This is a genomic window from Actinosynnema pretiosum (assembly GCF_024171695.1).
In the GTDB taxonomy this organism is placed as follows: domain Bacteria; phylum Actinomycetota; class Actinomycetes; order Mycobacteriales; family Pseudonocardiaceae; genus Actinosynnema; species Actinosynnema pretiosum.
On sequence record NZ_JAMTCF010000018.1, the window covers coordinates 1 to 55,455 of the forward strand.

A 55,455-nucleotide genomic window follows, 5' to 3' on the forward strand; every position below is an offset into this window, starting at 1 on the left:
TCGAACTCGTCGATCGCCTCGGCGATGACGCGAACCCTCGCCACGAGCGCGGTGAGGGTGCCGTCGCGCGACCAGCGCCAGAACCGGTTGTAGACCGTCTTCCACGGCCCGTACCGTTCGGGAAGGTCACGCCACGCGATCCCGGACTTGGCCTTGAACAGCATCCCGTTGATCACCCGACGGTCGTCCACCCGAGGACGACCCTTCGCGCCCGAGACTGGCAGCAACGGCTCGATCACCCGCCACTGCTCATCGGTCAACTCGTGCCTGCGGATCACGACCCGAAATCAAAGCAGATCAGCTACAACTGCTTTGAGGACACGCCCTAGAGCGGCCACCGCGTCGAGCGCGTCTCGGCGGCTCGCTTCGCGGGTGGTCTCAAGCCATTCGCTGCTCATCCCGTCGGCCAGCGGGCCGGTGTAGCTGTCCACGACATCCCGGTACGCCGCCGCCCGCTCCAGGTCGCTCGTGCGCTGTCGGGTCGCTGCCACGGCTGCGGCGAAGCGGTGGTAGTCGACCTCGACGAGTTCGGGCGCCAAGCGGTAGCGGCCTTCGCCGACCAGCACGACGTCCGCCAGCGCGCCGTCGGTTGCGGTGGTCAGGGAGCGACGCAGACGGGTGAGGGTGGTGTTCATCGCGTTGGTGGTCCTGTCGGGGGAGCTGGACGCCCACAGGGCCGCTGTGAGGGCTTCTCGGCTGACGCCGTCGGGGTGCAGCGCGAGGTAGACCAGCAGCTCGCGCACGCGGGGTTGGAGCGCAGAGGTGATCTCGTGCTCGACCGGCTCCGCCCTGGCGCCCTCAGGTGGTTGACGCCACCACACCTGCGGCAGACCGAGCACGCTGATCCGCAAAGGCGCGAGTGCCAAGTTTTGCTGCGGCGAATCGCGTTCACAAGCGCTGGGATCGTGCTCTTCCTGGTTACCGGTTGGCACGTCTGCGGGACGTTGGGCGGCTTGCGGCTCGCCCTCCAGACGGACCGCGGCCAGGATCTCCAGCCCGTTTTCCGCTGGCGCTCCAGGCCGTGCCGCAGGTTCGCGGGCGGCTTCGTCCAGCAGGGGGAGAAGTGCGGCGGCATCACCATCCCCCAGCCTGAACAGGCTGGTGCTGGGTGGAAGGGCGCCTGCGGGGCTGGTGCAGGACACGGTGCCGTCCTGGCGGACGTGCGCGGTGACACCGGACGGCCACTGGCCGAGCAGGAGCCCGGTCACGCCAACGTGCGCCCCGCTGTCCAACACCGCTCGAAGCCTGCGGAGCTGGCGGTCGGGGGCGCGGGTCACCAGCACGGTGGCGGGCCAGGACGCGTTCGTGCTGGAGGGCGTGCCTGCGCGGGCCAGGATCTCGGCCTCCAGCTCGTCCAGGGCAGCGTCGAGGTCGACGGCGACGTGCAAGCCCGGCAGGAGGATGCGCTTGGTCGTTCGTCGTCCGACCAGCATCGTGAGGTCTCCTGTGGTGGTGAGCACCCGCGCGGTGCCTGCTGCGCCTTCGGATGCCGTGTTCAACGCGGTGATCAGCAGTGCGCGAGCCGCGGACGTGGCGCCTACGCCGACCAGGCCCAGCCCGCCCGAAGCGGCCAGGTCCAGCACCGAACCGAGTGCTGCGTCGTCCCGGTCCTGCTGCTCTGAACGTGCCTCGTCCTGGTCGACGTGCTGGTGGACCATCCGCACCCCGTAGACCACCGGAGCCGCAGACAGATCGGCGCGGTCGCCACTACCGGGCAGGTAACGGCGCCCACGTCGACGGCGGGCGAGGACCACCGCCGACCCGAGCGCGGAGGCCGCCACCGCCCCGGCGAACGCCGTTTGCCTCCAGCGGACTCCTGTCTCACCAGGTGGCGGTGGTGCTGGTGGTGTGGCGTCCTCCGACGTGCCGGGGCGTTCAGGTGCTTGGCTGCCGCGCACGTCCTGCGGCGGGAGCACGTCGAGCTCCTGCGGAGCGGTCGACGCCGAAGGGGTCACCGGAGCGGGCACCACGGCTGCCGCAGCGACGGGCATGACGAGCTCTTCGCCAGGGAAGATCAGGTCCGGGTCGTCGAATGTCCCGCCGACCCGCTGCTTGCCCTTGTTCAGCTCGAAGACCTCCGGCCACCGGCCGCCGTCCCCGAGCGTGCGCTCAGCGATCCGCCACAGGGAGTCGTGCGTCCCGCTGCTCGGATCAGGGACCTGCACGACCACTGAAGCCGCAGCGCCTGGCCAGTGCTTCTCGATCGTGTTGTTCTCGGAGGAGGTCACTGCGGCGCTGGCTGTCCCCGCACTGGTCGTGACGGAGGCTGAGCCCGCCTGCTCACCCAGGAGAGCCAGCAGGAGCGTGCTCACGAGCGCCACCGCTGCCCGGTGCAGCGGACCGATCGTCGTCAGCTCCGGAAGGCGGGCTCCGCGCACGACGCTGACCGCGCAGCGGAGCACATCGGTGGTGAACAGGCCCCAGGACGACCAGCAGGTGCAGGCGAGGAAGTCCAGCAGGAACTCGAAGGTCATGGGGTTCAGGAGCACCGCCTGCACCTGCGCCCACGACGGTGGCCGCGTGGGCAGCGGCCACCCCGCGACGTGGACGAGCCCCCAAGGCAGCCCGAGCACCACCCCGGTCAGCACCGTCGCGGCCAGCAGGCCGCGCAGCGATCTGAGCACCCCGGCGAAGAGCCACCGAAGTCGTCCTGTTGACCGCCGACCGCGCGGTGACGTGACCACGGCGTTCCCTCCTCACGGGTGCGGTGAGCGGTCAGCCCTCAGGTGGGGGAGTTGGTTCGCTCCGGCCCGCCTGCGCCTCCACGACCTCGGGTGGGGAAGAGGCCCCTGCCGGTGTGCGCGTTCGCTTGCGCCCCTTGTCGACGCGCGGCTTCCTGCGCCTGGTGCTGGCCGTCCTGCGGGTCTCCAGCCACTGGGCGAGGTCGGCGGCCTCGACCTCGGTGAACCGCGCCAGCTCGTCCACGTCGATGACGTCCTGCGCGGCGAGCAGGACGTCGCCGAGCGCCTGCTCGACCTCCTCCAGCTGACCGAGGACGGCGGCCCGCCGGAGGGCGAGCTCGCCGACCTGCTGGGCGGCTGCGGAACGGCGTGCGCTGCGCGCGCTGTCGGCTTGCGCGACGCGCTGCCTGATCTGCTCGGGTGTGCTCATCTTCTGGTTCTCCTCCTGCGTCAAGGCGTGCTGAGCGGGAAGCGGGTGTTCACCCCGTGGTCGGGCCGGCGCTGGCGCGGCTTTGCACCGGCAGCGACGTGATGCCGACCAGCCAGAGCAGTTGGGTGCTTCGGGACGCGGTCACGGTGACGGTGACGACCTTCTCGGTGGCGGTCGCCGTTCCGGTCGCGCCCTGTGCCGCGAGGTGCGCCTGCGCGTCCGCGACAGCTTGCGCGGGAAGCAGCCGAAGGGCGCCGTCGGTCCGGTAGCCTGCCAGGTCGATGGCTTGCGCACCGGCCCGAGCGGCTGACTCCGCTTGACCGGTGGCCCGCACCTTCGCCGCCAGCGCGAGACCCCCGTCGAGGACCAGACCGGTCAGGACGAGAAGTCCTGCGGTGAGCGCCAGCACGAACGCGCTCGTCCGCCCCTCGGCGGCACACCACCACTGGGTGCGCGTGCTCATCCTCGCCCTCCGGTTCCCCCGGACCGCCACCGGTCGATCGGTTCGACCGAGGTCGCTGTCAGGACCGAGCTGCCGGGCATACCGAGGAGGATCGCGTCGCCGAAGTCCACCTCGCAGGACACCGTCACCGCGACCGCGTCGCCGGGGCCTGCCGTCGTGGTGCTCACCGTCAGCGCCGCGCAGACCGCCCCAGCCGAGGCCAGCGCACTGGTCGCGGTCTGCTGGGCGGCGGTGGACGCGGCCAGAGGGCTGCGCTCGATGCTCGCCGCACGGGCCGCTTGGTGGGCGGCGTCGTCGACGCGGATGCGCGCGTCGACACCCCGGTGGACGACCACGCCGACGAAGACCAGCAGCACGACCAGGAAGGGCGCCACGAGCACGGTTTCGGCCGCCACGGACCCGCTGCTCGTGCGCCACCACGTTGTCCACTCGGGCTGGACGCGAGGCGGGCGGCAGCCAGCCGTGCGCTGTTCGGTTGCCATCACGTTCACCCTCCTGCCAGATCGAGGACGAACCGCTCGACTGGGCCGCTGGCTTCGGCGTGCACGGGCAGCGTCAGGAACGGCACGACCCGGCTCGCCGTCCCGGTGATCCGCACCGACGCCGTGACCGCCTCCCGCTTGGCGGCCACCGAGGGATCGGCGAGCGGGCCGCGCGCGAGCTGGTCGAGGAGCTGTCGGGCGGCAGCTGTTCCCGCCGAAGCGGTGCCGTGCACGGCGCGGGTGGCGGCCAGTCCGTGCGCGGCGGCGGCCTGCGCGATGTGGGTGGCGTGGGACCAGAGCGCGAACTGGACGATGGCCAGCAGCGCCAGCAGGAGCAGTGGCGTGACGACGACCAGCTCCGCGCTCACCGACCCCCGATCGCCCCGCAGCACCCGGCACAGCCGGTCTCCCAGGCAGACTGCGACCCTGAACTGGTGGAGCTCGGTCACAAGCTGATGCTGTTGGCCTTCTCCGTGACCTTGACGACGAGGATCGCGACCACGACGAGCGCGGCGGCGACCAGCATCGCGGTCACCAGCACGGTCTCGGTGGAGTACCCGGCCTCCGGGGATCGGCGCAACCGCTCCCACCGCGCGCGGAGCGTCGTCCACCACGTGTCCAGCTGTGTTCCTGACATGACGGTCTCCTTTGGTGTGCAAGGACTTCCCTCTCGATCGGAGGTCACAGTCCGTTGAGGACCTGGGTGACGGCGGGGTGCGCGATGAAGGCCAGGAACCCCAGGAGGAGCAGCACGACCGGCAAGGACATCCGCTCGGTCGCGGCTTGGGCCTGTCTCTCGGCCTCGATGACCTGGCGGTTCCGCATGGCCGACGCCTTGGCAGCGAGCGACGAGCGGACCTTGGCACCCTCGGTGCCCACCAAGCTGACCGAGGCGGCCAGCTCGACCAGCTCGACGACGTCCAGCTCCTCGCCGAGCTCGCGCAGGGGCGTCCACGGGGCCGTGCGGGTCAGCCTGGAGGTGTCCAGCGCCCGGCGGATCCGCTCGAACGCCCACCCCCGGCCGACCGCCACCGCGCCGCCCAGGGCGCTGTCGACCCCGGCGCCACCCGCCACGGTGATCCAGACCAGATCCAGGTAGGCGGACAGGGCGTGCCGGAAGTCCTCGCGCAGCCTCGAAGCCAGGGCTCGCGCGCGCAGGTCCGGTAGGACGAAGCCCACGACGGCCAAGAGGAGACCGCACAGGAGGGGGAACCCGGCTCCCGGATCAGCGCCGCACAGGGCGAGGAGCATCGTGAGCAGGGCGGGCAGCAGCAGACCGGCGACGGCGAACACCGCTTTCTCCGCGAGGTGCGCCGAGCTGGAGCGACCGATCACGGCCAGGTCGCGGGTCAGGCGTGCTCCGGGGAGGCCGAGGGCGCGCAGCGGGGCGACGGCGGGCCTGCCGAGACGAGCGGCCCAACCCGTGTCTCCCGGGTCTGGAACCGGGGGTGGTGCGGTGGCGCGCGCCAGCACCACGCCGAGGGCCGGCTTGGGCGGGAACAGGTGCACCGCCACCATCCACAGCCCGATCCCCGTCCCGCACCCCAGCAGAGCGCAGGTGATCACCGGGCTCACCCCCGCTGTCCCGTGATGGCCACCACGGGTGGCTCGGAGGCGAGGAAGCGATCTGGGCGGTGGACGCGCGCGATGCGTGCCAGCCACGCGAACCCGACGGCGAACAGCGCGCCGACACCGAGCAGCACCAGCTGTCCGGTGGCGCTGTCGTAGGCGCTCAGGTAGTCCCGGTTGAGCAGCACCACGGCGACGGCGAAGCCGCCGGTCGTGCCAACGATGACGCGCACCGAGGTCCGGGTGCGGGCGCGTCCCGCCTCCACGCGCAGCCGCATCGCCGCCTGCCCGCGAGCGGTCTCGGCCAGCGAACCCAGCAGCTCGGCCAGGTGCCTGCTCTGCTGCTCCGCAGCCAGCAGGAGGGCCGCGACCACCAGGTCGCCAACCGGGTCGTCCAGCTCGTCACCCAGCCTGCGCAGCGCTCCGCCCAGGCGCTCACCGCTCTCGAGCCGGGCACCCAGCGCTCCGACCTCGGCGCGGATCGCCGCAGGAGCCAGTGGTGCGGTGACCAGGACCGCCTGCTCCAGCCCGGCGGCGGCGGACAGGTTGTCCCGCAGCATCTCCGCCCAGGTCGCGACGGCCTCGACGCGCGCCACCCGGCGGGTGTGCTCGGGATCGCGGCCGAGGACGCCGGGCAGCGCCCAAGCGGCGAGCCCCGCCAGTCCGGCGCCGACGACCCACCCGGTGGCCAGACCGGTCAACAGACCCACCGTCGCCGCGAACACGGCACGCGGCACTCGGCTCCGGTCCGGGAACAGCGCGGCTCGCAGACGCTGAGGGCGGGGAACCGTGCCGAGGAAGCTCAGGAGCACCAGCAGCAGGCCAAGACCCGCCCCCGCGCCGAGCAGCGCGGGCACGAGCACCGTCATGGGGATCACGGCGCCCACCAGCCTTCCGGCCGGTCCAGCACGCCGGGATCGAGACCGGCGTCCACCAGCACGTCGAGGGTCGTGGCGCGCAGCGCTCCGGGAACCGGGCGGGCCCGGTGATCGGAGCCGGGCCGGTACACCTCGTTGGAGACGACCTGGGGCCCGTCGGCGCCCACGACCTCCCGGATCGAGGACACCACGCGCGTGCGCCGGTCCGCGCCTCGGGCCAGGTGCACCACGAAGTGCACGGAACCGGCCACGAGCAGGTTGGTCGCTTCCAGCGGCAGCCGCTCGGCGGCTTGAGCGGCGTAGGAGGCGAGCCGGGTGAACGCCAGCTGCGAACTGCTGGCGTGCAGGGTCGCCATCGAGCCGTCGTTGCCCTGGCTCATCGCGTTGCACATCGGGATCACCTCGGGACCCCGGATCTCCCCGACGATCACCCGGTCCGGGCTCATCCGCAGGGCCCACCGCACCAGCTCGGCCTGGGAGACCGCGCCCGAGTCCTCGATGTTCGGGTCGCGGGCTTGCAGGGCGACGACGTCCGCGTGGACGTTCGAGGCGCGCTCCAGCCCGAGCTCGAAGGCGTCCTCGACGGTCACCAGGCGCTCCATCGGGTCCATCTCGGCCGCGAGCGCCCTCAGCAGGGTCGTCTTGCCCGCGCCGGTGCCTCCCGTGATCAGCAGGTTCATCCGCGCCCTGACCAAGGCACCCAGGAACTCCTCCAGACCGGGGTCGACGGTGCCGTGGCGACGCAGCTCGGCCAGCGTGGTGGTGAGGTAGCCGTGGCGGCGGATCGACAGCGCCGTCACGCCCCCGGCGGTCAGGGCCATCACGGCGCACAGCCGCTGACCGCCCGGCAGCTGCAGGTGGACCACCGGGCTGCCCTGGTCGAAGCGGCGCTCCTGGCTGGAAGCGCGGGCAGCCAGTAGCCGGACCAGGTCCGTCAGCTCCTCGTTGGACTCGGCGATCGGGTCGACCTGGGCGCGGCGGCCGTCGCTGTACTGGACGAACACCCGGTCGTGCCCGTTGGCGTTGATCGTCTCCACCGCCGGGTCCTCCAGCAGCGGCTGCAACCCGGCCAGACCGAACAGCTCGTTTACGACCTCGTCGACGACCTGCTGCTCGACGTCGGGGGACAGCAGGGTCCGGCCTGCGGCGAGCTCGTTCTCGGCGTGCCCGCGCAGGGCCTGGTCGAGGATGGCGCGCGCCCTCTCGTGCTGGCCGTGCGCACCACCGCGCTCCTGGTCGCGGGCCACCTGGCGAGGTAGTTCGGTGGTGACCTGTTCGCGCAGGTGCTGGCGCAGCCGGGTTGCCGCGAGCACGCGCTCATCCGCTCCCTGCGGCGGTACGGTGGCGCCCAAGCGTTCGCTGATCATGACTCATTCCCTTCCTGCTGCTGGACGTTCCGGTTGGCGAGCTCGACGGCGACGCGGTGCGCGAAGCGCCCGAGCCGGGAGCGCGCAGGAGCGCGGGCGCCCCAGCCCGCTCTGACCGGTCGGCCGCAGAACGCTGCCGCGCCGCGCGGGTCGTGAGGCACCCGCCCGAGTGGCGGAACCCCCAGCTCGCGGGCGACCTCGGCGGTGGAGCAGCCGTCACCTGCCAGGAGCAGGACCGGGTTCGGGCTCCAGCCGCCCACCTCGGCGATCCGCTGCGGCAGGTGCGCCAGGTCGTCGGCACGCGCTCGTGACAGCAGCACCACCGCGTCCGAGGAACGTGCGATCGCCAGCGCGGGGGAGTCGGTGTCCACCCGTCCGCAGTCGACGACGACCAGCAGGCCGAGGTGGCCCGCCGCCTCGCGGAGAACGACCGGGGGCGTGCCCAACGCCGCCAGAGCCGCTCGGGCTTGCCGAGCGTCCGGTGGGGCGATGACGACGGGCAGGCCTCCGGGCAGGAGTTGGGAGTGCTGCTGCACCAGGTCGGCGGCGGCATCACGCCGTGCCGCCGCCGCGAGGGAGACCAAGCTCGGGCTGGAGTCCAAGGAGAAGCGCGCGGCGAGATCACCGCCCGCAGGGTCAGCTTCGACGAGCAGCGGGCGTGCGGGGGAGGGCCACCGCGCCGCCAGCGCCACGGCGAACACGGTCGCCCCCGGCGAGCCCTTCAACGACAGCACCGAGATCAGCATCAGCGCGCTCCGGCAGCGGGGAGCAGCATCAGCGACACCTGTCCTGCGGGCACGGCGGCGACCTGGCGTGCGGCGTCTTCCTGCAGTTGCACGGAGACCACGGTGATCTGCTCGTGGGACGGGGTGGTCACGCCGGTGACCACGGCTGACCACGTGGTTCCGCTGTCAGCGGGCGGACGGCTGGTGGCACCCGCCTGACCGGGCACGAACACCACCGACACCTCTGTCCCGGCTGAGACCTCGGGTGGGAACTGCCCCGCTTTGAGCGCCAGGGCAACGAGTCCGTGCCCGCTGCGCGGTATGGCTGCGACGCCCACCGCGTCCAGGTTCAGCAGGGTCCCGGCGGACATGCTCGTGGCCATCGGCTTGCCGAGCAGGGCATCCGCCTGGTCCGCGCTCACCACCCCGACGCCCGGATCGGCCGCGACGGCGACCTCCAGCAGGTCCTGCTCGGTCAGCACCTGGCCGACCACCAGGTCCCGCGCCAGGGCGAGCACCGGCTTCTTCCCGCCGGAGTGGAGCGCGAGCAGCGCGAAACCGCCTGCGCAGACCAGGACCAGGAGCACACCGAGCAGCAGGTGCGGGATTCCGGCACGGGATCTGGTCGTGCGGAGCCGGGAGACTGACGCCTTGTCGCCGTTCACCCACGTGCGGTCGGTGGTTGTGCCGGGCCTGGTGGTGCTCATGTCGGTACCTCCGGAGGCATGGGGGTAGTGCGCCGCGTCGCCCGGCAAGGGGCGAGCGGTAAGGGGAACTGCGTGATCTGGGGGCCGGTGCGGGCGCTGCCAAGGGGTGCGGCGCCCGCACCGGCTGGGGAACCCGGCGCACCGGGTGGCTGAGCAAGACGGGCAGCGTGCTGACGAGAGGAGAGCTGAGACTCGGTCAGCCGCCGTGGCCGTTCAACGCCTGCGACTCCAGCACGCGGAAGGACGTGGTGCTGCCCGTGGTCATGTCGGGGAAAGCTCCACCCTGGCCCGCGCCGGACCAGGTGACCTGCCAGCGCACAGTCGCCGTCACCGGGAACTCCCGCGCGGGGTGCCCGGCGGACGATCTGCGGTAGACGTGGCCGCAGTCCGGGGAGGGGGAGCGGGGATCACCGTTCACTGGGTACGGGGTCCCCGCTCCCGAGCAGGTGACCGTGGTCCCGTCGCCCATGGACCAGATCACCGAGAGCGGTGCCGCCACCGCCGTCACAGCCACACCGGGAACCGAGGCGGTGGCCGAGACGGCTCGCCAGCCACCGGACAGCCAGAGCCAGGTCGGGAGGTGCACCAGTTGGTCCTGGGTCGGGCTCGTGGCGATCGTCGGTGACGGCAGGCGGAGCTGCTTGCGCGCCGACTGCGCGAGCTCGGCGGGCGAGGGCAGCAGGGCCGCACCGAGCTGCTTGTCGTCGGGAATCCACCGGGGTGGCCGGTAGAGGGCGTCCGACGTCCCCTCTCCGGTGCACCGCCAGAGGTACCAGGCGCCGGGCGCCTCACCGGGAGCCGCCGTGCGAGCACGTGGCGCACGGGTCCACACGGGGCGGGCTAGATCGCTGGTGCGCTTTGACGTCCTGAGGGCGATGGTCGCCACACCGCCTGCTGGGGGCTGGTAGTCGGACTTCACGTACGAGCAGTCAGCCTGGCCCGAGTCGCCGCCGGTGATGGTGTCGCCGGGCTCGCGGGGTGCGGGCGCGCTGGGAGCGCTGCCGCCTGGGTGGTCCGGACCGCTTGTGCTCGGCGCGTGCCCCGGCTCACCGCTGCCGTTCGCCCCCGCCTCCAGCTCGCACAGCGGTGACGGCGTCTGGTCGCAGGTGACGGTGCCGTAGGAGTCGCCCGCGAACGCGGGGGCCGCGCCCAGCACGAGTCCGGCCGCAACCACGGCGGCCACGGTGGCGGCGCGCTGGTGGCTCAGCACGTCCCCACCTCCCGCACGGCGAAGTCGGTCACCTTCCAGCTCCCGTCGCCCTGGAGTTCGACCAGGCCGCTGATCGCCCTTCGCCCGCCTGGGGTGCTGTCGGCGAGCTGGCTGTCGTCGGCGCGGTACTTCAGCGCGGCCGTGGAATCGCTGCAGTCGGTCACGGTGATCTTCGTCGGGTTCTCCGCCGGTTCTGCGGAGCGGACCACGGCGTCGTGGGTCGCCTCGCCTCTTGTCACCAGGCCGTTGTGGTGGTCGGCGTAGAGCCCTCGGGTCAGGTTCGTCAGCGCCACCCCCGCCGCGTACTGCCCGAGGCTCGTGGAGCGCCAGTCCGATGTGGCCCCGGCCGTCGCGAACTCCCGCCACATGCCCAGGTAGGCCGAGGTCGCGGCCTGCTGCGCTAGCTCCACCTCGGAGGCCGTGCTCGGCGCTGTGGAGACCGGAGGCACCGGTTGCGGGGCTGAGGTGGGCGCGGAGGTGGTGCTGGAGCCGCAGGCCGAGAGGGCGAGCAGGGAGGAAGCGAGCGCTACCGCTGCGCAGATCGAGGTGTGCAAGTCAGCCTCCGAGGTCAGGGCAGGAGAAGGGCGACGCAGACGCCGCCGAGCACTGATGGACCGAGGGCGACGGGGTCGTGGACACCCAGACGCCTGAACACGACGAGCAGCCCCGCGGTCACGCTGGCGAGGAGCAAGGTGAGCAGGAGCCCCACGCCGACCTTGTGCCAGCCCACCCAGCCGAGGAACAGGCTGACCGCCGCGAGCAGCCGGACGTCTCCAGCCCCGAAGCTCGGCGCCACGAGGGCGAAGCCGAGCATCACGACGAAGACGCCGCCCGCTGCCGCCACCGAGCGCCCGAGGGCAGGCAGGTCGCCGTCCAGCAGTGCGGCCTGCCCGAGCAGGAGCACCCCGCCCAACGCCATCCCGCCCGTCAACGCGCGGGGCAAGCGCAGGCACGCCAGGTCGATCGCGGCGAGCGGGACTCCGGTGATGGCGAGCCAGCAGACGGCGGGCAGGTGCGGTTCCCCGCTGAAGCGGATGGTCATGACGCCGGTCAGACCGGTGCAGATCGAGGTCATGACCACCGGCGCTGCACCCGATCCGACCGCGTCCCGGCCAACCGCCACCAGAAGGGGGCCGCTGGCCAGTCCTGAAAGAGCCCAGATCACGTCCCAGTGCACCTCGACCTCCTCGGATGACGGAGCCCTTGCGGCTCGTGCTGCTGCGAACAGAATGCAGCTATCGGCAGAGGAGATTTGTGTATTCGTGTTTTCGGAATGAAGAATACGAGTGTGTATCACCCGGTGAGTACCACTCCTCTCACCCATTGGTGTCTTCTCGTCGCGGTGAGTTGAAGTTTTTGTCGTCCGCCACCTGAACGGTGCGTCTGCGCAACGGGTCTGCGGTCGCCTGCGCAGCGTCCGAGGAGGTCGACGAGGTGGGGATACACCCCACCAAGGTCTTCATCCGATCAGGCGGAGCGTGGAGCAAAGTCCGCAGCAGTGCGGAAAACTGGCCCTAACCTCGGCTCCCGAACTGATCGCTCGACGGCCACCGCTGTGGGCGGCGTGAGGGGGTGTCCGTGCTGCCTGTGCTCGGGGAGCAGTTGCGCCGGGACCGCGAGTCCCGCGGCTGGTCGCTGCGGGAGTTGTCCCTGCGGACGCATTACAGCATCAGCCACATCAGCAATGTGGAGAACGAGACGAAGCCCGCTTCGGCGGAGCTCGCCATCGCGCTCGACAAGGCGCTCGAAACCGACGGCAAATACGCGACGCTGGTAGGTCGACGCGGTGCGATCCCCCGAGCGCAGCCACGACCCGCGCAACTCCCGCCCGCACCCCGCTCCGTCGGGCAGGACGGTCTGATGGCGCGGCTGGACGAGCTCCGCGCCACCGCCCGCAGGGACGAGCTGTCCGGCGTCGTCGTCGTGGACGGCGCACCCGGCTCCGGGAAGACGACCCTGGTGGTGAACTGGGCGCACCGCGTCAAGAGCGCGTTCTCGGACGGCACCTTCTTCGTCGACCTGCGCGGCTACACCGGCGACGGCCAGAAGCGCGACCCCAACGGCGTCCTGGAGGACTGCCTCAGGGCCCTGGGCGTCGCCGCCGCGGACCTGCCCGCCGACCCGGACCGCAGGGCGGCCCTGTGGAGGTCCACGCTCGACACCACGTCCACCCTGGTGGTCCTGGACAACGCGGCCGACCACGACCAGGTGCAGCCGCTGCTCGCCGCGGCCCCCGGCTGCTTCACGGTCGTCACCAGCCGGAGGCGGCTCTCCGCGCTGGCCATCCGCCACGGCGCCCGCAGCCTCACCGTTCCCCGGCTCAGTAACGAGGACGGGCTGTCCCTGCTCTCCGGGATCGTCGGCGCCACGCGCACGAACGAGGAGCTTCCGCACGCGCGGCTGATCGTCGACTCCTGCGACGGGCTCCCGCTCGCCGTGCGGGTCGCCGCGGAACGCGTAGCGTCCCACCCGTTCACCACCATCAAGTCGATGGCCGACGACCTGTCGGACACCGGCCGGAGGCTGGACCTGCTGTCCGAGGAAGGAGATGTCCGCAAGGTGTTCTCCTGGACCTACAACGCGATGGCCCCCGACGAGGCCCGCCTGTTCCGCCTGCTGGCCCTCCACCCTGGTGCCACGTTCACCTCGCACGCGGTCGCCGCGCTGGCCGACGTCGACCCGAGGACGGCGAACCACCTACTATCCCGGCTGGCCACCGTCCACGCGGTCGAGGAGGTCGGCCACGACCGGTACCGGCAGCACGACCTGCTCCGCGACTACGCGCTGGAGCTCACCCAGGGGCACGACGACCGGGCCGAGCGGGAAGCCGCCGTCACGCGGGTGCTGACCTGGTACCTGCACAACGCGGGCGCCGCCGCGAACGCGCTCGCGCCGGGGCGCGGCGGGAACCCGGAGCTCGACCCGAACGCGGACGTCGTCCTGATCACCGACTCGATGCCCTACGAGGAGGTGGTGAAGTGGTTCGACGCCGAGCTCGCCACCTTGGTCACCTGCACCCGTGAGGCGGCGGCGACCGGACGGGCGGAGATCGCCTGGAAGCTCGCGGTCGGCATGTGGAACTTCCTCCACCTGACCAGGCGCTTGGCGCCGTGGGTGGAGACCCACACCGTCGCGCTCGACGCGGCGCAGCGGGCCGGGGACAGGTTCGGCGCGGCGTGGGTGATGAACAACCTGGCGACCGCGTACCGCGAGCTCGGGGACTACGACCTGGCGAACAAGCACCTGGCGGACGCGTTGGTACTGCGGCGGGAGGACGGCGACGTGACCGGGCAGGCGTGGACCCTGGCGGCGACCGCCAGGCTGCGGATGGACCTCGGCCGCGCCGACCTGGCGGAGGGCTTGTACGCCGAGGCGGTCGGCTTGTTCGGCAGCGTCGGGGACACCTACGGCGAGGGCAGCGCGCTGGCGCTGCTGGGCCACGCCCACCAAGTGCAGGACGACCACGAGGGCGCGCTGCGGTGCCTGAAGCGTGCGCTGGAGATGACCGAGGGGAGCGGGGAGAGGTACAACCAGGCGTTCGTGCTGGCCAGGATCGGTGACTCTTACCAGGCCATGGGGCGCGGTGATGAGGTGATGGAGCACTTCGAGCTCGCCCTTGCGGTTCAGCTTGAGCTCGGCGACCGAGCGGGCGCTGCGGAGACCTACCGCGCCGCCGGGCGTGCCCACCTGGGTGCTGGTGCGCACGATCGGGCCAGGGAGTGCTGGGAGCGGGCGCTGGCCATCTTTGACGAGTTGGAGAACCAGGCCAGGGTCACTGAGCTGCGCGCTCTGCTTGACCAGGGTGATCTGCCTGCGCCGCGTCCTGCGCAGGGGTAGCGGTGTTGGAGCGTTTGAGGCGTGAGTTCTGAGTGCTCAAGCGGCCCTGGTTGAGCAGGTGTCCAGGACCAGGCCGGGCAACTCCTCGACCTGGCGCAGACAGGGGCCGTTCCAGGTGCCCTTGTGGTGGATGAGCGCGTCGGGGCCGCCGCGGACCTGCACCCGCACCGCAGTCATGCCCGCGCGGTCGGCTCCGGCGAGTTCGTCACCGCCACCGTCGCCGCAGTACAACACCTCCTCCGGAGAGAGCCGGAGTCGGTCGAGCACCCGCTGGTAGAGATCGGGCGAGGGTTTGGACACGCCCTCCCGGCAGCTGAACAGCGCGGGTACCGCAGCCAAAGGGCATTCGGGCCACGCCTGCGCGGTCTCGGCGGCTGCGTCGGAGAGCACGGCCACCCGGATGCCCTGACCGGTCAGCTGCTCCAGCACGGCCAGCACGGTGGGGGCGACGGCCAGGCGTCGATGTCCCGTCTCGGCGAGCAGTCTCGTTGCCTGTGACAGGTCGGGGTGCCCAGCGTTGCACATGCGGGCCAAGCCGTCGGTGATCTGCGCGACGCTGCTCCAGTGGCCCAGGTGCCGGGCGCGCCATGAGGTCGACAGCGCGCGGGTGAGCGTCTCCTCGGGTGCGCCGAGCGCGTGGGCGAGGTCGCGGGCGTGGTTATGACGCTCCTGTCGGGTAGGGGCGTCGACGAGGGTGCCGAACAGGTCGAACACCACGCCCCGGAACCTGGTGGCGCGGTCAGAGGTGGTCACGCAGCACCTCCAGGACCTCGCGGGGGTGGTCGAGCACGGTCAGCGGCGGCGGGATCGGCTCGTCGAAGCGGTCGTGGCGTCGCTGGTTGAGCGCGGCCTCGACCAGGCGCCAGGTGGTGCTGTGGCCGACGGCGAGCAGAGTGGTCTGCGGTGGGAGCGTGTCGTGCAGGTGCACCAGTCGGGTGAACAGGCGCCGCTCGACATCGGCCAGCGACTCGCCACCCTCGGGGCGCACGTCGTAGTGGGTGTCGACGGCTGGCCAGTGGGGGTCGTGGGCCAGGTCGGCGAAGGCGGTGAGGGTGTAGCGGCCGAAGTCGCGTTCGCGCAGTGCCGGGTCCGGGATCGGGTGCAGCTCGCGGGGATGGCAGATCAGGTGGGCGGTCAGGCGTGCGCGGGGCTGGTCGCTGGTGTGCACGACCACCGGCTCGGGCAGGTCCAGGTCGTGGCCCAGCGCGGTGGCGGCGGCGCGGGCCTCGGGCAGCAGGGGCGCGTCGGTGCGGCCCATGAGCAGCCCGGCGGCGTTGGCGGTGGTGCGGCCGTGACGCACGAGCAGCAGCCGCGCGCTCACCGCCGGTCCCGCTTCCACGGCTCGGTGGTGAGCACGACCTTGAGGCGGTCGGCGGCGGGGCGGTCGTAGAGCCGGTAGGCGTGCTCGGCGTCGGTGACGGGCACCTGGTGGGTGATCAACCGTCGCAGCGGGTCGAGGTTCTCGGCGAGGTGGTGTTCGGCGGCGGGCAGCCACCTCTGCCAGGGCGGGGTGATGCTGCCGATGAGGGTGAGGTTGGCGCGCAGCAGCGTCTCGAAGGGGATGACGTAGTCGGGTTCGTCCGGCACGCCCATGGCCAGGACGGTGCCGCCGTGGCTGGCCAGGGCGATGGCGTCGCGCAAGGTGCGCTGCTGGTGCCCGACGGCCTCCACGCACACCTCGTAGACGGCCGGGTGCGCGGCGGCGTGGGCGTCGGAGGTGTCGCGGACGTGGTGGTGCACGCCGAGCGCGGCGAGCAGGCGGGGGTCGCGGTGCTCGGGGTCGATCCCGGTGACGTGGGCGCCGCGCGTGGACAGCACGTGGGCGCACAGCAGGCCGATCGGTCCCAGGCCCAGCACTGCGACGAGGGTCCCGGTCAGGTCGGGGGCGAGTTTGCCAGTGGCGTACAGGACGGTGGCCAGGGGCTGGATGAGGGTGGCCTCCGCGTCGCCCAGCTCTGCGGTGGTGATGGGGTGGGTGGTGGCGTGGTCGGCGAGGTAGACCTCGGCCAAGCCGCACTCCTGGACGGGCATGGCCAGCACTCGCGTTCCGGGCCTCAGGTCGTGGTGGTCGCCGGGGTCGACGATTTCGCCGACGCACTCGTGGACGGGGAAGCCGGGGGTTCCGCTGCGCGGGTCGGCGGTGGAGCGGACCTTGGGCAGGTCGCTGCCGCACAGGGCTGCGGCGGACAGTCGGACGGTGAGCTGGCCGTTCCCCGGTGTGGGGACTGCCAGGTCGTTGTGGTGGCTGAAGGCGAACGGACCGTTCAGGCGTAAGGCGTGCACGAGGTGTTCACGCTCCTTTGTGGATGGACGAGCCGCGTGTGCGGCGCCTCGCGGGTCAGGAGGTCGGGGTGGTGTCGGCGTGCAGCAGCGCGCCCACCTGCCGGGCCAGGTCGGGGATCGACACCTCGGCTGGGTTGGTGGTGTCCACGGTCAGCACCTCGCCGGGCACGTCCAGGGGCTCGTAGCGTCCGGCCAGCAGCTCGGCGCGGAACTCGTCCAGGTTGGCGGTGTCGCCGTGGCCGGGGTGGCGTTCGGCGGTGGCCGCGCGGGCAGCGAACCGGTCGAACAATGTCTGCCCGTCTGCGACGAACTGCACCTGGACGATCCGGGCGCCGGTGTCGGTGATCAGGCGTTGGAAGTCGGCGCTGGAGTGGGTGCGGCGGAAGTTGGACTCGGTGACGCAGTCGATCTCGGTGCGCGCGAACGTGTCGAGCTGGGCGAACAGCACGGCGGCGGCTGCGGCGCCCAGGCGCTTGGACTCGGCGCGGTCGTGCCAGCCCAGGGTGTCGAACAGGGCCTCCTTGATGGTGTCGCGGCCCAGCAGCGGCAGGTTCAGGTGCTCGGCGAGGCGGCGGGCGAGGGTGGACTTGCCGGTGGCGGGAGGGCCGGAGACGACGATGACGGTGGGCACAGGACGGCCTTTCTGGCGGAGGCGGGGTGCAGGTCGTCGGGCGTCTCGACGTGCAGCCAGTCGCCGACGAACTCGCGGAACGCTACTGCCCCCTGTTCGGCCATCCGGTGCAGCGCGCGGGTGTGGCTGACCCGGTGGGCGCGCATGATCTCCAGCACCGGTGAGGTGAGCAGGTAGGTGTCGACGACCTCGTAGTGGCCGGTGCGGTCGGGCGCGCGGTGCCAGGAGGCGACCGTGCCGCCGCGGGCGGTGAGGGTGTGGTGGTTGGTGGTGCGCCAGCGCAGGCTGCCCGCCACGACCGGGCGCCCGTCGTGGTGGTGGGCTGCGAGGAGACCCGGCAGCAGGGTGGTGTGGTCGAGCAGGACGTTGCCCGCGACCACGATCACCGGTTGGGGCAGCCGGCGGGCCAGGTCGTGGACCCCGGTCCAGCCGGGGGCGGTCTTGGCCACGGTGGTGATGCGCGGGTCCAGGCCGGTGCGCCACCGATCGGCGTGCCGGTCGATCTGATCGCCAAGGTGTCCGGTGAGCAGCGTGATCGGGACGCGTGGGTCGGGCAGGGCCGGGCACAGCCGCGCCAGCAGCAGCTCCAGCAGCGGCACGCCCCACACCGATGACAGGCACTTCTGCCGCCACCGGTTCGCCTCGCCCATGCGGTTTCCCAGACCGCCGCATTGGATGATCACCGAGGTCATGGCCGGTTCTCGTCCAGCAGCGGCAGCACGCGGCTGGCCAAGCGCTCGAGGACGCGCAGGTCCTGGGAGCACACGCTCAGGTAGCCGATCCCGGCCGCGCACCGGGCGCGCAGCGCCTCGGCGGCCTGGGCGGGGCTGCCGCCCAGCGTCCACCAGTCGGCGTCCTGGGCAACGGGCGCGGCTTGGGGCAGGTCGCGGATCTGGAGGTGGAACACCGGAGTGGGCTGCCCGGCGGGGCGGGCCCGGCGGGCGGTGTCGATCTGGGTGGCCACGGAGACGGAGGTGGGGCGGGTGCCGTCGTGGCGGTGGCGGGTGGGCACGGTCAGCGCCACCACGTCGGCCGCCCGCGCGGCCAGGCGCAGCATCCGGGGCCCACCAGCGGCTACGACCAGTCGGGGCGCACGTACCCCGACGGCATTGGCCACCACCGCCTGCTCGGCGGCACCCTGCTCCTCCTGCGGCCGACTGGTCGCCGACGTCGTGGTGAGGGCGCTGGGCCAGGCGTGGCGGAACAGGGCGAGCGTGCGCTCCAGGTGCTTCACGCGGTCGCTGACGCCGATGTCGAGCGCGGCTAGGTCGCTGCCCAGCCAACCGGCGCCCAGCCCCAGCTCGAACCGGTCACCGGTGACCTGCTGGAGGGTGGCGGCGGTGCGCACGGTCTGCGCGGGGTGGCGCAGGGAGTCGAGCAAGGTCATCGTGCCCAGCCCGATCGTGCTGGTCTCGGCGGCCAGCCGCGCCAGCAGCACGACCGGGTCGGGCAGCGCCACCGCGTGTCCGCCCTCGCGGCGGCTGAGGTGGTCGGGCAGGGAGAAGCAGTCGTAACCCATCGCCTCGCACTCCTGTCCGGCGGCGACGAGGTCGTTCAAGTCGTGCTCGGGACCGGGGGTGTACTGCACCCCGACCCGCAGGCGGTTCGCGATCATGACCGGGTGACCTCCAGATCGACCAGCGGCGGGTAGGGGAGAGGCGTGTTCAGGTGGTGCGCGTCCAGGTCGGTGAACCGGTAGCCCAGCGGGCCGGGCGCGGCGTGCCGCAGCGCCGCCGTGATGGGTTCGACCAGTCCGCAGGCGTTCTGCTCAGTGAGCAGCCGGTGCAGCAGCGAGAACATCCGGACGCCCAGCGCCCAGTTGTCGGGCTCAGCTTTGGGCAGGTGGGAGTGGGGCAGGGTGATCGCGTTGACCACCCGTCCCGCCGCGTGATCGCGCAGCGCTTGGACCAGGAAGGACAGCTCCAGCCCGTAGCCGGGGGCCAAGCTCATCCGCGACCAGGCGTCGAGGGTGGCGCCCTGGTCGCCGTGCAGCAGGAAGGAGAAGCGGGTCAACTCCAGGGCGAGGGGGTGGTCGGTTCGGCTGGCCAGGTACTGCGTCAGACCACGGGAGGACCGGCCGCCGGGCCGGGTGCAGTGCTGCACCGCCTTCTCCAGTTCGGTGCGCGCGGCCGGGGCCAGCACGCGGCGCAGCCCTTGCGCGGTGGGCACGAACTCTGCGGGCAGCGTCGAGCTCGGCCTCGGCGCGCGGGGTGAGCTGCGGGCCTGGGCTGCGTCGAGCAGGTCGAGGAAGCCCCAGGTGCGGTCGGTGTCGTGCTTGAGCAGCCCCGGTTCCACAGCCAGGCGCAGTCCACCGCCCTTGGCGAAACCGACCCCTGCGTAGTGCTCCAGCTCCGGGCCACCACCGTTTTCGGAGGTGAAGCCCAGTGCCCAAGGCGCGTAGAGCGCGAGCGCGTCGACCGGGTCGTAGACCACGTAGTCGCCGTCGAGCACCACCACGAACCGGCGTCGCGGGTCACCGGGTTCGGCACGCAGCGCCGCCAGCAGCGCCAACACGTGCTCGGTCTTGCCCTCTCTGGATGGCGCAGTCGCGTCACGGGCTGCCAAGCGCGGATGCTGCGCGTACACCGCCACGCCGATCTTCAGCAGGGGAGTCAGCTCGGCTGGGACCGGTCCGCCCTGGTAGCTGACCGCCAGCTGGACCCGCTCGCCGCACAGCGCGTTCCCCACCGCACGGCACAATCGGGTCGCGGCGGTGAACCTGGCCGTCTCCTCACCGTGGCACAGCACCACCAGGTGCACTCGCAGGTCGTGGCGCTCCAGCGCCCGCTCCACCCGCGCGCGCAGCCACGGCACGTCGTGCCCGTCCAGCAGATGCTCCAGGTCGACGTCGAACACCCTGTCCGCCGTCGTGGTCGTCATCTGTTCGCCGCGGTGTAGAGGCGGTCGACCAGCTCGGCCACGGTCGCGGCCTGCTCGCCGGGGCAGGCCGGGGCGGCACCGGTGGCCACGGCGGCGGCGAAGTCCGAGTACAGCGACGGCGCCTCGGGCAGCTGCGCGTACCTCGTCTGCTCGTGGACGCCGCCCTCGCCGCGGAAGACGGTCAGCTCGTAGTCGCGGTAGCTGTCGCCGACGTTGGCCACCCGCAGGGCGCCCTCGGTGCCGCGCAGCTCCAGCAGCACGTCCTCGGCGCGCGGCAGGTGCCCCAGGAAGGAGAACTCCGCGTGCACCGCGACCCCGCCCTCCAGCTCCAGGTAGGCGATCGCGGTGTCCTCGACGTCCCCGCCATCGGCACGCCGCTCCAACAGGGCGCGGCTCGTCGTGGCGTGCGCGGTGGTCACCTGGGGGAAGCCGAGCATCCACAGCGCCAGGTCCACGCGGTGGGTGCCCAGGTCCAGCAGCACCCCGCCCCCGGCACGATCCCGGTCGCGGTACCAGCCGCCCGGCGCGTTGTCCCGGCGCAGCCACCGCGTCCGCACCGCGTACACCCGGCCCAACGCGCCCGAGAGCACCAACTGCCGCGCAGCCCAGTGCGCGGGCTCGACCCGGAAGTCGTGCAACGCCGCCAACACCAGCCCGCGCTCCTCGGCCAGCGCCGCCAGCTCGCGCGCCTGGACACCGCTGGGGCACAGCGGCTTCTCCACCACCACGTGCAGTCCCGCCTCCAACGCCGCCCGCGCGTAGTCGGCGTGCAGGTCGTTCGGCAGCGACACCACCACCGCGTCCACCAGCTCCGGGTCGAGCATGTCCTCCCAGGGCACTGCCCGGCAGCCCGCCACCCTTTCCACCGCCGTAGCGGCGCGCGCCGTGTCCAGGTCGCACACCGCGTTCACCCGCGCCACACCGCCGGTGGCCTGGAACCCGGCCACGTGCCGCGCGCCGTGCCGCAACCCGACCACGCCGATCCGTACCGCCGCGCCACCGCCGACCCGTTCGCTCAGCGCACTCATCGCGTCTCCTCCGCTTATCTCGGCCACCCCAGCCCGAAGCGCGAGCTGTGACTCACGGTGACCAGAGAAGTCGACCGGCACGCCTGGGTGACAGAGGTGCGCGCGGTGCACTCGGAGCGGACGGTGCGGCCACCCAGTAGGTGCGCGCGCACCAGGAACACCCATTTGCGGGCAGTGCGTCCGCGCGGGGCGCTGCTAGCGTCGCCGCTTTGAACCGTCGGACTCCAAGGGACGCTCCCGTGGACGAACGATTACCCAACGTCATGCTTCGTGACGCGCTGACCATGCTCGGTTGGAGCGCGGAACAACTCGTCGCCCGCGTCAACCAGGCCCGCCACCGACGCGGCGCACCTCACCTGCACAGCAAGACCGGCTACCACTGGCTGCGCGGCACCAGACCCGCCGCAGACGTGCGGGCCGACGTGCTGACCGTGCTCAGCTCCGCGCTGCGCGTGCCGGTGACCGCGACGGCCCTGGGCTGGGACACTGTCCGCCCCCGCAAGGCGGGCCGCGCACTCGACAACCCCGCTGACGCACGCGCCGCGACCCTGCTGACCGAGGTGTCCCGAGGAGAGCCCATGCACCGCAGGAAGTTCACGACCCTGACCGGAGCGGCCGTCACGGCCGCGGTCATGGAGCTGTTGCTGCCCGGCAAACGCCTGCCCGCCGCCGAGGACGGGGACGACATCACCGCCAAGCTGATCGACGCGGTGGAGAAGTCGGTGCGCGAGGCGCGCGACCTCGACGACAGCGAGGGCAGCACGCCCTCCCTGGTGTGGACCGGCGGCCTGTGGCGCAGCCTGGCCACCCTGATCCGGGAGTCCCGCTACGACGATGACCAAGCCGGTCGGATGCACACCGCGTTCGTCGAGCTCTCCGAGACCTACGGCTGGGTCCTCTTCGACGCGGGCCTGCACCCGCAGGCCCAACGCGTCTTCCAGACCGGCGTCAGCCTCGCCAAGGAAGCCGCCCGCCGCCCCGACACCGACCGCGCCACGGCCAACCTCCTGGCCTCCGCCTCCTACCAAGCGAGCTGGCTAGGCCAGGTCGACGAAGCCGGGACCTTCCTGGAAGTCGCCGCCCTCCGCGCTGCCCGCTGCCCCACCCCGCGCCTGCTGGCGGTCCTGGCCGACCGCCGCATCACCCTGGCGGGAGCCCAGCCAGGTGGCGACGACGCGGTGCACCGTGCCACGGCCGAAGCCCACGAGCACCTCGACGGCGCTGTTCCCGGCGCAGACCCCTGGTGGTCCCGGTGGCTCGGCCACACCGACATCGACGCCAATGCCGGTCGCGCTTGGCTCGCGCTCGACCGTGTCGACCGCGCCGAACAGCACCTGGCCCACCACCTCGCCCCCGCCGGTGAACCGCCGCGCGACCACGCCCTGTTCGCCACCGACCTCGCCCACACCCGGCTGCGCACCGGCGACGTTACCGGCGCCTGCGAAGCCGTCAACTCCGCCACGGCCTCGATCGGCCAGATCGCCTCACCGCGTGTGCACCAGCGCTTGGACCAGGCGGTCACCGCCTTGCGTGAACAGCACTCCGACCACCCGGCTGTCCAAGCCCTGACGGCTGCCTGACAGCAGGGTACGCCTCCGGGGAGGGCTCGTTGCCTGCCGTCATCCGTCCCTGTCCACTCTTTGCAGGCTCCTCTCAGCGTCGGCGAGGTCGTGAGGGGGCCCGGTCGCCGAAGGTCCAGTGGAACCCGGCGACCCCCTCGAACGCGTCGACGTACCGGTGCACCGACCCGCCCTGCTTCAGCGGTTCCGGCATCTGCTCGGTGATCGGGCCGTCCAGTCCGTCCCAGATCGACCACCACACCGCCTCGGGCAGCAGGTCGGGGTGGAACTGGACGTCGAGCGAGACGTTCTCCACCGGGTTGCGGCAGGCGCGGCGGAACTCCGCTGGTGGGGGCGCGCTGTAGTCGAACAGCGTGCGGTACTCGAAGGAAGTGGTCTGGCCCGGCTCCAGTGGGTGGTGGAAGACGATGTCCACGGCGTAGACGTCCGGTTCGGCAGTCCGGTACACCGGGCCTGCGGTACCGCCGCGCAGGACCTCCACCGTCGCCGCCGAGGTGTCGAACCGGTAGGCGTAGCCCCGTAGCGGCCCCAGGGCCCGGACGACGTGCACCGTGCGGTGCGCTGCAGGGAGCCCGTCGGCACCGACGGTGTGGAACTCGTGCAAGTTGATCGTCTGATAGCTCAAGGGTGCGGCTGGTTTCTCTGGCACGCCCTGCTCCGTGGACAGGACCACCAAGCGGGCGGGATCGCCGCCCGAGAACAGCGCCCACAGCTCGGCCCGGTGTAACTGGCTCATCTCGAAGGCATCGGTGAACAGGCGCAGAACGCTGCTGCCGAGGACGTGCCCGGCTAGGGCGCGGCTGACCTTGTCCTTGAGCCTGCGGGGCAGTTCGAGGTCGCGCTCGGACTCCTCGCCTTTATCCCGCTGGTACTCGGCCAGCGTCTGGCACACCATCGCCTGGTTGATCTCGCGGCCCTTGTGCCGGTGGGACTTGAGAGAACGTTCCCACCGTCGACGGTAGGGGGCGTGATCGGTCAGGAGTTCCCGCAGGCGCGTGGCAGTGGCCCGCACCCGGTCGCGATCGCTCATCCGACGACACTCCAGCTCGTGCACCGCGTCCACCTACGGCTCCCACCCGCCACGGTGTCGCATACCGCGCTCCCGGCGAAGTGCTCCGCAGCTGAACCACCCGATCGTGTCCTGCCCAGCTCACAGACCTGATCACGCTGGCGGAAGGCCTGGTCGCACTGAGAGGAGGCGCGGTCTGCGACAGCCGTGCGACAACCACCCCGTAGACCAAGACGTGACCGGCTCCACCTCCCCACGACCAAGGAGGAATCGATCGTGAGCACCATCAGGAAGGCGCTCGGCGCGGCCACGGCGGCGCTGTTCGCCCTCGGGGCGTTCATCGGTACCGACACCGCAGCCCAGGCCGCACCGCTGACTGAGGAGGCCCGCGGTAGCGCTGCGGCGTACTGCATCGCGCAGATCAACGACGACCTGCAGGGTGGCTACTCGTACTGCGTCAACACCGTCGGTACCCACCGGGTCGCGCTCTACTGCGAGAAGCCCTTCTTCGGGCGCTGGGTCTACGGGCCGTGGAGGTCCAGTGGGCAGGAGAGCCACGCCAACTGCGGCTGGTTCGAGTACGTGACTCAGGCCTTCACCCAGTAGTCGCTCTCTGACGAGGCGACTGCTATCACCACTGGGTCAACCGTGTGTGATCGATGCGGTCGTGAAGGGCTTGCCTTCGAGCTTCGGCAAGCCCTTCCACGGCTCGATTTCCCACGTTCCAGATATGTTCGTGAGAGGACTGGTGCTTGCGCGCGACTGGTGAACGTATTGTTTGGAAAGCACGCAATTCTCGCGAATGCTGTGACAGAAGGTTGCGGACTGGAGAAGTCGAAGTTGCCGGTGAGCTTCCTGTCTTGTTTGTTCGATCACGCTGACGCGTCGCCTCTACGGGGAGTCGGTGGGCACTGCCTCGACTTTCGCGAGGCGATGCCAGGTTCCTTCGCGGCCGTCAATCGGCTGGTGATCGTCGGTGATTTCCCAACCGGTGGGCCAGGTCGTCATCGCTAGATGCCTCGCGATTGCCCCGTGGAGCATGAAGTCTCCGGTGAAGGTTACGTTATTGAATGCGACGTTCCCGGTGAAAGTTGCAAGGTGAAACATGGCGTCTCCGGTAAAGGTTGCCATGCGGAACGCGGCGTCTCTGGTGAAAATTGCTTTGCCGAACTTGGCTTCTCCGGTGAAGGTTGCCATGCGGAACACGGCATTTCCGGTGAAGGTCGTCTCGTGGAACCAGGAATTACTGGTGAAGGTTGCCATGTGGAACACGGCGTCTCCGGTGAAGGTCGCCCCGATGAACACGGCGTCCCCGATGAAGGTCGCCCCGACGAACTCGGAGCGATGTGGTCTGCAGTTGGCGATGTTGAAGTCGATTAGGGTGGCGTTGGTCAGGTTGAGGTCGGTCTGGGGCCAGTAGGTCTTGGCCTGGTGGCTGGGGCCGGGGTTGAGGTGATAGGTGAGGATGTTTTGGGCTGTGAGGCGGACCTCGCGTTCCTGGACTCGTTCGGTATAGCGATCGCGGGTGGCGTCATCGGCGGGCGGAAAGCCGGGCATGGTGTAGGGCATACGCAGGTAGGCACAGAGCACGTTGACCACGGTCTGGCGGTGATCGGGGTTGTCCTGGGCGAGGCGTTCGAGAGCGTAGAGGCCGGCCAAGCGGACCGGGGCCTTGTCCGAGCCGAGTTGTTCGGATGCCTTGGTGTAGAGCTCGGTGACCTGGCGGTCGGCGGCGTCTTTCTCTGTGGCTGCGGCCACGCGCTCGGCGTGCAACCGGTTGTGCTCGGCGACCTCGCGCTGCAGTTCGTAGGCGCGGGCGACGTCGGCCTGGTCGCGTTCCTTGTGCACTAGGGCGACCTCGGTGGCGTGCTGGCGACGCCAGGCCAGGTAGAGGGCGAAGAGCCCGCCGCTACCCAGGCCGATCGTCGACCCGGTGCGCAGAGCGTCGAACCGCGCGGCGATCAAGTCCCGGCCGGACAAACCGGCGGTGCCTGCCCACCACAGCACGGTCACCAGAGCAGCGGTGAGCACGAAGATTCCGGCGGCGATCAGCGCGATCGTGCGGGCGGGCATCGGCCGCAACGGCTCCCGCAAGGACGTCGCGGAGACGGGGGGAGCTTCTGGGACTGACGGTCGGGGTAACGAGACGGAGGGGTCGCTGCTCACCCCACGATCATCCGGGACCGCCCTGGTGAGTTCGCGACCGCCCGGTGACTTGCTGTAGGTCTAGTCATCGCGCTGTGTGGGCCGGCCACCTGGGACCTGTCCCGTACTGCGGAAACGCTACTCGATGAGCTCGTGGCGACGGAGCAGCGCGGCTGGTGTCGGGACAGGACGCGTCGTCCGGGTGGTCAGCAATTCCCGCAGTTGCGGCCCTGATTCTTCTCGTTCGAGCAGGTTGGCCGCGACCGCATCGGCCCATAGGAAGCCTTAATCAGCGGTGTTGCAGCGCGATGTGCTGGAGTACGCCTCCAACCAGCCGAGAGCCTTGTGATCACCCCGTTTGGTGAACACCGCCACTCCCGCATGGGTGTCCGGCGGGCAGTCGGCGCGGGGCGGTGGATGAGGCGCTGTGGTGGTGCCGTCGATGGCGACGCTGTTGGTGGCGTGGCAGTTCCACAGGGTGAGCACACCCGTGCTCAACCCGTCAACTGTCGCCCTAACGCCGAGGTCGGTGAGGGTGCAGCCGGTGGTGCGCTCCCGCAGCAGCATCACGTAGTCGCCGGGGTCGAGCTTGCAGTGGGCGGGTGGGGTCGTGCTGGTCCAGTCCGGGGCGTCGACGCCACGACCGGTGGCCGCCCTCCACAGCGCGGGCACCAGTTCGGTGGCGTGCAACGGGGTGGCCATCTGCTCCATCATCCAGAGCAGGCGTCCCGCACCGCGCCGGGGCGCGCACTGCCGCCAGCGCACCCGCCTGCCCAGGTCGGCCGCGACGATCGCGGCCCACGGGTGCACCGTGCCCAGCGCCCCTTGCGCTCCCAGCCACGCCAGGTAGCGGGGAGCGCGGTCCAGCACGGGGAACACGGTGTTGTTGGGAAGTCCGGCGACCGTGCGGCGGAAGCCGGTGAACAGCCGGGGTGAGTTCGCCACGAGCAGCAGGGCGGCTTGGGCCAGGTCTCCGGGCGAGATCATCTTCGCCGAGCCGAGCCCGCTCACCGCTCGGTCGGGGGTGATCTGATCGGGGTGCCCGGAGGCCTTGAGGATCGAGGCCACGATCGGCCGCTGGGGTTCGGCCACCGGGGCGTAGGCCAGTTCGGGCACTGCGGTGGCCACGATGCGGATCAGCGCGGCCTCGGCCCGTTCGGGATCGGTCGGCACCGCCTCCTCGTCCAGGACCGCCCGCAGGACGGCCGCGGTGCGGGTGTCGACCATCAGCCTGGCGGTCAGCTTTCCCAGCTCGGTGACCTCCAGGACGGGGATGCCGTCCGGTCCGGGAACCTCGACGAGGAACGCGTTGTCCACCAGGAAGACCACGGCGTCGACGACCGGCTCGGTGTCCTCGTCGCCCTGGTGGTGGCACAGGGTGCGCAGCCACCAGCGCTCGGCCTGCTCCAGGCTGCCGATCCGCCCCTGCAGCACCTCGGCGAGCACGTGGTCGGCCAGGCTGTCGTGGATCTGCGAGTGGACGCTGTAGCCGTCGACCAGCGCGCCCTGCCACGCGGCGCGCTCGACCTCGGTGGTGACCAGGTACGCCCAGCCCTCCCGCTCCCCGGCGCCCACGCGCCCGGCGCGGCCGAACATCTGCTGCACGGTGGCCACGTCGAGGTCGTCCAGGCCGATGCGGGTGTCGCGCACGACCACGGCGCGTGCGGGCAGGTTCACCCCGGCGGCCACGGTGGTCGTGGCCACCAGCACGTCCCACTGGCGCGCGCGGAAGCGCTGCTCGGCCTCGGTCTTGAACTCCCAGTCCTTGTAGTGCAACCCGATCCCGACCGAGGCGCAGACCTCGTGGAGCCGGTCGGGGTCGTCCAGGGACACCCCGGCGACGGCCGCGCCGCGATCCGCGGCCAGCGCGAGGGCTGTCGCCCGGACGTTGTGCTTGGTGCCGCAGAACACCAGTACGCTGCCCTCACCGTCGGTGAACCTCCGGGTCAGCTCGACGGAGGCCTTGGTGCGCGCGGCGGTGTCGGCGGCTCGGTCTGAGTGCGCGGGCACCGCAGGCAGCTGCCAGGTCACCCGCGAGGGGCGCCACGTGGTGGCGACCAGGCGGCCGTGGAGCCAGTCGGCGATCTCGGCGGCGTTGGCCACCGTGGCGGACAGGCCAACGATGCGCACCGGCGAGCCGACGCCCTGCACGCGGGCCAGCAGCGCCTCCAGGAGCGGGCCTCGGCCGGGTGCGCCGAGCAGGTGGATCTCGTCGACGACCAGGCAGCCCACGTCGGCCAGCGCGGTCTGCAGGGAGTTGGTGCGGCAGATCGCCTCGAACTTCTCGGTGGTGGCCACCCACAGGTCGGCCTCGTGCAGCTTCTCCACGCCCGCGTTGTACTCGCCGGACAACTGCTCCACGCGCAGCCCGAGCCTGCGCCAGCCCGCCAGTTCCCGGTTCAACTCCTCGGTGAGCGAGCGCTGCGGCACCAGCCATGCGGCCTTGCGACACTGGACCAGGATCGTGCGCAGCGCGGCGAGCAGCCCCACCACGGTCTTGCCCGCACCGGTGGGCGCGGTGACCACCAGGTGCTCGTCCGAGCCCAGCACCACCGGGGCGGCCTCTGCCTGTGCGGGGTTGAACCGGTCGAACGGCAGGTAGGGCAGCCAGGAGTCCGGGACGAACCGCGTCGCCGCCACCGGCTGCGGTTCGCTCGCCGGGTCGATCTCCTCGTGGGCGTCCCAGGTCTTGACGAAGGCGTCACGGGCGTCGTAGGCGGGCAGGTCGAGCGCGGGGGTGCTCCACTCCAGCCGGTCCCCGCCGAGACGCAGACCCGTGCTCACCGACAGCGCGAGCAGCTCGCCCTGCGGGCCGACGGTGGAGATCGTCTCGTCCTCCACCCAGTGCGCCACCGACCGGTAGGACGCGTTTGAGCCTGCCAGATGCGCCCGCAGGCGGTCGAAGGACGGGACATCCGGGAGCAGCACGCGCACGTCGACCCCATAAGGCATCTGGGGCAGCACCAGGTTCGGGTTCGTGGTTTTGCACCAGTGCAGCAGCCTGTGCTCGGTGGGGCGGGTGGGTACGGCAGGTCGTGCGGGGCCGTTGCCCGACCGGCGTGGAACGGCTACCGGCTCGAGCAACTCCTTGAGCAGCGCGGGCGCCGAGGCACCGTGCACTCGACGTACCCGGACACCGGGCGCGGGGATCGCGTCGCAGTCCGATCCTCGGGCCCCACGAATGGCGGACCCGCCCGAGGCGGACACGAACTCCGCCGCCGGGATGGCCCGGATCGGGCTGTCCTGCTCGGCGTGCAGCTCCTTCAGGACCTTCCGGCGCGAGGTCCGCAGCGCACGAGCCGTGTAGCTCGCGGGACAGAGCGGGCAGACCAGCGCCTCCTCCTCGCGCTGCCGCCCGTTGCGCTGGTACACCCTGGATAGGCCGTGCAGCGCGGTCGCGCACACCGGGCAGCGAAGGCTGCTTTCCCGCAAGTGGACCCAGCCGGGAAGCAGGTGCCCTGACGACGCCGCTCCTGGACGCGCACCCCACAGTTTCTGCGCGACCCCCGCGACCGTGGTGTCCTCTCCGTCGGGGGCGGGAGGCCTGCTGTCGCGCTGACGCCGGGTGCGGGACGGGCGGTCTTTGAGCAGGGCGGCGTACGACTTGATGCCCAGGCTGTCCAGGGTGAACGTCGCTGGGCACTGCGGGCACACCAGCGCCACGTACTGGTACTGCTTGCCCGCTGACTCGTAGGGTTTGCGCAGCGTGTGCAGTCGACCCCCGCAGTTCGGGCAGAGGGTGACGACCTGACGTTCGTAGGTCCAGCCCGGCAGGTCGAACCGGTCGACCGCAGGTTCGGGCCGCACCTGCCACATGTCCTGGGCGACGTCGGCTACGGACCACCCGCTGTCCTCGGCTAACAAGCCACCCTCACCGACACCTCGTTTCCTGCACAGCTGGCGCGAACGCGAGACAGGATAGCTGTCGGAACGGGCAGAAATCTGGATCTTCGCGTGATCCGGAAACCGCGCTATCCGCAAAGGACCTTCGGTAACGCGTCGGGTTCCAGAGCCGCTGTGGATTAACGCATACTGTCCGTAAGAGCAGTACACCCACATTGGTGACGGCTTCTCACCCGTTCCGACTGGTTGAGTGACCTGGGTGCGCATCGTTCTCGACACAGACCCCGGCATCGACGACGCCTTGGCGATCTTCTACCTGGCCGCCCACCGCGACGTCGCTGAACTCGTCGCTGTGGGCAGCGTCCACGGCAACGTCCCCTCGCCGACCGCCGCCGCGAACGCGTTGCGGCTGCTCGACCGGGTTGGGTGGACCGAGGTGCCGGTTGCGGTCGGCGCCCACCAGCCCCTAGCCCAGGAGTTGAGCACCGGCGAGGTGGTTCATGGCGGCGACGGGCTTGCAGGCGTGGCGGGGCCGCCGTCAAGCCGAGCACCGGTGAGTGTCTCGGCTGCGGAGCAGTTGGTCGGGCTGGCACGGGCCCATCCGGGTGAGCTGACCGTGATCGCTTTGGGGCCCTTGACCAACATCGCGCTCGCGGCTCTGATCGAGCCAGAACTCCCAGAGCTGCTGCGCTCGGTGACCGTGATGGGCGGCGCGATCGGCACCACGGGCAACATCACCCCGCACGCCGAGGCGAACATCTGGCACGACCCCGAGGCCGCCGCCCTGGTGCTGGGCAAGGGCTTCGACCTGACCCTGGTCGGCTTGGAGGTCACTGCCACCGCCCAGGTCGACGCCGCGTGGGTCGAGGACCTCACTGGCTCGGGAGGACCGAACGCGGGCTTCGCCGCCGACCTGCTCCGGCACTACCTCGGCGTCTACAGCCGGTTGCTCGGGCAGGACACCTGCTACCTGCACGACCCGCTCGCCGTCGCCGTGACTCTGGATCCCGGCTTGGCCGCCACCCGCGACCTCGTCGTCGACGTCGAACTCCGCGACCCCGATACCCGCGGCAAGACCACGGCCAGCGAGAGCGCCGGGCGTCCCGCGGTGAAGACGCTCGACCAGTTCGACGTCACCACCTGCCTCAACCGCTTGGCCGCTGCCCTGCGGCGCTGACCGACGCCTTCACGGACGCAGGTGCTCGACGTAGGCCATCCCGCCGTCGTGCTGGGCCTGGTGCGCGCGCACGAGGCGGCTGGCAACGTCCGGGCGCAGCAGGTCGACGGCTCGGTCGATCGGGACGAACGCGAGCTCGGCTATCTCGGAATCGTTGATGGTGAGGGCGGCGACCTGCTCGTCGGAGAGCGTCCCGCCGTCGAAGACGAAGTACAGCTCGTCGTCCCAGGGACCGTGCGGGCCGACCCAGTCCAGCAGCAGGAGACGTCCTGCGGTGACGGCGAGCCCGAGTTCCTCCGCCAGTTCCCGCTCGCCGGCGGCGCGTGGCGGCTCATTGCTCTCGGCCATCCCGCCGGGCAGGTCCCAGTGCTCCTTGTAGGTCGGGTTCACCAGCAGCACCCGGCCCGCCCGGTCGCGGATCAGTAGGTCTACCGCCACCCGCTTGCGCGCCTGCTTCGCGTTCCCCTCGGCCAGGTAGGCGAATCGGGCTGGATCATCGGTCACACCGGCCACTGCTCGATCTCACCACGTCGTTCACTCGGGAGCGTGGCAAGACCCGCCAGCGCTGCGTGCAAGGCCGCCACTTCCGGGGTGTGGGATGCCGGGCTCAGCACGCCGCCGAGCGCTTGGAGCCGTTGCACCACGCGGGCGGAACTCAAGGAGGCGGCTTCCCGGCACGCGGTGTGCGCCTCCTGGGCGGATTCCTCCGGCCTGTGCGCGCGGGCCAGGATGTTCGCCAGGGTCACCTGCGCGAGCACGCGGCTGCGGACGCGGTCACCCAGGCGGAGCCTGATCACCTCGCGGGCGTAGCGCTCGGCTTCCCGCAGTTCGTCTCGGTTGTCCCCGCCCTCGTCCTGTGCGGCCAGGTGCAGGTGGCAGAGCGCGGCCTCCGCCGCCAGCGAGGCGCGGTCGAATCCGGCGATCCACCGCGCCGGTTCCTCGTCGGCGGCACGGCCCAGCACCGTCTCGGCGTCGGCCAGGGCCTGGGTGCTGCCGAAGTGGTCGCCGAGCTGTGCCAGGGCCCGTGCGCGCATCGCGTGCAGGCGGGCGACCAGCCGCAGCGCGTCCTGTGCGAACCGGGCCTGCCGCATCCCCTCGGCGGCGATGCGCAGCGCGTCCTGCGGCTGGTGGAGCTCGACGGCCAGGTGCGCCATCGAGGCGCAGGCGTTGGCGGTGAGGGCGTGGTCGGCGGCTGCCTGGGCCAGCCGGTAGGCCCGGTCGAAGTACTGGCGGGCGTGGTCGTCCCTGCCGCTGTCGTGGGCCATCCACCCGGTGATCCCGGTAATCGACGCCGTCGCCGCGAACAGCTCGCGCGCGGGCACGCGCGTGTGGGTCAGCAGCGGCGCCACCTCGTGCGCCAGGTAGTGCTCCAGCTCCGGGAGGAGCAGTCCGCCGCCTGCCCTGCGGTCGTCGAGCTGGATCTCCTGGACCTTGGCGTGGAGCAGTTCGATCACGTCGCTTCCCGCCAACCCGCCCCTTGTGCTGCTTGGGGAGAGCCCAGGTGGTTGCTCGCCTTCCTCGTCGAGGAGCAGGCGCAGCTCGGGCGCGGTGAGCTCCAGCGCCTTCGCCAGCCGGGGGCGGTTCCACGGGTAGGGCTCCTGCACGCCCCGTTCCCAGCGGGCGTACGTCGAGCAGTCCACGTCGAGTTGCGCGGCAAGCTTCTCCTGGCTGTAACCCAGTTCGACTCGCCGTTTCTTCAGCCTCTCCCTATGCACTGCTCCGCCCCCTTGTAGGACTTTAGGGTGTTTTTCTGACAGGGTGAATATAGCTCTGGATTTCAATGGTGGCGATCGTGGTATTCGGTCATCTTTGCAGTTCAGGGGCTTTGACGCCCTGATGTTGCCCTGAAAACGCCCGGTAGTCGCCCTGGTTGCGGTGGCGTGTTCGACGTTTAGTTGTGTCTGCGCACATGTTCGTCAAAAAATGTGGTCATGATTCATGGACATTGGAGAGGAAGGTGACGACGTGCTTCCGGTGTTTCGCGGTTCGTGAACCACCGGGTTGCCCGTAGACCACGCTCGCCGCGCCCAGGCGCGACCTCGCCCGCCCCGCCAGGCGGCCGAGTGGGCCCGCTGCCCGCTAAGGGGCGCGGTGAGCACGGTGGCGCGGGACGGCGACGCACCCCCGAGCGTTGCGCCCGACGTCCGGCACCACCGCCATGTCGCGGCGGGTCCCGCCCCGCACAGGGACCCGCCGCGCCCCCGCAGGCAGTTCGTGCCAGCGGTTCCGTGACCACGACGAACAGCGCTCGAGCCCGGCGTGGCCGAGGCCTGCCAGCAGGCGCCTCGGCCACGCCGCACCACCAGAGGAGAGCGAAGATGACCACCAAGACCATGCCCAGCCCTGTGCAGCACACCCCGCCCGGCCCGCTGCGGCAGTGCGCCCCGCGCCCGATACCGCCGGACTGGCCGACGACCACGGACCCATGGACCGGGCAGGTCTGCCTGCTCCTGGGCACCGTGGTGGACGCGCTGGTCATGCGGGCCGGGCTCGCGGCCGAGGTCAACCACAACCTGGCCTGCTCGCTGCTCCAGGCCCCCGTCGTGATCGTCCCCGCCACGGCGGCGGGCAGGTCCGACGACTGGATCTTCCTCACCGGCCCGCGCACCGCGCTGCGGCAGTCCACCGTGGCTGACCTGCTCTCGGCGAAGGTCGGTTGGTACGAGCCGGGCAAGGCGCTCCCGCTGCCCGGTGATATCCCCGCGCCGGGAAAGCCCCGCTGGTTGAGCGGGAGGGCCAAGGCCACGCTGCCGCCCTGGGGCGCCGTCGTCGGCGCGGTCCGCCGCACCTGCTCGCGGGCGTGGTGACCATGACCGGCGAACTCGACGTACACCGGGTGCCCGTGCACGCGGTGGTGATCGCCTCCGGCGGCCTGGACTCGACTGTCCTGGCCCACTGGCTGGCAGACCGGAGCAGCCGGGTGACGCTGCTGTCGTTCGACTACGGGCAGCGCCACCGCGTCGAACTCGAGTACGCGGCGGAAGCGGCCAGGCGGCTCGGCGCCCGGCACGAGGTGGTCGAGCTGACCTCGCTCGGCAGGTTGTTGAGCGGGTCGGCGCTGACCGACCCCTCGGTGCAGGTACCCGACGGGCACTACGCGGCGGACTCGATGCGCTCGACCGTGGTGCCCAACCGGAACGCGGTGATGCTCGACATCGCCGTGTCGGTGGCGATCGCGGTCGGCGCGGACGCGGTGGCCTTCGGCGCGCACGCGGGCGACCACACCGTCTACCCGGACTGCCGCCCGGAGTTCGTCGAGCACTTCACCCGCAGCACCTTCACCGCGAACGAGGGGCTGCTCCCGTCGTGGTTCCAGGTCCTCGCGCCGTTCCTGTCCCTGACCAAGGCGCAGATCGTGCGCCTCGGCGCGGAGCTGGGAGTCCTTTTCGGGCGCACGTGGTCGTGCTACCGGGGCGAGGAGTTGCACTGCGGGCGCTGCGGGACCTGTGTCGAGCGGAGAGAAGCCTTCAGCGTCAATGGCCTCGTGGACCCCACCACCTACCAGGGCGGTGGGTCGTGAACACGAAGAGCGGGCCTGAGCGGGGCCGTCTTTCCCCGGAACGCGGCTCACGCGTGCTGGGGTGCGAGCCAGTGGTGAACGATCCGGGGAGCGTGCCTGCCGCTCAAGCGCCTCCCACGCTAGCGCAACCACGGCCCGCGTCACCACCCCCACAGTCGCACTCCCTGATGCCCCTGCTGAGCGAGAAGCGGCTGCGCGACGCGCTGCGCAAGTGCGGGCGCCGAGGAGCCTCCTCGGGGGCGGACGGGGTCTCCATGGCGGCGCTGCGCAAGCTCTCCCAGGAGTTGCTGCCCCGGCTCGCCGAGCAGTTGGCCACCGGGACCTGGCGGCCGGAACCGGTCCGAGAGGTGACCTTCTCCGCCTACACCGGCAAGGTCATGACGGTCGCCATACCCACGGCACGGGACCGGGTCGTGCACCGGGCGCTGCGCGACGCGATGGAACCGATCTTGGAGACCGCCGTCCTGCGCGACTGGGTCTCGGGCTACCGCCCTGGGCGCAACCGGATCACCGCCCTGCGCCAGGCCGCCGCCTTCCACGACGCGGGGTTCCGGGCGGTGGCCGACGTCGACGTCGCCTCCACCTCCGAGGGCGCCACGGTGGACGAGGTCGTCGGCTGGTGCGCCGAGCACATCCACGACGGCAGCTTCCTCGCGCTCATCCGCACCGCGCTGTCCGCGATGCCGTACCCGATCGCCCCCGGCTCCGGACTGGCCCCGATGCTGATCAACCTCCGGCTCTCCCGAGCGGACGCCCACCTGGACGGGCTGCGGGTGGTGCGCTTCGTGGACAACTACGTGGCCTTCGAGCCGGACCGCGACCACGCGCGATCCGCCTTCGCGCGGATCACCGACGCGCTGGCCAGATCAGGGCTGCGCCCCAACGGCTCCAAGAGCCGGGTGCGGGAGCGCGCCAACGTCGAAGACCTGTTCCTGATCGGGGGGTGAGCCGGGGTGGACGTGGAGTGGATCGAGGTTCCCGGCGGGACCTGCGCCTTCGGCGACCGGGCCAAGCCGATCGAGATCAGCACCCTGCTGTGGACGCGCACGCCGATCACCTGGGCCCAGCTGGAGGACGGGCTCCCCGACGACCGGGGCAGGCACCCGGTCACCGGGCTCACCCACGCCCAGGCGGATGAGTTCGCGCGGGCGCTGGGCGGTCGCCTGCCGACCTCGGCGGAGTGGGAGTGGATGGCGGGCGGCGCGGCCCGCAGGACGTGGCCGTGGGGCGAGCAGCAGTGGACGCCGGAGCTGGCGAACCTGCGCGACTCCGGCCTGGACACCACCAGCCCGGTGGACGCCCACCCGGCCGGGGCGACCCCGGAGGGCCTGCTCGACGTCGCGGGCAACGTCTGGGAGTGGACCCTGCGGGTGACGATGGGCAACGGGGTCACGCTGCGCGGCGGCTCCTACGCCTCGCAACCGCTCTACGCCCGCACAACCTTCCTCAACGCCGCCCCCGCCGAACTCGCCTCGCCGGGCATCGGCTTTCGGGTGGTGCGGCTGCCATGACCCGCACCGCCACCGCGCTGCGCCCGGAGGAAGGGCTGCTGCTGGTGTCCTGCTGCCGGGAGAAGCTCGTCACCACCACCCCGGTACCCGCCTTCGACATCTACCAGGGCGCGCTCGTCCCGCTCCTGCGCGACCGGCTCGCCCCCGAGCACCGGGCCCGCGTCCGGGTGCTGTCCGCCGAGCACGGCGTGCTGGCGCCGACGGATCCGGTCGGCACCTACGACCACAAGCTGCGCAGCCGCCAGGAGGCCCACCAGCTCAGCCAGCGGGTCGCCGCCCGCCTGGCCCGCGACCTGGAGGCGCCCGCCCTCCGGCACGTCCTGGTCGCGCTCGACCCCCTCTACCAAGCCGCCGCGCAGTGCCTGCACCGGTACGCGCCCCCGCTCACGCTCACCCTGCTGCCCAATCCGTCCGACTGGCGCGGCACCGCTGCCGTGCTCAACGAATGGGGATGGCTGTGAACCACAGCCCGACGACCACCCTCACCACGGTCCACGACGACACGCCGCGCTTCGTGGCGGTCGGACGGCGCGGCGGGACCGCGCTGCTCCACGACCCCCTCACCGGCCAGACCCACACCTGCCCCGACGACCTGCCACCCGGCCGCCTGGCGCTGCCCTCCGCCGAGATCACCGCGTTCCCGCTCGTCCACCCCGGCGACCTCGGTGACCGGCTGCCGGTGAGCCTGTGCTGGTCCCCGCTGGTGCGCTGCAACCTCGCCTGCCCGCACTGCCTGGACGACAAGTCCCTGACCGAACTGGCCTTCGACGGCCGCGCCTCCGTGGCCGCCGTCCTGGCGGAGTCCGGGGTGCTGGCGGTGGACGTCTCCGGCGGCGAGCCGCTGCTGCTGCGGGACCTGGGCGACCTGCTCGACACGCTGCGCGCGGGAGGCTGCGCGGTCAGCGTCACCACCAACGGCACCCGGTTGCCCCGCCAGGCCGAGGCGCTGGCGGACCGGCTCGACGCCGTGCGGGTCAGCTTCGACGGCCACGACGCGCCCTCGCACGACCACTGGCGCGGAGCCGGTTCGTTCGATCGGGCCGTCCAAGGGGTGCGGGCCGCCGTCGCACATGGAATTCCCGTCCAGCTCCAGACCGTGCTGATGAAGTGCACCGCGGGGAGGCTGCGCCAGGTGGTCGACCTGGCCGACCGGCTCGGCGCGCATGGGGTGACCTTCCTGCAGTTCCTGCCCATCGGCGAGGGCGCCGCGCTCGTCCGCGAGCAGATCGGCGACGAGAGGGCACGCGAGCTGGTGGCCGCGCTGCCTCAGGGGCCGGTGGCGGTGCGGCTGCGCACCCGTGACGACGCCAGCGGGTTCACCGTGGTCCGCGCGGACGGGCGGGTCTGGCGCAACGCGCCGGGCAGCACGTCCATCGGTGCCCAGCGCGAACTGCGCACCACCGAGGACCTGCTCCTGGACAGCCGGGAGGGGACCGCGTGAACGCGGCAGGGCAACGGGTGTTCGAGCACCAGCGGATCTGGCGGGTGACCGAGCGGGCGCTGACGGCGGCCTGCGCAGCGCTGGCGGACGCGGTCAGGGAAGACCACCTGGCGGTCAGCCGCGTCGTCGGCATCGCCAACGGCGGTGTCATCCCGGCAGGGCAGGTGGCGCGGCACTTGGGCGTCGAACCATTGATCGTGCGCGCCCGCCACAACATCGACGACCGCACCTACCTCCAGGCCACCGGCGAGGTCGAGGTGGAACAGGCCGATGCGGTGGCGTTGACCGGCTTCAACGGCACGGTTCTGGTCGTGGACGACATCTGTGGCAGCGGGGCGACCCTGCGCGCCTTGGCCCAGGCATTGAAGCCCGTCGTCGGGCCGGGCTGCCGTCTGCTCACCGCGACCCTGTGCCTGAACGCGGGAGCGCGACTGCGTCCGGACTACTGGATCTGGCCGGTGTCGGACTGGGTGAACTTTCCCTGGGAGCAGCCACCCGGTGTCCCCAGGAGCGATCTGCCCCACCTGGAAGGAGTGCACCGTGACCGGTGAGCTGACCGTGGCGTTCGTCCTGCTCTCCTACATGCGTGACGCCCCGGCGGGCATGGAACGGGCGACCGCTGCCCTCGCCGAAGGGGTGCGCGGCCTCGGGCACCGCACCCTCCTCGTCACCGCGACACCCTCGGCGGAACCCGACACCGCCGTCCTGGAGACGATCAAGATCCCGAGGCCCGCCTCGGACGATGACCTGCGAGCGGCGATCGACGGCCACGAGCACGCGGTCGCCGATGAACTGCGCACCCTCTTCCGCCACCACGGCGTGGACGTGGCGGTCTACGTGGACGCCCTGTGGGGGCTGGGACGGCTCGCGCCCCGCTGCCCTGGGGTGTTCTCGGTGCTGGCGATGCACGTGCTCGGCCACGACCAGGACCTCGTCCCCGCACTGGAACGCGCCGACCTGGTCATCGCCCCCGCCCCGGTCGTCCTCCAGCAGGCGTACGACCGGGGGTACGACCCGACCTGCTGGAAGCTCGTGCGTAACGCCCTGCTGCACGACGCCCACCCTGCCGACGAGCAGGCGCGGGAGAAATTGCGCAGGACCGCGCCCGTGCGGGTGCTGGCCAGGCTGGGACTGGAGAAGAACGTCCACGCGCTGCTGGAAGCCGGACGGCTGGTCGAGCGCCCGGTCGAGGTCGTGCTGGCCGAAGCCGGCTTCGAGCACGAGCGCGGCGGCCAGGCCGTCGAGTATCAGCGGTGCGCGCACTCGGCTGCCCACCTCCCGCTGGGGGCCATCCAGGGTGGCGGGCTGCCGTGGCACGAGGTGCAGCCCTGGCTCGCGGGCGCCTCGGTGGTGATCGTGCCTTCCACCAAGGAGAGCTTCGGGCTGGTCGCACTGGAAGCGATGAGCGTGGGCACCCCGGTGGTCGCCTTCGACGTCGACAACCTGCCCGCGCTCGTCGGGACCGGCGACCAGGCGGGCGGGGTGATCGTGCCCGTCGGCGGCGGCGAGTTCGAGCTGTGGCGTGTCGCCGAGGCCCTGCTCGACGATCCACTACGCTACGCAGCGCTATCACGGGCTGCTTACTACCGCTCGCGGGACTATCTGCCCACCACAGTCGCCCAAGACTTCATCAAGGCGGTGCGGTGATGACCGGTGCTCCACTTCTGCTGGTGGACGGCCACAATCTGCTCTGGCGCGGGGCCTTCGGCTTCCCGGCCGATGTCCTGTCCCGCGACAAGCAGCGGGACCTGACCGCCGAGTTCGCGTTCTTCGCGCTACTGGGCGTAGCCATCCGCGAGGAGTTCGCCGAGCCTCCCGAGGTGCTCGTGGTCTTCGACGGCGAGCACGGTACCGCCGAGCGCCAAGGCGCGGACAGCGGCTACAAGGCGAACCGGGTGCTGGACGAGGCCGCGCTCAAGCCGTTGCGCGCGTTGCCGTGGGTGCAGCAGGGGCTGACCGGCTACTCCATTGCCTGGATCGAGATCGACACCGCCGAGGCCGACGACGTCATCGCCACCCTGGTCACCACCGTCCGCCGGGACGACCCGCGGCGCGAGGTGTGGATCATGTCCGGTGACCGGGACTACTACCAACTGCTGGACGAACATGTCCGGGTGCTCAACACCGGCATGAAGCGCGGCAACCGCCATATCGGCCCGGCCGAGGTGTTCGACCGCTTCGGCGTCACCCCGGCGCAGTGGGCGGACTTCCGCGCCCTGACCGGCGACCCGGCCGACAACATCCCCGGCGTCAAGGGCGTCGGCACCAGCAGCGCCGCCCGCCTGCTCGCCGACGGGCTCGCCCTGGACGAGCTTCCCGCCTCCGGCAGGCTGACCGGTGCCAAGGGCAAGGCCGTGGAACAGGCATGGGAGCAGGTGCTGGCCTGGCGCGGGCTGATCAGGATGCGCCTGGACCTGCCCCTGCCGGTGCTCCCGACCGGTCTCCCGAGCCGGGAGCTGCCCAAGCCAGCGGAGGTCATCGAGAAGCTCGGGCTGTGGTGAGCCCGGCATCCGGCTTCACCGCGCCGGGTTCGGTGCTGACCGTGATGGCCCACCCGGACGACGCCGAGCTGTGGGCGGGCGGCACGCTTGCCCGCTGCGCGGCCACCGGTGCGGCCGTCACGGTCGCCGTACCCAGGTGCACCGAGCCCAGGGCCAGCGAGGCGGCGGCGGGCGCGGCCGTCCTGGGCGCTGGCCTGTACCCGTTCGACCTGGGCTGCGGCGAGGCGGTGCGCGAGCTCCTGCTGGAGGTCAAGCCGGACGTGGTCATCACCCACCCGCCGCGCGACGTCCACCCCGAGCACCGCCGAGTCGCCGAGGCTCTGCTGGACGCGCTGCCGGACGTGGTGATCTCCACCGGCTACCCGCGCCGCGTCTACGCCGCCGACAGCTACAACAGCCTCACCCTGGACGGACCGACCCCCGCCCACACGATCGTCGACGTCTCCCAGGTGTGGCAGACCAAGCGACGTGCCCTGGCCGCGCACGCCTCCCAACCGATCACCGACCACTTCGGACCGATGGCCGAGGCGCTGGGCCGGTTGTGGGGGATGCGCGTCGGAGCGGCCTACGCGGAGAACTTCGTCCCCCTTCCCGTTCTCGGACGCCTGCCGGAGGCCACAGCGCTGTAAGCCGTGCGCACGGGCGAGACTGGTGCCGCGGGCGTGCCCGCGTGATCCGGTGGTTCGCAGGCGGTGGAGGAGTGTGGGCGTGGTCAGCGCGGTGGTGTTCGACGTGGGGGAGACGTTGCTCGACGACACGCGCGAGTGGGGCGCGTGGGCGGACTGGATCGGCGTGCCCCGGCACACCTTCTCCGTCGTGCTGGGCGCGGTGACCGCCGCCGGGCGGGACAACGCCGAGACCTTCCACTACTTCCGGCCCGACTTCGACCTGGCCCGCGAGCGGCGACTGCGCGAGGAGGCCGGGGTGGGCGAGCGCATCGGTGAGGAGGACCTGTACCCCGACGTGCGGGATGCGCTGGGCGCGCTGCGGGCGGCGGGGATGTGGGTCGGGGTGGCGGGCAACCAGACCGCGCGGGCCGGTGCACTGCTGCGGGAGCTGGACCTGCCGGTGGACCGGGTGGCCACCTCCGGCGAGTGGGGCGTGGCCAAGCCGTCGCCGGAGTTCTTCGACCGGGTGAGCGCCATGGCCGCGCTCCCACCTCAGGAGATCGTGTACGTGGGTGACCACCGGGACAACGACGTCCTCGCCGCCAAGGCCGCCGGGTTCCGCACCGCGCTGATCCGCCGAGGCCCCTGGGGCCACCTGTGGGCCGACGACCCGCTGGTGCGCCGCGACGCGGACTGGGTGATCGATTCCCTTACCGAGCTGCCGGTCCTGCTCGCGGGCTGAGCCGCCTCAGCGCACGCGCGCCCAGGCGGCGAGGTCCAGCAATTCCGGCGTGGGCCGGTCGTGCACGCGCAGCAGCGTCGACAGGGAGCCGCGCACCTGCGGGTGGGCACGCACGTGCTCCGGCGCCACCCGGCGGGCCGCCTGCAGGCTCAGGTGCGCCCGCTCGTGCTGCCCCAGGGACAGGTGGCCTCGGGCCAGATCGACGTAGTAGTGCGAGCGCCGCTCGGCGGGCAGCGCGCGAGGCGGGGACCACGCGGCGGCGCGCTCGATCCCCAGCGGGTCGCGCAGCTCCGTGGCCACCGACAGCTCGTGGATGCGCAAGGAGGCGAACCCGAACGCCGTCCCCAGGTAGTTGCCCTCCGGCACACCGGCCGCCGCACGACGCGCCTCGCGCAGGTGCTCGGCGGCGCGATCGGCCCGGCCCGCGCGGGCGTTCACGACGGCGGCCCGCATGTGCAGCGAGCCGAAGGTCGCCAACGACTCCACGCCCTTGGTCGGCACCCGGTCGGCGGCCTGCTCCAAGGCGCGGGCGGCGGGGGAGAGGTCGCCGCTGGCGAAGAACGTCTCGGTGCGCACGTAGGCGGCAGCCGCCACCAGCAGCGGGTTGTCCGCGCGCTTGGCGGCGGCGCTCATGAGGTCGATCAGCCTGGCCGACAGGTCCAGGTACCCGAACTTGAAGGCCATCCCGTCGGCCGCCCGCAGCGCGAAGGCGAGCAGGGCCGCGTGGTCACGGCTGCCGGTGTCGGCGTGGGCGAGCGCGGTGACCAGGTCGGGCAGGGTGCGGGCGAGGGCGCCGTAGCGGGACTGCAGGCGGTCGTCGTTCGCCTTGGCCACCGCCGCACGCAGTTCGACCAGATCGGGCGCGGGGACGTCGTCGGGCAGGTCGAACCGGTCCAGCGCCCGACGAAGCCGGGGAACGGCCGCGTGCACCAGGTCCGGCTCGGCCACCTGCGTACCGTGGTCGGCAGCGCTCTGCCGATGGGCAGGTCGTGGGGCGACCTCGTGGCGCTCGGTGCGGTCGACCAGGGCCGCCAACTCGGCCAGCGTGATCCCCAGCGCGGTGGCGAGCGACCTCCGCTGCCAGGGATAGGGAGCGTGGACTCCGCGTTCCCAGCGGCCCACGGTGCCCCGGTCCACCCCTAACGTCGTTGCCAGCGCCTCCTGGGAGAAACCCGCGGCGTGGCGGGCTGTGGCGAGCGGCGTGTTCGGTCTCGCGGCCACCGCGTTCCCTTCTCCCGGCACCTCGTCGGGCGAACAGTACCCACCGCATCGGTACGCGACCGCCGCCAAGATCATGGCAGGCCCCTCTTTGTGCTGGTGAAGACCTTCGACGCCGCATAGTCGCCGCGTACCCGCAGCATGGCCGCCCTGGTGTCGCGCACCCCGGCCCGCTTGGCTCGGGAGTCATGGAGAACGTGACGCGGATGGGACACGCGGTGTGCGTGAAGCACACGTTCGAGGCCGCGCACCGGCTGCCCCACCTGGGTGGCAAGTGCGTGAACCTGCACGGTCACTCCTGGGAGGTGGAGGTGACCGTTGGCGCCCCGCGCCTGAGCGAGGGCGGGACGGTGGTGGAGTTCGGGGCGCTCAAGCAGGGGGTGCGGCGGTGGATCGACCTGTACTGGGACCACGCCACGCTGCTGGGGCAGGCCGACCCGCTGGTGGGACTGCTGCGGGAGACGGGCAGCCGGGTGTACCGGTTCGGCGCGCCGGGTGACGCCACCGGGGCCGAGCTGGTCGGTCACGACCTGCTGTGGCCGACGGTGGAGTCCGTGGCCGTGGTGCTCGCTCGGGCCGCGACCGCGATCGTTGACGAGCTCCCCGGCGCGCAGGGCGCGCGGGTGACGCGGGTGGAGGTGCGGGAGACCCGGTCGAACACCGCCGTGCACGAACCGGAGTGGTTCTGATGCGCTTGGCGGTCAACGAGCTGTTCGGCCCGACCTTCCAGGGAGAGGGCGTTAGCCAAGGCAGGCTGGCGAGCTTCCTGCGCCTGCACGGCTGCCACCTGGCCTGCGCCTGGTGTGACACCCCGCAGACCTGGGACCACGACCGGCACCCTCCGGCAGGGGAACGCCGCCTGCTCGACACGACCGAGGTCCTGGACTGGGTGGTTGAGCAACCCAGCGAGCTGCTGGTGATCACCGGCGGCGAGCCGCTGCTGCAACAGCGGGCGCTGGGGGAGTTGCTGACCGCCGTCATTGACCGCCGTGCCGTGTCCGAGGTCGAGGTGGAGACCTCCGGCACCATCACCCCCTCCCTCGTCGTGGCCCAGGCGGTCAACCGCTTCACCGTCTCCACCAAGCTGGCCAACGCGAAGATGCCGCTGCACCGCCGCGTCCGCCCGGCGGCGTTGCGCGCGCTGGCGATGACGGGCAAGGCGTCGTGGAAGTTCGTCGTCCAGTCCCCAGGCGATCTGGACGAGGCGGCGGAGCTGGTGCAGACCTACCGGCTGGGGCCGGTGTGGGTCATGCCTGAGGGCACGGACCAGGTGGTGCTGCTGGAGCGGATGCGGGAGCTGGCCGACCCGGTGCTCGCGCGCGGCTGGAACCTGACCTCCCGGCTGCACACCCTGCTGTGGGGTGAGGTCCGAGGCCGCTGAGCGGACGCACCGGGTAGCACGTCCGCCGACTCCCAGCGCGCGATCAGGTCCCCAGCGGTCCGCCACCCGACGCGCCACCGGTCACCGCGACCACAGCCGAGACGATCCGAGCCCAGTCGAAGGTGGCCAGCCCACTGTCCGTGCGCAGGGTGATGGCTTCCGGGTCGAGCACGACCACACCGTTGCGGGAGAGGCGTTCCACGCTGTCGGCGTAGGCGGGATGCTCGCGCAGCGACGCCTTCGCGCACGGCGCGGCGATGATCGGCGCCTCGGCGCAGAGCAGCTCGTTCAACACCCCCAGCGCGACCGAGTCGCTGATGCCCGCAGACCACTTGTTGAGCGAGTTGAACGTCAACGGCGCGGCCAGGACCAAGTCGGCTCTCGGCAAGGACTTCCCCTCACCGGGCGGGCGGGCCTCCGCCCTCACCAGGCAACCGGTCCGCTCGGCCAGAGCCACGAGGTCGACCCACGAGGCCGCAGTGGGGGTGGCGATCACCGAGACCTGCCAGCCGAGCGCGGACAGCGCTTCGACCAGCGTCGCGATCTCCAGAACGGGCGGCGCCGCCGACACGACCAAGTGAACCGAGCCGAGGTGCGGCTTCACCGCTCGATCCCCGCCCTGAGCGCCAACTCGCGCAACCCCGGGACATCACGGCGGCGTTCACGCGACATCAACTCCCGCACGACCTCGTGGGCGGTGACGCTGAGGCGGACGTTCTCCGGTGCGATGCGATCAGCCTCCAACAGGTGCAGGGTGGCGAAGGCGTCCTCGTGGATCCGCGTGTGCGCCCAAGCGTTGGCCAGGTGGAACCGGGCCTTACGCCCGCGTAGCCCAGCGGGCAGGCGGGTGATGTCGACCTGCTCGGCGGCCGACAGCAGTTGGTACGGGTCGTCCAGCAGCATCGCCACCGACATGCGGTGGATGGCGACGTTGGTCGGCCCGAAAGCCGTGTAGTCCACGTTGGAGTCCTTGCCCGACTCCTCCGCCAGCCGGTGCGCCTCGTGCAACCTCCGGTGCCCGAGCACGCCATCGCCCCGTCGAGCGGCGACGACCGCCGCGATCAGCAGCAGAGAGCCTTTCCAACTGGTCTTGCGGGGCCCGTCGCCTCGCACGGTCGAGGCCGCGTCAACCGCGAACTCTTCGGCTTCCGCCGCGCGGTCGAGCTTGAGCAGGGCGCACACAGCCTGGTAGGCGGCTGCGGAACGCCAGAACTGGTCGCCGATCTCCTCTGCGATGGCCTTGCAGCGCTCGGCCGCGCCCCACGCTGTCCTCCCGTCGTTCTCCACGGTCGCCAGCTTGGCCTCCAGAACCGCGATGCTGCACTGGAGTGCCTGCGCTTCGCGTCGTTCCTGGGGAGGACCGCTCTCCGCGAGGGCGTCAACGAAGTCCGCGACCGCCTCCAGCCCTCCGGATGCCCGGACGTATCGCGCGGCCTGGTACGTCTCGTGCAGCTTGGCCACCGAGCCCTGCGCGGACACGAGCGCCGTCGGCGCGGCACCATGCCCCTGCTGCTCCACGACACCGTGTCCCGCTGTCGACATGGCCGAACCGTGCTGGAGTGTCGTGATCGCCGGGACGTGCCGCCCTGCCCTGGACACGGTCGAGGCCTGGGATACTGGCCGCAGTCTCAGGAGCACGTCGAGTTCGGCGAACGACAGGTCGAGTTCCGAAGCGAGTTTCCCCCTGTGCAGCGGGCTCGGAGTGAGGACACCGCGTTCCCAGCGCCCTACCGTCGAGGAATCGACCCCGATCCTGTCCGCGAGCGCTTCCTGCGTAAGACCGACCGCTTCACGACGCGCCGCGAGGGCTTCGCGCTTACCGTTCCCAACCCCTTCACCACGTCCGCGCACATCCGCCCCCTCGTCGTCGTCTTTTATCGAGCAGTCATCATGGTAACTACTCTCCTGCGGCCTTCCCGTGCCTTGTCGAGAAGCTGAACCCGTTTCGGTTCGAATTCACCGCAGAGCTGTTTTCGCATCTCAGCAAGTTCGACGCCGCCTCATCGCCTGCTTCGCGCCTGGTTCACGCCGCCTTCCCGCCTGGTAGTGGAAGCGATTAGTCAAGCAGCAGGTCGCGGTCGCGCCAGGCCATGCGCAGCAGGCTCAACGACCCCGGTGACAGTCGCGGCTCCAGCCGGGTGATCGCCTCGTCGGTGAACGGCATGTCCGCCCGGCCGCCCTCGCCCACCACCCGGCCCTCGTCGTTGACCCGCGTCATCGCCCCGAAGAGCCGGTCGAACTCCACGTCGTCGACCACTGCCACGGTGCGCTGGCTCGGGCCCAGGGTGAGCGGGTCGCTCACCAGCCCGTAGTGCCACATCCGCAACCGCCCGGCCGCCCTGGCCCTCTCGAACGAGGCGAAGGGCTCCTCGGCTCCGTAGTCGATGGCGCGGGCACCGTTGCCGTCGTGCTCGGGGTTGGCCAGGAACTCCTCCGAGTACTCACGCATGATGTTGCGCCACAAGGAGAAGTCGTTGCGCACGTCCACCGCCTGCACCGAGGACGGCTGGAACTCGCCCGCAGGCATCAGCGAGCACAGGCTGCCCCCGTCGGCCACCGAATCCCCGTCCCGCTCGTGCAGCACGAACCGGTGCCCACCACCTGCGCCCCGGCGCAGGGTGAGGGTGACGATGCCCGGCGACATCAACAACCGCGTCGGGTCGAACGGGTCGCCGATCGCCGTGCGCAGCGGCAAAACGTCCCAGCCGGGCACCGAACCCTGGGCGGCCAGCCAGGCTGCCTTGAACTCGTGCGCCAGACAGGACTTGACGTGGAAGACCTCGAAGAACGTGGTGGTGCCGAACTCCAACTCCAGCCCGTCCCCGGCTGCACGTACCGCGAGCAGGCGGTAGCTGACCCGGTTCTCCAGCAGGCGCGGACGCACCAGGTCGCGCACCGCCCGGCTGTAGTCGGTGTACGGCTCGCCCCGGTCGTTCAGGGGCAACAACCCTGCTGTGGAAGGCAGTTCCGGGACGGGTGGGGTCTGGTCGGTGAAGCGCAGCCGCACCTGCTCCAGCTCCACGGGCTGCTCCAGCAGCCAGCCAGGGCCGGTCAGGACGTGGCCATCCGGCGCGCGCTTCCCGGCTGGGTACAGCCAGGCCGCCAGCTCGGCCAACTCCCGTCCCCGCACACCGGGCGCTTTGCGCACCCGCAGCCACTGCTCCTGACTGCGCCGCACCGCATCACCGGGTGCCTCGGTCTTCTCGTCGGAGGCGAACAGCGCGGCCAGTTCGACAGCGGAGACCTTCAGCGCCTTGGCCAGGCGGGGCCGCATCCCCGGTGTCAGCTCCTGGGTGCCGCGTTCCCACCGGCCCACCGTGGACAGGTCCACGCCGAGTTCGGCCGCGAGCGCCTCTTGCGTGTAGCCCAGCAGCTCCCGCCGAGCGATCAACCGCTGACGTCGCACAGCCATTCCCCACCCCCTGGACACGACGGTCACCCGACCCTAGCTCCGCTCCGTACGAAAACAGCGGAGACTTGATGGACATCCACCCGCACGGGCGCGGAAAACCGCAAAAGCGGGCGGCACGCCCTGAAGTCGCCCTGTAGTCGCCCGGACATCGCGCTGGTCCGACAGGCGGAAATGATGATTTGCTCAATCCGGAAACGCTGGAATAACTGCCCGGCTGGGCACCTCCGTCACGCGTCACGAGATTTCCGGAGAAAACCATGGACAGCGCAATCGGCAACACCGTGACAGGCCACGAGAACGACTGGGACGAGGACTCCCCGGTCTACACGGAGGAGGGGTTCGACACCCTCGTGCGGGACATAGCCGCCGACGAGATGCCCCGCCTGTTCGCGGTCGTCTACGAGCAGGTCCCACGCCAGGGCGCAGAGGTCGCCGCCTACGGCCTGGCGTTCCGGGACCGCGCCGAACTGATAGCCCCCGACGGCGCCAGCCGGATGACCTCCTCCAACGCCGACCAGGCCACCGCCCTGCTGGCCGCCAGCACCGGCGACGAACAGGTCAAAGCCCACCTGGTCTGGATCTCGACCCCCGTCGGGGCGCGGGTGTGACCACCGGATGACAGGGTGCGCGGGCACCGGACAACCCGGTGCCCGCGCACCCCGTCCGGGAACCGACATGACCACAACCCACCTCGTCCAGGAGCACCTGCTCCGCCCGCTGCGGGAGAGCGGTCAACGGCACCGCGCACTCGACCACGCGATGACCCTGCTCGACCACCCCGGCCACGACCTCCGCCTCGTCGGCGAAACACTCCTCGCGGCAGGAAGACCCGGTACCGCCAGCCGATACCTGGCGGCCCCGCGACGCGCCAAGTCCGACGTGAAGCCGGTTGCTGCCTTCTTCGGTGAGGTATCGACGATCATTGGGAAGACGAGAAAATTCCCGCCGCGCTGGCCTTGTCGACTAAGCCCGGAACTTCTGCTTGCGGTGTGCCGGGCGCAGGAGGCACTCGGGCGGCTGGACGAAACCACACGCCGCTCCCCGCTGGGACCGGACTGGGGCCTCGCCGTCCGCCTGCGCGAGGCGCGGCAGCTCGCGCACCTGCACGGGGTGCACGCGTCGCTGCGGGAGGTCTGGCAGACGCACCTGCCAGGCAACATGCCGCGCATCGCCACCGAACCGGCCCTGACCCCTCACCTCCACAGCATCTTGGCCAATTGTCCGAAGCATCTGGGCCCGCCGCCCGACCGCACCGTGCCCCAGGTGGTGAGCGCGACGCTGTGGCACCTCCAAGCACTGGACGCAGACCTGCACACTGCGTTCAACGCACTGCCCGAACTCCTGGTGCGTGGTGGTGCGCTGCGCGACACGTGGCTGCCACTGCTCACCGCCATCACCACGCACCCCGACGACTACCTGACCGCGCTGCGCACCACGGCCGAGACCGGCAGCGCCGACCCCCTCGTGGCCCACATCGCCCACAGCGTCGTCACCGCGTGCCAGGAGGAAATCGCCCTCGTCGACCGCTTGACGGCCCTGCGCGAGCAACTGCTCGCCGCCGCATCACCGGGACGAACCGGACGCATCCTGAAGGTCGTCGCCTCCCTGCCCACGGCCCCGGTGCTCAACAACCTGCGGGTCGTCCAGCAGCACGGCATCACCGTCAAGGCCGCCACGAGCATCACCGCCACCCTGGTCGACCACGGTCTGCTGGTCCCGCACCCGTGCTGCACGCGCAGCGCGGTCTTCTGCAAACCGCAGGCCCTGTACCTGCACTCCGGGCTCCCGACGAACCCGGCCTGACCCCGACAGCCCTTCCCGCCGACAGCAGGTCAAGGACTTTCCATGCCCCACACGATCCAGTTGCGTGACGAAGAGTTCACCAGGGTCAGCCGCCTGGCCGGTTACCGGAGCGACTACGCCCTCGCCAGAGCAATGGACGTCAATCGATCCACCGTCACGCGTGTCCTCTCAGGGGACCTCCAACCCGGTCCGGCCTTCATCGGCGGGGCACTGGTCGCGCTGTACCCGCTCAGGTTCGAGGACATGTTCACGGTGGTCACGGTGTCGTAAAGGCGTTTTCGGTGCAGGGCAGTACGCTGCGGCTTCCGCGAAGAGCACCAGCGGCGAAGGAGCCTCATGCCCTACACCGTTCGCGTCCGTCCCGAGGCGTTCGACGACGCCATCACCACAGCAGACCTGAGCGTCGCCGGGGTGACGGAAGCCATGTCCGTCACCCCGGAGGCGCTCAACTCGGTTCGCGGCGGCCAGGAACCCGACCCGGAGTTCATCGCGGGCGCCCTGCTCGCCTTCGCCCCGCTGACCTTCGAGGACCTGTTCGAGGTCCTCGCTCACCCTGTCAGCACCTGATCGACCGTCCGGTGCGCTGATCACCGGGTGAGCGCAGCCACCGCCCGCCCGGTGATCAGCGCCACGAGCTCTTCGTGAGCGGGACCGGGCTGCTCGGGCAGGTCCGGGTGGTGCGCGACAAGCCGTGCGAGCAGGCCCAGGGTCGGCCAGGCCGCAGCGGTGACCGGGCGGCCCCACGAGTTGGCGGACAGCCGCAACGCCTCCATGACCGCCTCTCCGAGGTGCGCGCCGTGCAGGTCGTGGGCGTGGAAGAACCCGGTGAAGCGGACACTCAGGCCGCAGGCGTCGTGATCGACCGTAGTGACCACCCCGAGGGCGACCTGGCGGAGGGTGGCCGTGCTCCAGCCGTTCTTGGGCGTGCGCGAGTTCGGCCCGCGATGGCCCAGAACGATCACCCCTCCGGGCGTGAGCCTGCCGGTGGTCAGGGGAGACGGCGATGTCAGGTGCCGTCGATCCTTGGCGAGCGCCTCGTCGGGGGACCAGGTGCGTTGGCCGGTGGCCAGGGCTTGGTCGAAGCGGTCGGCCTGCCCGGTGGGCAGGTACGTGCAGACCACGGGCGAGCAGGTGTTATCAAGGATGTTGGTAATAGACACGAGTCCTCCCGGCGTCTTGGGGTGACGTTGTGGAAAGAGATAGTTGCGAACCGAAGTTACTTTTCGCGTAGAGCCGGTTTGCTTTGTATTCAAATATGCGGCGTTGTGGCCTGTCAAGGGTGACGGTTTGATTTTCCGTCAGGGGATACGAGTTCACTCTTTCGGTGTGCTTCTGTCCCCGCCGCCTCTCTTTTGTGGAGTTCTAGGGCGTCGAAGCGGCAGACACCTGCCCGTGGTGTCCGGGGTGTCAGCTCCTGTCGCGCAGACGGCATCAGAAATCACATGGGAGGACGTTATGGGTACCTGCTCAACCAAGCTGGGCCTGCGGTACCGGCAGATGTCGGCTCCTGCAGCTCTTGGCAACACCTCGACCTGTGGTGGGCTGCGGTGACTCCGACTGAGATGCCTCAGGCTGGCCTGCTCGGTGCGTTGTTGTTCACTCCCGCGCAGGCCGCTGAGCTGCTGTCGGTGAAGGAGTCCTGGCTTCGGCGCAAAGCGGGGGAGCGTCTGATCCCATGCACCTTCCTGGGCAAGCACCTGCGGTTTTCGCCTGCGGACCTGGAGTTCATCGCCCTCTCCGGTGCCCAACCCGTCCAAGGAGGCGGGAGATCTTCAGCGCTCGGTTGAAGCAGTCGATGTCTCCGGCGGGCGCGGCGTCGGTTGACCACATACGGCTTGACATTCTTCCTGTATGGAGCGTCGATACCCGCTGCACAACGGTTCGATGGTTCAGGAAAGGCAAGGCGCAGCATGGCGTGGGTTGAGAAGCACGGTGGCGGTTACCGGGTCCGGTATCGCCATCCGGCGGGTGGGATTGCCACGGAGGTCGGGTTCGTCGACCGGACCGAGGCGGCCGACCGGGCGTTGGAGATCGGTCTGGACTTGCGCAAGGGCAAGCCGCCGGTTGCCGCGCCGAAGGAGGACCTGCTGCTGGCCGACTGGGTGGAGCGGTGGGTCGACGCGCACGATGTCGGCGCGACGACGTGGGCGAAGTACCGGTCGCACCTGCGCAACCACATCCTGCCCCGGTTCGGGGGCACGCCGTTGCGGGAGATCTCCCGGATGACGGTCAAGGCGTGGGTCAAGCAGTTGCGGCGGGGGTTGGCTGAGCGGACGGTGGCCGACATCGTGACGTTGCTGTCGATGGTGCTGGGGGAGGCGGTGGAGGAGGACCTGATCGGCCGCAACCCCTGCCAGCGGCTGCGGGTGAACGCCGGGGACTGGGAGGAGCGGCCTCATGCTTCGCCGCAGCAGGTGCTGGCGATCGCCGGGCGGTGTTCACCCGCCATCGGTGTCCTGGTGGTGACAGCGGCGTACACGGGGCTGCGGTGGGGTGAGCTGGCCGGGTTGCGCTGGTCGCGGGTCGACCTGGACGGCGGGGTCGTCTCGGTGGACCCGCAGAAGGGGGCGCTGCACGAGGTCGGGGGGAAGCTGGTGCTCGGACCGCCCAAGACCAAGGCCGGTGTCCGGCCGGTGCACCTGCCGCCGTTCCTGGTGGGGATGCTCCGGAAGCAGCGGGAGCGGCAAGGGGGTGAGCACGTGTTCACCGGGCCCGGTGACGGGTTGTTGAGGCGGGCGAACTTTCGACGTCGGGTGTGGCTGCCCGCGGTCTCCGGGGACCTGGCTCGTGAGTGGGGTCCGATCCTGGCAGGGCTGCACTTCCACGATCTTCGGCACACGCAGAAGACGTGGTTGATCGAGGACGGGGTGCCGGAGGTGTTGCAGTGCAAGCGGCTGGGGCACCGGATGGCGGGGGTGTCGGCCCGCTATTCGCACGTGACGCAGGTCATGGTCGACGCGATGCTGCGAGGGCTGCAGGCGCGCTGGGAGCAGGCGTTGGGTCACCCATTCAGGTTGACCACATACGGTGCCGACGATCACTCCATGATCGTTTGCTCCCAATCTGCTCCCAAATACGCAGATCGGCCGGTAGGTGATGATCACCTACCGGCCGCCTGACCTGCTGTATTCCACTGTGGACGATACTGGGATTGAACCAGTGACCCCTACCGTGTCAAGGTAGTGCTCTCCCGCTGAGCTAATCATCCTTGCCTTGCCATCCCGCTGTCATCGGGACGTGCTGATCCTATTACGGCACCCCGCCCCCGACCAAATCGGCCACCTCGGGGGCTCGGGTCTTTGGGGGACTCGACGCGGTTGCGGATCGTCTTGGCGCTGTTCGGGGGGTGCGTGTGTGACGCGTCCTGGGTGGTGGGCATCGCGCCGAACCTCGCCTCGCACCACTGGTCGTGCGTGGCGCCGCCCAGCGGCGTGGGCGGGTGGGTGTGCGGGAGTGAGCAGGTCCACAGTGGACCCCCGAGCTGACGTTCTCCTTGCGGAACAGCGGGAGAGCAGGTTTCCGGCCCGCGTCCGACCTAGCCTCGTCGGTGTCAGGACCACCTAGGGGAGGAGCGCTCGTGCTCGACATCGACGACACGGCGGTGGCCGCCATCGCCACCCTGACCGGGGACGCGGGAGTGGTGGGGCGTGGTGGGCTCCGGATCGGCCTTGCCGTCGACCGGGCGCGTGGGCGGTTCGACCTCGCCGTCGTCGGCGCGCCCCGGCCTGAGGAGGTCGTGGTTGACGTGGGCGCCGCGCGGGTCTTCCTCGACGGGGGCGCGGCCGAGTTGCTGGGGGACAAGGTGCTCGCCGCGCAGGAGAAGCGCGGGGGGCGGTTCCACTTCTCGGTGCACCCGCAGCCGTGACCGTTTCGGTGCTCATGGTCGAGGACGACGCGCACATCCGGCAGGCGCTCGGGCTCGCCCTGGAAGATGAGGGGTTCGCCGTCTCCGAGGCGGTCTCCGGGGAGCAGGCGCTCGCGCTGATCGACCGGCGGCCCTTCGACGTCGTGCTGCTCGACCTCATGCTCCCCGGCGTGGACGGCCTGCAGGTGTGCCGGGTGCTGCGCTCGCGCGGGGACCTGCCGGTCATCGTCGTCACCGCCCGCGCCGATCCGGAGGACGTCATCGCCGGGTTGGAGGCCGGTGCCGACGACTACGTCACCAAACCGCTGGTCGCCGGCGTGCTCGCGGCCCGCATCCGGGCGCTGCTGCGGCGCTCCGGCACCTCCGCGCAGGGGGACGAGCTGCGCGCGGGCGACCTGGTGGTGCGGCAGGACAGCCGCGTCGTGCACCGGGCGGGCGAGCGGGTGCACCTCACGCGCACCGAGTTCCGGCTGCTGGTCGAGCTCCTCGCCGCCGAGGGGAAGGTGGTCACCCGCGAGCAGCTGCTGAACCGGGTGTGGGGCTACGACTACTTCGGCGACACCCGGCTGCTCGACGTGCACATCCGCCGGTTGCGCCGCAAGGTCGAGCACGACCCGGACGCGCCCGCGCTGGTGCTGACCGTGCGGGGCTCCGGCTACCGGCTGGGGGAGTGAACGGCCCGCCCGTCCCGAGACCGAATCGTCAGCCGGTCGTCAGGTTGACCGTGGCCGTTCTGCCGGATCATGGGGGGAGCACCCGACCGCAGGGGAGCGGAGATGGACGTCCTTTCGCACTCGTCCGAAGCGGGGATCACCCGCGTGCTCACCGGTCTGGCCGCCGAGTTCGGCGACCGGCTGCCGGAATCCGTCGTCACGGGCACCGTCCTGCAGGCCCGCAGGGACCTGCAGGGGCAGATCGCGCCCGAGTCCCTCGAAGAGCTGCTGCACCGCCTGGCCCACTACCGGCTGCGCGCGCTGCCGGACGCCGGGACGACCACCCCGGCCTGATCGGGCGCCGCCGCAGGCGCACGACGGCCTGCGGCGCGTCCCCGGCCACCTGGACGGGTGGTTTGCCCGCCGGACACCGGCCGGGTGCATCGCGCGCCGATACGTTCCGGACCCGGTGGGAGTCCGAGCGCCCGGACGGGCGCGCTCCCGCGCAACCGGGAGGAACCGTGGCGCACGCCGCCGTCAGGACGCTCGTGCTCGGCTCGGTGGTCGCGCTGCTCACCGGGGTCGCCGCCCCGGCGGCCTCCGCGGCCTCGGCCACCCCGCCCCAGCAGGTCGTGAAGTGGGTCGCGCTGGGCGACTCCTACACCGCCGGGGTCATCCAGGCCGCCGGGGAGCTGGTCGACGCGCCGCCGGACGGCTGCGCCCGCACCACCGACTCCTACCCGGAGCAGGTCCGCCGCCACCTGGGGCCGCTGGTGGAGCTGCGCAACGCCAGCTGCGGCGCGGCCACGATCGCGAACGTGCACCGGGAGGCGCAGCAGCTCGTGCTGGGCAGGCCGATGCCGCCGGACGGGCTCGACCCGGACGGCCCGTTCGCCCCGGTGCCCCCGCAGATCGAGGCGCTGTCCCCGGACACCGACCTGGTCACCGTCGGTGCGGGCGGCAACACGCTCGGGTTCGCCGAGATCCTGTTCCGCTGCGTCGAGCTGGGTAAGCGCGCCTGGGTGTGGACCTCGCCCTGCGCCGCCGAGTTCGGCGACGGGCTGGACGAGCGGCTGGCCACCGTGCGCGCCGACTACGACGAGATGCTGACCGCGATCCACGCCGCCGCCCCGGACGCGGAGGTGCTCACCGTCGGCTACCCGCGCGTGCTGCCCGACAGCGGCTGGTCCTGCCTGTTCAACAACCTCCTCCAGTTCGGCTCGATCACCCCCGGCGACCTGACCTGGGCGCGCACCGAGGTGCTCGAACCGCTCAACGAGGTGCTGCGCGAGGTGACCGAGGAGCACGGCGACACCCTCGTCGACCCGTACGCGGTGGGCCAGGGGCACAGCGCGTGCGACTCCGACCGGTGGGTCGACGGCATCCTCAGCAGCCTCGTCCCGACCCGGTTCGCGCTCGTGCACCCCAACGCGCGCGGCCACGCCGCCACGGCCGCCCTGATCGAGGACCGCGTCCTCTTCCACGCCCGCCGCTAGGCCCCCGCCAGCGGGACCAGGTAGGACAGCACGTCGTCGACCCCGTCCAGGCACAGCACGTCGTGCGCGACGTCGTCGTGGAACCCGCCGAACAGCCCCAGCCGCACCCCGCAGGCCGCCGCCACCAGCGCCAGGTTCTGCGCCAGGTGCCCGGTCTCCACCAGCGCCAACCGCAGCGCCCGCGTCCCGTACGCCCGCCGCAGCGCGCCCACCCGCGCGTACAGGCCCAGCACGGCCGGGACCCCCGCCGGGTCGACCCGGTCCTCGCCCTCGCCGAACCACATCGACGCGGCGAGCACGTCCGACTCCGGTGGCGGCCCGGCCACCCGCACCAGCACCCGCCGCACCTCGTCCACGTCGTACAACCCCGGCTCCACCC

General features: G+C 71.3%; 61 protein-coding genes, 1 tRNA gene and 2 pseudogenes (1 of these 64 only partly in view). 27 read left to right on the forward strand and 37 right to left on the reverse strand.

Features of this window, described 5'->3' with window-relative positions; genetic code table 11:
* The 15 genes from LV78_RS30575 to LV78_RS30645 all read right to left on the reverse strand — a co-directional run.
* On the reverse strand, positions 1-278 hold a 278-nt coding region (locus tag LV78_RS30575), incomplete at its 3' end, for a transposase (RefSeq protein WP_372495008.1).
* A 9-nt stretch (positions 279-287) separates the two neighbouring features.
* Complete coding sequence (locus LV78_RS30580; protein ID WP_253849490.1) at positions 288-2,312, reverse strand: AfsR/SARP family transcriptional regulator; 2,025 nt, start codon at positions 2,310-2,312, stop codon at positions 288-290.
* A gap of 403 nt (positions 2,313-2,715) precedes the next feature.
* Positions 2,716-3,111, reverse strand: a complete 396-nt coding sequence (locus LV78_RS30585) for a hypothetical protein (protein ID WP_253849491.1) — start codon at positions 3,109-3,111, stop codon at positions 2,716-2,718.
* A gap of 49 nt (positions 3,112-3,160) precedes the next feature.
* Complete coding sequence (locus LV78_RS30590) at positions 3,161-3,574, reverse strand: pilus assembly protein TadG-related protein (protein ID WP_253849492.1); 414 nt, start codon at positions 3,572-3,574, stop codon at positions 3,161-3,163.
* A complete protein-coding gene (locus tag LV78_RS30595; protein WP_253849493.1) occupies positions 3,571-3,969 on the reverse strand; it encodes a TadE/TadG family type IV pilus assembly protein in 399 nt (132 codons plus the stop codon). The genes LV78_RS30590 and LV78_RS30595 overlap by 4 nt, the downstream gene beginning before the upstream one ends.
* A 92-nt stretch (positions 3,970-4,061) precedes the next feature.
* Positions 4,062-4,505: a TadE/TadG family type IV pilus assembly protein gene (locus LV78_RS30600; protein WP_253849494.1), complete on the reverse strand. Its 444-nt coding sequence runs from the start codon at positions 4,503-4,505 to the stop codon at positions 4,062-4,064.
* Positions 4,502-4,693 (reverse strand): hypothetical protein, encoded by a 192-nt coding sequence (locus LV78_RS30605; protein ID WP_253849495.1) that lies wholly within the window; start codon positions 4,691-4,693, stop codon positions 4,502-4,504. The genes LV78_RS30600 and LV78_RS30605 overlap by 4 nt, the downstream gene beginning before the upstream one ends.
* Before the next feature lie 44 nt (positions 4,694-4,737).
* Entirely contained in the window at positions 4,738-5,622 is an 885-nt protein-coding gene (locus LV78_RS30610; RefSeq protein ID WP_253849496.1) for a type II secretion system F family protein, read from the reverse strand.
* Between the two features lie 5 nt (positions 5,623-5,627).
* The gene (locus LV78_RS30615) at positions 5,628-6,494 is read right to left on the reverse strand and encodes a type II secretion system F family protein (RefSeq protein ID WP_253849672.1); all 867 of its coding nucleotides are present in this window, start codon (positions 6,492-6,494) and stop codon (positions 5,628-5,630) included.
* A 5-nt stretch (positions 6,495-6,499) separates the two neighbouring features.
* Positions 6,500-7,870 (reverse strand): TadA family conjugal transfer-associated ATPase, encoded by a 1,371-nt coding sequence (locus tag LV78_RS30620; RefSeq protein ID WP_253849497.1) that lies wholly within the window; start codon positions 7,868-7,870, stop codon positions 6,500-6,502.
* Positions 7,867-8,616 (reverse strand): CpaE/TadZ family protein, encoded by a 750-nt coding sequence (locus tag LV78_RS30625; RefSeq protein WP_253849498.1) that lies wholly within the window; start codon positions 8,614-8,616, stop codon positions 7,867-7,869. The genes LV78_RS30620 and LV78_RS30625 overlap by 4 nt, the downstream gene beginning before the upstream one ends.
* Positions 8,616-9,302 (reverse strand): SAF domain-containing protein, encoded by a 687-nt coding sequence (locus LV78_RS30630; RefSeq protein ID WP_253849499.1) that lies wholly within the window; start codon positions 9,300-9,302, stop codon positions 8,616-8,618. The genes LV78_RS30625 and LV78_RS30630 overlap by 1 nt, the downstream gene beginning before the upstream one ends.
* A gap of 196 nt (positions 9,303-9,498) precedes the next feature.
* Complete coding sequence (locus LV78_RS30635; RefSeq protein WP_253849500.1) at positions 9,499-10,512, reverse strand: hypothetical protein; 1,014 nt, start codon at positions 10,510-10,512, stop codon at positions 9,499-9,501.
* The gene (locus LV78_RS30640) at positions 10,506-10,922 is read right to left on the reverse strand and encodes a hypothetical protein (RefSeq protein ID WP_253849501.1); all 417 of its coding nucleotides are present in this window, start codon (positions 10,920-10,922) and stop codon (positions 10,506-10,508) included. The genes LV78_RS30635 and LV78_RS30640 overlap by 7 nt, the downstream gene beginning before the upstream one ends.
* A gap of 158 nt (positions 10,923-11,080) precedes the next feature.
* Positions 11,081-11,689 carry a prepilin peptidase gene (locus LV78_RS30645; RefSeq protein ID WP_253849502.1) on the reverse strand — a complete coding sequence of 203 codons (609 nt, stop codon included), beginning with the start codon at positions 11,687-11,689 and terminating at the stop codon, positions 11,081-11,083.
* Positions 11,690-12,090: 401 nt separating this feature from the next.
* On the opposite strand from LV78_RS30645, the gene LV78_RS30650 reads away from it, so the two are divergent.
* Positions 12,091-14,349 (forward strand): tetratricopeptide repeat protein, encoded by a 2,259-nt coding sequence (locus LV78_RS30650; RefSeq protein ID WP_253849503.1) that lies wholly within the window; start codon positions 12,091-12,093, stop codon positions 14,347-14,349.
* Between the two features lie 36 nt (positions 14,350-14,385).
* Here the strand turns inward: LV78_RS30650 and LV78_RS30655 are convergent, their stop codons facing one another.
* From LV78_RS30655 to LV78_RS30690, 8 genes are read right to left on the reverse strand one after another with little or no spacing between them, the layout of a single operon-like run.
* A complete protein-coding gene (locus tag LV78_RS30655) occupies positions 14,386-15,102 on the reverse strand; it encodes an HAD family hydrolase (protein WP_253849504.1) in 717 nt (238 codons plus the stop codon).
* Complete coding sequence (locus LV78_RS30660; protein ID WP_253849505.1) at positions 15,089-15,670, reverse strand: histidine phosphatase family protein; 582 nt, start codon at positions 15,668-15,670, stop codon at positions 15,089-15,091. Before LV78_RS30660 ends, LV78_RS30655 begins: the two co-directional genes overlap by 14 nt.
* Positions 15,667-16,632, reverse strand: a complete 966-nt coding sequence (locus tag LV78_RS30665) for a zinc-dependent alcohol dehydrogenase (protein ID WP_253849506.1) — start codon at positions 16,630-16,632, stop codon at positions 15,667-15,669. The genes LV78_RS30660 and LV78_RS30665 overlap by 4 nt, the downstream gene beginning before the upstream one ends.
* A gap of 55 nt (positions 16,633-16,687) precedes the next feature.
* The gene (locus LV78_RS41825; RefSeq protein WP_253849507.1) at positions 16,688-17,263 is read right to left on the reverse strand and encodes a P-loop nucleotide/nucleoside kinase family protein; all 576 of its coding nucleotides are present in this window, start codon (positions 17,261-17,263) and stop codon (positions 16,688-16,690) included.
* A complete protein-coding gene (locus tag LV78_RS41830; RefSeq protein WP_253849508.1) occupies positions 17,185-17,913 on the reverse strand; it encodes a hypothetical protein in 729 nt (242 codons plus the stop codon). The genes LV78_RS41825 and LV78_RS41830 overlap by 79 nt, the downstream gene beginning before the upstream one ends.
* Before the next feature lie 38 nt (positions 17,914-17,951).
* Positions 17,952-18,878: an LLM class flavin-dependent oxidoreductase gene (locus LV78_RS30680; RefSeq protein WP_253849509.1), complete on the reverse strand. Its 927-nt coding sequence runs from the start codon at positions 18,876-18,878 to the stop codon at positions 17,952-17,954.
* The gene (locus tag LV78_RS30685) at positions 18,875-20,143 is read right to left on the reverse strand and encodes a hypothetical protein (RefSeq protein ID WP_253849510.1); all 1,269 of its coding nucleotides are present in this window, start codon (positions 20,141-20,143) and stop codon (positions 18,875-18,877) included. Before LV78_RS30685 ends, LV78_RS30680 begins: the two co-directional genes overlap by 4 nt.
* Positions 20,140-21,171 carry a Gfo/Idh/MocA family protein gene (locus tag LV78_RS30690; protein ID WP_253849511.1) on the reverse strand — a complete coding sequence of 344 codons (1,032 nt, stop codon included), beginning with the start codon at positions 21,169-21,171 and terminating at the stop codon, positions 20,140-20,142. Before LV78_RS30690 ends, LV78_RS30685 begins: the two co-directional genes overlap by 4 nt.
* Positions 21,172-21,410: 239 nt before the next feature.
* On the opposite strand from LV78_RS30690, the gene LV78_RS30695 reads away from it, so the two are divergent.
* Positions 21,411-22,751, forward strand: coding sequence for an NsdA family TPR-like regulatory protein (locus LV78_RS30695; RefSeq protein WP_253849512.1), 1,341 nt, complete (start codon positions 21,411-21,413; stop codon positions 22,749-22,751).
* A gap of 73 nt (positions 22,752-22,824) precedes the next feature.
* Here LV78_RS30695 and LV78_RS30700 read toward each other — a convergent pair whose 3' ends face one another.
* Complete coding sequence (locus tag LV78_RS30700; RefSeq protein ID WP_253849513.1) at positions 22,825-23,781, reverse strand: hypothetical protein; 957 nt, start codon at positions 23,779-23,781, stop codon at positions 22,825-22,827.
* A 255-nt stretch (positions 23,782-24,036) separates the two neighbouring features.
* On the opposite strand from LV78_RS30700, the gene LV78_RS30705 reads away from it, so the two are divergent.
* Positions 24,037-24,366: a hypothetical protein gene (locus tag LV78_RS30705; RefSeq protein WP_253849514.1), complete on the forward strand. Its 330-nt coding sequence runs from the start codon at positions 24,037-24,039 to the stop codon at positions 24,364-24,366.
* 285 nt (positions 24,367-24,651) lie between these two features.
* Here the strand turns inward: LV78_RS30705 and LV78_RS30710 are convergent, their stop codons facing one another.
* Complete coding sequence (locus LV78_RS30710; RefSeq protein WP_253849515.1) at positions 24,652-25,833, reverse strand: pentapeptide repeat-containing protein; 1,182 nt, start codon at positions 25,831-25,833, stop codon at positions 24,652-24,654.
* A gap of 357 nt (positions 25,834-26,190) precedes the next feature.
* Positions 26,191-29,769 (reverse strand): DEAD/DEAH box helicase, encoded by a 3,579-nt coding sequence (locus LV78_RS30715; protein WP_253849516.1) that lies wholly within the window; start codon positions 29,767-29,769, stop codon positions 26,191-26,193.
* A 238-nt stretch (positions 29,770-30,007) separates the two neighbouring features.
* Here LV78_RS30715 and LV78_RS30720 point away from each other — a divergent pair, with 238 nt between their 5' ends.
* On the forward strand, positions 30,008-30,925 hold the full coding sequence (locus tag LV78_RS30720; protein WP_253849517.1) for a nucleoside hydrolase: 918 nt from the start codon (positions 30,008-30,010) through the stop codon (positions 30,923-30,925).
* Between the two features lie 9 nt (positions 30,926-30,934).
* Here LV78_RS30720 and LV78_RS30725 read toward each other — a convergent pair whose 3' ends face one another.
* The 3 genes and pseudogenes from LV78_RS30725 to LV78_RS42105 all read right to left on the reverse strand — a co-directional run.
* Positions 30,935-31,429, reverse strand: coding sequence for an NUDIX domain-containing protein (locus tag LV78_RS30725; RefSeq protein ID WP_253849518.1), 495 nt, complete (start codon positions 31,427-31,429; stop codon positions 30,935-30,937).
* Positions 31,426-32,529 (reverse strand): NsdA family TPR-like regulatory protein, encoded by a 1,104-nt coding sequence (locus tag LV78_RS30730; protein ID WP_344621263.1) that lies wholly within the window; start codon positions 32,527-32,529, stop codon positions 31,426-31,428. Before LV78_RS30730 ends, LV78_RS30725 begins: the two co-directional genes overlap by 4 nt.
* Positions 32,530-32,640 (reverse strand): annotated as a pseudogene (locus LV78_RS42105) (helix-turn-helix transcriptional regulator); the annotation flags it as partial.
* Positions 32,641-33,243: 603 nt separating this feature from the next.
* Here LV78_RS42105 and LV78_RS30735 point away from each other — a divergent pair.
* From LV78_RS30735 to LV78_RS30785, 11 genes are all read left to right on the forward strand, one after another.
* Positions 33,244-33,732: a hypothetical protein gene (locus LV78_RS30735; RefSeq protein WP_253849520.1), complete on the forward strand. Its 489-nt coding sequence runs from the start codon at positions 33,244-33,246 to the stop codon at positions 33,730-33,732.
* Between the two features lie 2 nt (positions 33,733-33,734).
* Complete coding sequence (queC, locus tag LV78_RS30740; protein WP_253849521.1) at positions 33,735-34,445, forward strand: 7-cyano-7-deazaguanine synthase QueC; 711 nt, start codon at positions 33,735-33,737, stop codon at positions 34,443-34,445.
* A 167-nt stretch (positions 34,446-34,612) separates the two neighbouring features.
* On the forward strand, positions 34,613-35,392 hold the full coding sequence (locus LV78_RS30745; RefSeq protein WP_253849522.1) for a reverse transcriptase family protein: 780 nt from the start codon (positions 34,613-34,615) through the stop codon (positions 35,390-35,392).
* Between the two features lie 6 nt (positions 35,393-35,398).
* Positions 35,399-35,956, forward strand: coding sequence for a formylglycine-generating enzyme family protein (locus LV78_RS30750; RefSeq protein WP_253849523.1), 558 nt, complete (start codon positions 35,399-35,401; stop codon positions 35,954-35,956).
* Positions 35,953-36,417, forward strand: a complete 465-nt coding sequence (locus LV78_RS30755) for a DUF6884 domain-containing protein (RefSeq protein WP_253849524.1) — start codon at positions 35,953-35,955, stop codon at positions 36,415-36,417. Before LV78_RS30750 ends, LV78_RS30755 begins: the two co-directional genes overlap by 4 nt.
* A complete protein-coding gene (locus tag LV78_RS30760; RefSeq protein WP_253849525.1) occupies positions 36,408-37,397 on the forward strand; it encodes a radical SAM protein in 990 nt (329 codons plus the stop codon). Before LV78_RS30755 ends, LV78_RS30760 begins: the two co-directional genes overlap by 10 nt.
* A gap of 44 nt (positions 37,398-37,441) precedes the next feature.
* Positions 37,442-37,948: a phosphoribosyltransferase gene (locus LV78_RS30765; RefSeq protein ID WP_253849526.1), complete on the forward strand. Its 507-nt coding sequence runs from the start codon at positions 37,442-37,444 to the stop codon at positions 37,946-37,948.
* The gene (locus LV78_RS30770) at positions 37,938-39,044 is read left to right on the forward strand and encodes a glycosyltransferase family 4 protein (protein ID WP_253849527.1); all 1,107 of its coding nucleotides are present in this window, start codon (positions 37,938-37,940) and stop codon (positions 39,042-39,044) included. Before LV78_RS30765 ends, LV78_RS30770 begins: the two co-directional genes overlap by 11 nt.
* Entirely contained in the window at positions 39,044-39,898 is an 855-nt protein-coding gene (locus tag LV78_RS30775) for a 5'-3' exonuclease (RefSeq protein ID WP_253849528.1), read from the forward strand. The genes LV78_RS30770 and LV78_RS30775 overlap by 1 nt, the downstream gene beginning before the upstream one ends.
* Positions 39,895-40,527 carry a PIG-L deacetylase family protein gene (locus tag LV78_RS41150; RefSeq protein ID WP_308208776.1) on the forward strand — a complete coding sequence of 211 codons (633 nt, stop codon included), beginning with the start codon at positions 39,895-39,897 and terminating at the stop codon, positions 40,525-40,527. The genes LV78_RS30775 and LV78_RS41150 overlap by 4 nt, the downstream gene beginning before the upstream one ends.
* A 79-nt stretch (positions 40,528-40,606) precedes the next feature.
* Positions 40,607-41,248, forward strand: coding sequence for an HAD family hydrolase (locus tag LV78_RS30785; protein WP_253849529.1), 642 nt, complete (start codon positions 40,607-40,609; stop codon positions 41,246-41,248).
* 6 nt (positions 41,249-41,254) lie between these two features.
* On the opposite strand, the gene LV78_RS30790 is transcribed toward LV78_RS30785, so the two are convergent.
* Positions 41,255-42,469: a helix-turn-helix domain-containing protein gene (locus LV78_RS30790; RefSeq protein ID WP_253849530.1), complete on the reverse strand. Its 1,215-nt coding sequence runs from the start codon at positions 42,467-42,469 to the stop codon at positions 41,255-41,257.
* 185 nt (positions 42,470-42,654) lie between these two features.
* Here LV78_RS30790 and LV78_RS30795 point away from each other — a divergent pair, with 185 nt between their 5' ends.
* A complete protein-coding gene (locus LV78_RS30795) occupies positions 42,655-43,155 on the forward strand; it encodes a 6-pyruvoyl trahydropterin synthase family protein (protein WP_253849531.1) in 501 nt (166 codons plus the stop codon).
* Positions 43,155-43,847, forward strand: coding sequence for a 7-carboxy-7-deazaguanine synthase QueE (locus tag LV78_RS30800; protein WP_253849532.1), 693 nt, complete (start codon positions 43,155-43,157; stop codon positions 43,845-43,847). The genes LV78_RS30795 and LV78_RS30800 overlap by 1 nt, the downstream gene beginning before the upstream one ends.
* 43 nt (positions 43,848-43,890) lie before the next feature.
* Here LV78_RS30800 and LV78_RS30805 read toward each other — a convergent pair whose 3' ends face one another.
* From LV78_RS30805 to LV78_RS30815, 4 genes and pseudogenes are all read right to left on the reverse strand, one after another.
* The gene (locus tag LV78_RS30805; protein ID WP_253849533.1) at positions 43,891-44,451 is read right to left on the reverse strand and encodes a flavoprotein; all 561 of its coding nucleotides are present in this window, start codon (positions 44,449-44,451) and stop codon (positions 43,891-43,893) included.
* The gene (locus tag LV78_RS30810; RefSeq protein ID WP_253849534.1) at positions 44,448-45,365 is read right to left on the reverse strand and encodes an XRE family transcriptional regulator; all 918 of its coding nucleotides are present in this window, start codon (positions 45,363-45,365) and stop codon (positions 44,448-44,450) included. Before LV78_RS30810 ends, LV78_RS30805 begins: the two co-directional genes overlap by 4 nt.
* Before the next feature lie 135 nt (positions 45,366-45,500).
* Positions 45,501-45,698, reverse strand: a pseudogene (locus LV78_RS42110) (helix-turn-helix domain-containing protein); the annotation flags it as partial.
* A gap of 205 nt (positions 45,699-45,903) precedes the next feature.
* Positions 45,904-47,259, reverse strand: a complete 1,356-nt coding sequence (locus LV78_RS30815) for a helix-turn-helix domain-containing protein (protein WP_253849535.1) — start codon at positions 47,257-47,259, stop codon at positions 45,904-45,906.
* A 257-nt stretch (positions 47,260-47,516) separates the two neighbouring features.
* On the opposite strand from LV78_RS30815, the gene LV78_RS30820 reads away from it, so the two are divergent.
* The 4 genes from LV78_RS30820 to LV78_RS30835 all read left to right on the forward strand — a co-directional run bounded on the left by LV78_RS30820 (position 47,517) and on the right by LV78_RS30835 (position 49,629).
* Positions 47,517-47,867 carry a hypothetical protein gene (locus LV78_RS30820; RefSeq protein ID WP_253849536.1) on the forward strand — a complete coding sequence of 117 codons (351 nt, stop codon included), beginning with the start codon at positions 47,517-47,519 and terminating at the stop codon, positions 47,865-47,867.
* 151 nt (positions 47,868-48,018) lie between these two features.
* The gene (locus tag LV78_RS30825) at positions 48,019-49,062 is read left to right on the forward strand and encodes a Fic family protein (RefSeq protein WP_253849537.1); all 1,044 of its coding nucleotides are present in this window, start codon (positions 48,019-48,021) and stop codon (positions 49,060-49,062) included.
* Between the two features lie 42 nt (positions 49,063-49,104).
* Positions 49,105-49,332 (forward strand): transcriptional regulator, encoded by a 228-nt coding sequence (locus tag LV78_RS30830; RefSeq protein WP_253849538.1) that lies wholly within the window; start codon positions 49,105-49,107, stop codon positions 49,330-49,332.
* A 66-nt stretch (positions 49,333-49,398) separates the two neighbouring features.
* Positions 49,399-49,629 (forward strand): transcriptional regulator, encoded by a 231-nt coding sequence (locus tag LV78_RS30835; RefSeq protein ID WP_253849539.1) that lies wholly within the window; start codon positions 49,399-49,401, stop codon positions 49,627-49,629.
* Between the two features lie 20 nt (positions 49,630-49,649).
* Here LV78_RS30835 and LV78_RS30840 read toward each other — a convergent pair whose 3' ends face one another.
* The gene (locus tag LV78_RS30840; RefSeq protein WP_253849540.1) at positions 49,650-50,222 is read right to left on the reverse strand and encodes a hypothetical protein; all 573 of its coding nucleotides are present in this window, start codon (positions 50,220-50,222) and stop codon (positions 49,650-49,652) included.
* 402 nt (positions 50,223-50,624) lie between these two features.
* On the opposite strand from LV78_RS30840, the gene LV78_RS42115 reads away from it, so the two are divergent.
* Together LV78_RS42115 and LV78_RS30845 are read left to right on the forward strand one after the other, a co-directional pair.
* Positions 50,625-50,849 (forward strand): helix-turn-helix domain-containing protein, encoded by a 225-nt coding sequence (locus LV78_RS42115; protein ID WP_372495009.1) that lies wholly within the window; start codon positions 50,625-50,627, stop codon positions 50,847-50,849.
* 33 nt (positions 50,850-50,882) lie between these two features.
* Positions 50,883-52,181 carry a tyrosine-type recombinase/integrase gene (locus LV78_RS30845; RefSeq protein ID WP_253849541.1) on the forward strand — a complete coding sequence of 433 codons (1,299 nt, stop codon included), beginning with the start codon at positions 50,883-50,885 and terminating at the stop codon, positions 52,179-52,181.
* Positions 52,182-52,198: 17 nt separating this feature from the next.
* On the opposite strand, the gene LV78_RS30850 is transcribed toward LV78_RS30845, so the two are convergent.
* Positions 52,199-52,270, reverse strand: a tRNA-Val gene (locus tag LV78_RS30850).
* Between the two features lie 369 nt (positions 52,271-52,639).
* Here LV78_RS30850 and LV78_RS30860 point away from each other — a divergent pair.
* The 4 genes from LV78_RS30860 to LV78_RS30875 all read left to right on the forward strand — a co-directional run bounded on the left by LV78_RS30860 (position 52,640) and on the right by LV78_RS30875 (position 55,076).
* Complete coding sequence (locus LV78_RS30860) at positions 52,640-52,927, forward strand: iron-sulfur cluster biosynthesis protein (RefSeq protein WP_253849542.1); 288 nt, start codon at positions 52,640-52,642, stop codon at positions 52,925-52,927.
* Positions 52,924-53,601, forward strand: a complete 678-nt coding sequence (locus tag LV78_RS30865; RefSeq protein WP_308208777.1) for a response regulator — start codon at positions 52,924-52,926, stop codon at positions 53,599-53,601. The genes LV78_RS30860 and LV78_RS30865 overlap by 4 nt, the downstream gene beginning before the upstream one ends.
* 102 nt (positions 53,602-53,703) lie before the next feature.
* The gene (locus tag LV78_RS30870) at positions 53,704-53,934 is read left to right on the forward strand and encodes a hypothetical protein (RefSeq protein ID WP_253849543.1); all 231 of its coding nucleotides are present in this window, start codon (positions 53,704-53,706) and stop codon (positions 53,932-53,934) included.
* Between the two features lie 167 nt (positions 53,935-54,101).
* On the forward strand, positions 54,102-55,076 hold the full coding sequence (locus LV78_RS30875; RefSeq protein ID WP_253849544.1) for an SGNH/GDSL hydrolase family protein: 975 nt from the start codon (positions 54,102-54,104) through the stop codon (positions 55,074-55,076).
* Here the strand turns inward: LV78_RS30875 and LV78_RS30880 are convergent.
* Positions 55,073-55,455, reverse strand: the end of a protein-coding gene (locus tag LV78_RS30880; protein WP_253849545.1) for a thiopeptide-type bacteriocin biosynthesis protein. 1,171 nt of this gene lie beyond the right edge of the window; only the last 383 of its 1,554 coding nucleotides appear in the window; the start codon falls outside the window, past its right edge; its stop codon occupies positions 55,073-55,075. The genes LV78_RS30875 and LV78_RS30880 overlap by 4 nt on opposite strands.

What these genes read in the sequence shown, in the direction of transcription:
- LV78_RS30585 (WP_253849491.1), bottom strand. Translation starts at nt 3,111, where the DNA reads ATGAGCACACCCGAGCAGATCAGGCAGCGCGTCGCGCAAGCCGACAGC.
- LV78_RS30630 (WP_253849499.1), bottom strand. Translation starts at nt 9,302, where the DNA reads ATGAGCACCACCAGGCCCGGCACAACCACCGACCGCACGTGGGTGAAC.
- LV78_RS30685 (WP_253849510.1), bottom strand. Translation starts at nt 20,143, where the DNA reads ATGACGACCACGACGGCGGACAGGGTGTTCGACGTCGACCTGGAGCAT.
- LV78_RS30820 (WP_253849536.1), top strand. Translation starts at nt 47,517, where the DNA reads ATGGACAGCGCAATCGGCAACACCGTGACAGGCCACGAGAACGACTGG.
- LV78_RS30830 (WP_253849538.1), top strand. Translation starts at nt 49,105, where the DNA reads ATGCCCCACACGATCCAGTTGCGTGACGAAGAGTTCACCAGGGTCAGC.
- LV78_RS30735 (WP_253849520.1), top strand. Translation starts at nt 33,244, where the DNA reads ATGACCACCAAGACCATGCCCAGCCCTGTGCAGCACACCCCGCCCGGC.
- LV78_RS30795 (WP_253849531.1), top strand. Translation starts at nt 42,655, where the DNA reads ATGGAGAACGTGACGCGGATGGGACACGCGGTGTGCGTGAAGCACACG.
- LV78_RS30710 (WP_253849515.1), bottom strand. Translation starts at nt 25,833, where the DNA reads ATGCCCGCCCGCACGATCGCGCTGATCGCCGCCGGAATCTTCGTGCTC.
- LV78_RS30620 (WP_253849497.1), bottom strand. Translation starts at nt 7,870, where the DNA reads ATGATCAGCGAACGCTTGGGCGCCACCGTACCGCCGCAGGGAGCGGAT.
- LV78_RS30815 (WP_253849535.1), bottom strand. Translation starts at nt 47,259, where the DNA reads ATGGCTGTGCGACGTCAGCGGTTGATCGCTCGGCGGGAGCTGCTGGGC.
- LV78_RS30835 (WP_253849539.1), top strand. Translation starts at nt 49,399, where the DNA reads ATGCCCTACACCGTTCGCGTCCGTCCCGAGGCGTTCGACGACGCCATC.
- LV78_RS41830 (WP_253849508.1), bottom strand. Translation starts at nt 17,913, where the DNA reads ATGGGCGAGGCGAACCGGTGGCGGCAGAAGTGCCTGTCATCGGTGTGG.
- LV78_RS30625 (WP_253849498.1), bottom strand. Translation starts at nt 8,616, where the DNA reads ATGCTGATCTCGGTGCTGTCGTTGAAGGGCTCGCCGGGGGCGACCGTG.
- LV78_RS30680 (WP_253849509.1), bottom strand. Translation starts at nt 18,878, where the DNA reads ATGATCGCGAACCGCCTGCGGGTCGGGGTGCAGTACACCCCCGGTCCC.
- LV78_RS30825 (WP_253849537.1), top strand. Translation starts at nt 48,019, where the DNA reads ATGACCCTGCTCGACCACCCCGGCCACGACCTCCGCCTCGTCGGCGAA.
- LV78_RS30700 (WP_253849513.1), bottom strand. Translation starts at nt 23,781, where the DNA reads ATGAGCGATCGCGACCGGGTGCGGGCCACTGCCACGCGCCTGCGGGAA.
- LV78_RS30605 (WP_253849495.1), bottom strand. Translation starts at nt 4,693, where the DNA reads ATGTCAGGAACACAGCTGGACACGTGGTGGACGACGCTCCGCGCGCGG.
- LV78_RS30760 (WP_253849525.1), top strand. Translation starts at nt 36,408, where the DNA reads ATGGCTGTGAACCACAGCCCGACGACCACCCTCACCACGGTCCACGAC.
- LV78_RS30690 (WP_253849511.1), bottom strand. Translation starts at nt 21,171, where the DNA reads ATGAGTGCGCTGAGCGAACGGGTCGGCGGTGGCGCGGCGGTACGGATC.
- LV78_RS42115 (WP_372495009.1), top strand. Translation starts at nt 50,625, where the DNA reads ATGCCTCAGGCTGGCCTGCTCGGTGCGTTGTTGTTCACTCCCGCGCAG.
- LV78_RS30755 (WP_253849524.1), top strand. Translation starts at nt 35,953, where the DNA reads ATGACCCGCACCGCCACCGCGCTGCGCCCGGAGGAAGGGCTGCTGCTG.
- LV78_RS30775 (WP_253849528.1), top strand. Translation starts at nt 39,044, where the DNA reads ATGACCGGTGCTCCACTTCTGCTGGTGGACGGCCACAATCTGCTCTGG.
- LV78_RS30615 (WP_253849672.1), bottom strand. Translation starts at nt 6,494, where the DNA reads ATGACGGTGCTCGTGCCCGCGCTGCTCGGCGCGGGGGCGGGTCTTGGC.
- LV78_RS30745 (WP_253849522.1), top strand. Translation starts at nt 34,613, where the DNA reads ATGCCCCTGCTGAGCGAGAAGCGGCTGCGCGACGCGCTGCGCAAGTGC.
- LV78_RS30800 (WP_253849532.1), top strand. Translation starts at nt 43,155, where the DNA reads ATGCGCTTGGCGGTCAACGAGCTGTTCGGCCCGACCTTCCAGGGAGAG.
- LV78_RS30590 (WP_253849492.1), bottom strand. Translation starts at nt 3,574, where the DNA reads ATGAGCACGCGCACCCAGTGGTGGTGTGCCGCCGAGGGGCGGACGAGC.
- LV78_RS30870 (WP_253849543.1), top strand. Translation starts at nt 53,704, where the DNA reads ATGGACGTCCTTTCGCACTCGTCCGAAGCGGGGATCACCCGCGTGCTC.
- queC (WP_253849521.1), top strand. Translation starts at nt 33,735, where the DNA reads ATGACCGGCGAACTCGACGTACACCGGGTGCCCGTGCACGCGGTGGTG.